Below are 57,671 nucleotides of genomic sequence, written 5' to 3'. Positions count from 1 at the left end.
CGGAATTAAAGTTGCATCAATGTGGTCTTCCCAAAAAAATGGCTCTCGAATTATTTAAACCATTTATTTATGCGCGCCTTGATGCAAAAGGTTATTCATCAACGGTGAAGCAGGCAAAAAAGCTTGTTGAAAAAGAGCATCCGGAAGTTTGGGATATCTTGGATGAGGTTATTCGTGAACATCCTGTGTTGCTCAATCGTGCGCCAACATTGCATCGTTTAGGGATCCAGGCTTTTGAACCGATCTTGATTGAAGGAAAAGCTATACAGCTTCATCCCTTGGTGTGTACCGCTTTTAATGCGGATTTTGATGGTGATCAGATGGCGGTTCACGTTCCACTTTCTCTTGAAGCACAGCTTGAAGCCCGTGTTTTGATGATGTCAACCAATAATATTCTTCATCCAGCCAATGGTGCACCCATTATTGTTCCATCACAGGATATGGTTCTTGGTCTTTACTATCTTTCTATTGTTTCTGAAAAAGAACCAGGTGAGGGAATGGCCTTTGCCGATATAGGTGAGCTTCATTATGCCTTGGAAAATAAGATTGTGACTCTTCACACAAAGATTAAGGGTCGTGTTAAAAATATGGGGAAGGATGGGAAGGAAGTTGCTAAGCTTTATGACACAACACCTGGCCGTTTGATTATTGGTGAGCTTTTACCCAAAAATCCGAATATCTCGTTTGATATTGTCAATCAAGAAATGACGAAAAAGAATATTTCTAAAATGATTGATCAAGTTTATCGACACTGTGGTCAAAAAGAGACTGTTATTTTCTGTGATCGTATTATGCAGCTTGGCTTTTCTTATGCTTGTCGTGCGGGAATTTCATTCGGCAAAGACGATATGGTTATCCCTGATAGCAAATCACGTTTGGTTGCAGAAACAGAAGCTTTGGCTAAAGAATATGAACAACAATATAATGATGGTCTGATTACACAAGGTGAAAAATATAACAAAGTTGTAGATGCTTGGGGTAAATGCACAGATCGCGTTGCCGATGAAATGATGAAACGTATTCAGGCTGTTGAATTTGATCCCAAAACAGGTCGTCAGCGGCCGATGAATTCGATCTATATGATGTCACATTCTGGTGCACGTGGCTCTTCTAACCAGATGAAGCAGTTGGCTGGTATGCGCGGGCTAATGGCAAAACCATCGGGTGAAATTATTGAAACACCCATCATTTCAAACTTTAAGGAAGGTCTAACTGTTAACGAGTATTTTAACTCGACCCATGGAGCACGTAAAGGGCTTGCTGATACTGCATTAAAAACGGCCAACTCCGGTTATCTAACACGGCGTCTTGTTGATGTGGCACAGGATGCTATTATTTCAGCCGTTGATTGTGGGACTGCAAAAGGGCTTACGATGCAGCCAATTGTTGATGCAGGGCAAATTGTTGCCTCTCTTGGACAAAGAATTCTTGGTCGCACAGCGCTTGTTGATGTTTTGCATCCCGTTTCTGGAGAGGTGATCCTTGAAGGTGGAGCAATGATTGAGGAGGCTGATGTTGCAAAAATTGAAGAAGCGGGGATTCAGTCTGTTCAAATTCGCTCTGCTTTGACATGTGAAACGCGTCTTGGTGTTTGTGCGAAATGCTATGGTCGCGATTTGGCACGTGGGACTCCTGTTAATCAAGGTGAGGCAGTTGGTGTTATTGCTGCCCAATCCATTGGTGAACCAGGAACGCAACTTACCATGCGTACTTTCCACTTAGGGGGAACGGCGCAGGTTGTTGATTCCTCTCATTTAGAAGCCTCTTATGAAGGTACGGTAGAGATTCGTAATCGCAATGTAGTTCGCAATTCTGAAGGCCATTTGGTGGTTATGGGACGTAATATGGCTATCATTATCAAGGATGAGTCCGGAAAAGAGCGTGTGGTGCACCGAGTGAGCTATGGTGCGCATATTTTTGTTGATGATGGTGATGTGGTTAAATGTGGTCAACGTATAGCAGAATGGGATCCCTATACACGTCCAATTTTAACAGAAGTTGATGGGTATATAGGTTTTGAAGATATGGTTGATGGTTTATCAGTTACAGAAACAGCTGATGAGTCTACGGGTATTACGAAGCGTTTGGTGATTGATTGGCGCGCTAATCCACGTGGTGCTGATCTAAAACCAGCTATTATCATCCATGCAGATAAAAAAGGTGAAACAATTGCCAAATTGTATAAGGGGGGTGAAGCTCGCTATATGATGTCGGTGGAAACCATCCTATCTGTCGAGCCTGGTTCTCATGTGAAGGCTGGTGATGTTATTGCTCGCTTACCGATGGAAAGTGCTAAGACAAAAGATATTACAGGTGGTCTGCCACGTGTGGCTGAGCTTTTTGAAGCGCGGCGTCCAAAAGATCATGCTATTATTGCTGAAGTCAGTGGTACAATTCGATTTGGTCGTGGTTATAAGAATAAGCGTCGTATTATTATTGAACCAAATGATGAAACTCTTGAACCAGTAGAATATTTGATTCCAAAGGGTAAGTTGTTTCACTTCCAAGAAGGCGACCAAATTGAAAAAGGGGATTATGTCCTTGATGGTAACCCCGCTCCTCATGATATTTTGGCGATTAAAGGTGTTGAAGCTTTGGCATCTTATCTTGTTAATGAAATTCAGGAAGTTTATCGTTTGCAGGGTGTTCTCATTAATGACAAGCACATTGAAGTGATTGTTCGCCAGATGTTGCAAAAAGTTGAAATTACTGAATCTGGAGATTCTGGTTATATTCCGGGCGATAATGTTGATCGCATTGAACTTGATGAAATCAATGATAATTTGATTGCAGAAGGGAAGAGCCCCGCATCTGGTACTCCCATTCTTCTTGGGATTACAAAAGCTTCTCTTCAAACCCCATCGTTTATTTCGGCAGCATCGTTTCAGGAAACAACAAGGGTACTTACTGAGGCAGCAGTTTCTGGTAAAATTGATACTTTGCAAGGTCTTAAAGAGAATGTTATTGTTGGTCGCCTTATTCCTGCGGGTACAGGTGGTACGATTGCTCAAATCCGCCGTATCGCTGCAGTTCGTGATGATTTAATCGTTGATGAGCGGCGTAAATCTAGTAATAACGAGATGGCAAAGGCTATGTTGACAAATATGACAACTGAAGCGGTTGCTGAGTAATTTGAAAGCATGTCAAAAAGAATGATAAGGAGAGCGTCCGGGTTTAGAATTCGGGCGTTTTTTTAGATTTCAAAATAACAAATTCGCATATTTTCTAAAAAATATGACTGTAAATACTGTAAGGGATTAGCATTTTAACATTTTTGTTAGTTGATTATCTTCTTCTTATAATGGTTCATTTTTTCTATTGTTTCCTTTACAATGCTCCTTATTTATCATAGTGAGTGAGATAGAAAGTTTATTTTAAAATATTCCGAAGTTAAAAAGTGCGTAAAGTAATAGTAAGCAATGTTTTAAAGAAAGAGAATAGGTTTTCTGAAAATGAGATAATAACCGATTTTAAATATTTTTTTGATTGATACTCTTTATAAAGATTGAAAAGATATCATCATGAATGGTCAAAGATCTTTCTTATAATTTGAAATTTAGGAAAGCATAAGCTAAAATACTCACTAAAATTTTAGACAAAACAGCAATATTTCTGATAGCTATGTAGTCTATAAAAATAGAATAACAATGTACGGATATTGTTTAATTAGTGAATTGGCGCGCAAATTTTCAATAACAGCCCGGACTTTGCGTTATTATGAAGAAGAGAGACACATGGTTTTATACACAAACAGATCGTCATAAATTAAAATAAATACTATGTGCTAAAAGAGTCAAATTTTTTTGTCTGAAATATCTGATATGTTGAAGATGGGTGCAAAACCACCTGATAATGAGAAAAAACTTAAGAAATTAATAGCAGGAGTTCATAAAAAAACGGGCTGATTTATAGCAGATGCAGCGTGATATTCATGATCTTTTTTTATGATTGAGAGCGCAAAGAGGAAACTTTTTTGAGAGTTTAGCTGAAGTAAGAGTTAATCGCTGATTTTAAAGTTTATTTCATTCATGTTTGATGATTTTCTTTCCATAAAAAGAGAGGGGTTGTATTGTTTTCTCATGGCAGGAATCAGTAAAGTCTGGGATTCGGTAAGCTGTTTGGAAGGAGTAGATTGAAGGGAAAAGTTGCGAAGCTGTTTTCGCAGTATTTTGGCTTTGAATGAGCAAAAAACGATATTCAAATTCATTTTTCAAAGAGAAAGTAAAGATAATGACGGGTGATTCTCCTCTTGATATCTTCCAATCTATTCTGTCGCGTAAGTCAATTCGCGCTTTTACGCATCAGCCGGTTTCACAGGAAACGGTAAGAGAAATCTTGAAACTTGCAGCACGTGCACCATCTGGGACAAACCTCCAGCCATGGCAAGTTATTGTGCTTACAGGGGATGTATTGCAGCAGTTAGGAAAAGAGCTTTCACGACTCGCATTCTCAGGAGTAAAAGGAGAACGTGAATATCATTATTATCCACGTCAATGGCGTGAACCTTATCTTTCAAGGCGTCAAAAAATTGGTTTAGATCTTTATAAGAGTCTTGGAATTCAAAAAGATGAGCAAGAAAAAATACTTTGCCAGAAGGTACGGAATTTTTCATTTTTTGGTGCGCCTGTAGGACTTTTGTTTACAATGGATCAGGATATGGAAAGGGGAAGCTGGCTTGATTTGGGTATGTTTATGCAGACTATTATGTTAGCAGCACGTGGATTTGGATTAGATACCTGTCCCCAAGCTGCTTTTGCTGATTATCATAAACAAATTCGTACATTTTTATCTGTACCTTCTGATCGACACATTATCTGTGGTATGGCACTTGGCTATCGTGATACAGGTGCTCCAGAAAACAATTTTGAAACTGAACGCGAATCGATCGAAAATTTTGTACGTTTTATTTAACGATATCCATAGAAATATTTTTAACAAGCAGACATAAATTTTTTAAGAGTCTGAGACATTATAAAAAATATTTCGGTGGGAATTACTCATTATTATTGGATTTTGATATTGCATGTTAACACTTATTTTACTACGCTTGCAACATTAAGAGATTGATTATTTTAATGTCATTTTCCAGTTTGAAGGTTGGCTATGGAAAGCGCTCTAGAAAATAAGTGTTGGGTGGTAGCAAGACGAGCAACGTTTATATTTGTTGCTGTCATTTTTTTAGCTTATCTCGCAATTTGATTTTAAATGAGACAAGTCTAATAAAAAAGCATATACTCAAACTGTAGATAGTTTTGGGGTGGTATGTGTTTTTATCTGTTTTTGAACTTTTTAAAATTGGTATTGGTCCTTCCAGTTCTCATACGATGGGGCCGATGACGGCGGCTAATATGTTTTTGCAAGAGCTTCTTGCGCGAAATTTTTCTCAACCATTTGTTTCTGAAGTTTCTCGTATACGTGTTTATCTCTACGGTTCCTTGGCTTTTACAGGAATTGGTCATGCCACAGATAGAGCTATTATATTAGGGCTTTTGGGAGAAAAAGCTTCAACTGTGGATCCTGATTGTATGGGATTTTTGTTAGAAAAGGTTACACGTGAAAAAAAAGTGCAACCAGAAGGCCATCCCGCTTATCACTTTAATTTGCAAAATGATCTTATTTTTGAACGAAAAGAAGTCTTGTCTGGACATGCTAATGGGCTTGCGTTTGAAGGGCTTGATGCTGAAGGGAATGTTCTTTTACGGCAGATTTATTATTCTATCGGCGGTGGTTTTGTTGTGACTGAGGATGAACTAAGCCATATGAATGGTAATATACAACAAGAAACGTTTGAAATTCCATATCCCTTTAGTTCTTCGCATGAAATGTTGTCAATGGCAAAAAAGTCAGGACTTTCAATTGCTGAAATGAAGCGCCTAAATGAAGAGACAAAAATAGAGCGTTCTGTTCTTGATACCGGTCTCGATGAAATTTTTTCAGCTATGACGCAGTGCGTTGATAGAGGTCTTTCACAAGAGGGCAAATTGCCAGGTGGATTGCATGTGCCAAGACGTGCTAAAAAGCTACACGAAACACTTTTAGAAAATAGAAAAAAAAATCGCAATGACCCACTTTGGGCAAATGATTGGCTTTCGGTATATGCCATAGCAGTGAATGAGGAAAATGCTGCCGGTGGTCGTGTTGTTACAGCACCAACGAATGGAGCAGCGGGTGTTGTACCTGCAGTTTTGCGTTATTATCTTCAATTTTATGATGATTCAGATCGAGAGGGAATACATAATTTTTTATTGACGGCAGCAGCTATTGGTGGAGTCATCAAACATAATGCTTCTATTTCTGGTGCAGAAGTAGGATGTCAAGGTGAAGTTGGGACAGCATCTTCAATGGCAGCTGCAGGATTGACAGCTGCGTTAGGTGGTACACCAGCTCAGATTGAAAACGCAGCAGAGATTGCGCTTGAGCATCATTTGGGAATGACGTGTGATCCGGTTGCAGGTCTTGTACAAGTTCCTTGCATTGAGCGCAATGCGATGGGAGCTGTTAAGGCAGTAACGGCTTCTTCTCTTGCTTTACATGGTAACGGAGATCATTTTGTTTCTCTTGATGCTTGTATAAAAACAATGCGCCAGACTGGACATGATATGAGTGAACGTTATAAAGAAACGAGTAAAGCTGGCCTCGCAGTTAATGCAATATCCTGTTAAAATGTGCGACGAATATTTCATCTAGTAAGTTTTTTATAGGGTATTTTATCACCTATAAAGGTATTGGTAAGCATCGTTATTATATTATGCAGTTGTCAATATTACCAACTGCTTTTGTATTACTGATTTTATTGTAAAAAAAATATTTGAAACGAGTGAATATTCCTGTATTTGAGGTTTTCATTCCTATGATAAAATGATCAATTATCTTTATAAAGATGTATTGGAGAAGATTTAACAATTTGATATGAGATCGGAAACTATCATCTTTCATATATCAAACTATTTTATATTGCGATATATTCCCATTTTATTAACTGTTATCAATAATCAACAGAATTCATTCAGTTACAGTGTGAAGGGTAGATTACTATGCATAGAAAATCGCATGAGCGTACCAGTATGAAATATAAAGGATAATCTTTGATAAGAAATTCAAGAGTAAGAGAGTATTTGATATTTTCTGTATATTGTTTGAGAGATAGTTTTATGGAAAAGTTGATCTGAGAGCTGGATAAAAAACCGCAAAGAAATTTTTATAAGTTTCAGAAAAGAGTGCATTTGCTAAATAATTTTTAAAAATTGAAGGCAATATACGAATATTTTTATTAATGAATATAGTTTTTGAGAAACTTATTTATAAAATTAGACATTTGTTGCACCTAGATGAATTTTAATAGGTATATTACCAGTTTGGCTTGCAACGCGTAAATGAATACGTACAGGAGGCATTGTAAGACGACGATTTCGCATTGTTTGGCAAATGAGAAGATTTGCAAGAGACTGTGTATCTAATGTCGTCGGAGTATTCTTTAAACCAGTGAGTTTTATTACAACATTATGCAAGGAACGCAATGAGAGGAAGGATGACTGCTTCAATAATTTTTCTTTTTTGGAGGAAGAAGCAAGAGCATTATGTATCATGGTACTATCCTTAACGCGAATTCAAAAACTTTCAGTAAGCTACAGCATAGCAGTTAAAATTTGCTTTCTTTAATGTAGAACAGGTATTGAGTGCGGCTTTTTTTGATTGAAATCCGACAAACCGCGCACGATAATAGCGGTGTCCGCTTTTTTCAAACAGTTGCATATGTGAAGATGCATTCTTTAAAGCAGAATAAGCTATACTTTTTGCTTTTAAAAGCAAAGTCTTTGCTTGTTCTTTATCAGGTAGAGAACCAATTTGGATAGCCCATCTAGCGTCTGTAGATAAAGAGGCTGTAATAATTTTGGTCTCATCAAGTATAGTTTTCTGAGGGTTAGGAGTTGGTATAATAATCTTGTTTACAGCGGCTATAGCCATATTGGAGTTTCTAGGTTGTTCCGCAAATGCTGTTAACAGAGGAGAAATTTTATCATCTGAATTGGCTGTTTCAGCTTTAGCGATTGGTATAGGAATGTTTGCACCAGTGGGTAAATCATAGTGTGCAGAAGCCATTAAACGTCCATGACTTTTCATTTGGCTTGCTTGTGGTAAATATTGGTTCAATAAGTTCGCCATATGCTCATCACGTGTGGCAGATGATTTCCCCCCCATAACAACGGCAACAATAGAGCGTCCTTCACTACGCATCGAAGTTGCTAAATTAGAGCCTGACATTTGTGTATAGCCTGTTTTGATTCCATCGACGCCTTTCATTATTTTGACAAGTTTATTGTGGCTGTTAATTGTACGTCCACAAAAAGTAAAACTTATTGTTTTAAATAATTTATATTGTTGTGGAAAGTGTTTACGTAGAGCCAGTGACAAGGTAGCTATATCTCGTGCCGTAGAATAGTTGTGTACATCTGGAAGTCCTGAAGCATTTGCGAAACGGGTATTTATCATGCCAAGTTTGCGGGCTTTCATTGTCATCATTCGTGCGAATTTTTTTTCATTGCCGCCAAGATACTCTGCAACGGCTGTAGCAACATCATTCGCTGATTTTGTAATGAGTGCTTTAGCTGCTAATTCTACAGAAATCGTTTGGCCTGCTTTCAATCCGATTTTTGTTGGTGGGCGTGTTGCTGCATAATGTGAGATGGGGATTGGTGTATTTGGTGTAACGCGGCGCGTATGCATAGATTCAAAGAGCATGTACAACGTCATCATTTTTGTTAAAGAAGCGGGATAACGCCTCAGTGTTGCGTTGGCCTGAAAGAGAGTTTTTCCTGTATTTGCATCTATAACGATAGCAGCATACTTATCAGGATAAGCTCCTTGAGGAGTAGCTGATACCCAAGAGTAAGAAAGAGCTAAAATAACAAAAGCAATTACTACTTTTTTATAACAACGCACAATTTTTTGGCAGTTAATATACACTTGCGATATCCTATTTCTCCATTTACTCTAAAAATTCTGTAAAGCCCCCCTTTTCTGCAGATTTCTGATGCAGCTTAAACGAATGGTATTACTAATTTATTTACAGAAATTATTTTGTGAGTTTCCAATATTTGACCTAAATCTCATAACTGTAAAAGAAAGTTCCTTCTTTGCACAAACAAGTATTGCAATAGTTATGAAAGAATTTAAAATTAACAAAAAATATACTCCATAGGAAATGATAATGGTACAGAAGCTAATGGTAAACTCTATAGCGCGTATTGTGTACGATGAAAAGGGGGATAATTTGGATGAAAGCAGGCAGGGTGCTATTATAATGCCGAAGATTAGACCAAAACTTCAAAATCCTAAGTTATATCGTGTATTTTTACTTAACGATGATTATACTCCTATGGATTTCGTTGTTTTTATTTTGAAAAACTTTTTTAAAAAAAATTTTGAAGAAGCAACCCGTATTATGTTAAATGTTCATGAGAATGGGGTAGGTGAATGCGGAACTTATAGTTATGAAATCGCTGAAATGAAAATCCTACAAGTTAGAGAGTGTGCACGTCAAAATGAACATCCATTACAATGTATAATGGAATCGAAGTGAGGGATTATGCCATCTTTTACACCCAGTCTTGAGGAGGTTTTGCATCGCGCATTAACAATTGCTACACAAGCGCAGCATGAATATGCGACATTAGAGCATCTTTTACTTGCTCTGCTTGATGACGCCGATGCAAATTCAGTTATTCAGGCTTGCCAGGTAAACGTGGAAGAATTACGAGAGCGCTTAACTAACTATATCCAGTCAGAATTGGATATACAGATTAGAGCTGATAAAGATACAAAACCAACAACATTTTTCCAGCGTGTCGTCCAACGTGCAGTGATTCATGCACAATCAGCTGGCAAAGACGAAGTATCGGGAGCAAACGTTCTGGTTGCAATTTTTTCTGAACGTGAAAGTCATGCGGCATATTTCCTACAAGAGATGGGAATGACACGCTATGATGCCGTGCGTTTCATTTCACATGGGATCACACGTGATGAGGGATTATCCATGTTACTTGAGGGGCTTGAAGAGCAATTAGATCAGCAGATTTCAGACAATGATGAAAAGGTAACGAGTGCACTGACGAGCTATTGTGTTGATCTCAATTGTAAAGCACGCAATGGAAAGATTGATTTATTAATTGGTCGTGAAGTAGAAATTTCACGCATGATTCAGGTTTTATGTCGAAGATCAAAAAATAATCCGCTTTTGGTTGGGGATCCTGGAGTTGGAAAAACTGCTATAATTGAGGGGTTGGCAAAACGCATTGTTGATGGGCAAGTTCCTGAAGTTTTATCAAATGCAATGATATTTTCTCTTGATATGGGAGGACTTGTTGCTGGGACACGCTATCGTGGTGATTTTGAAGAACGGTTAAAGCAAGTTATTAAAGAATTTGAGCAATATCCAGATGCTATTTTATTTATTGATGAAATTCATACCTTAATTGGAGCAGGTGCTACATTGGGAGGAAATATGGATGCAGCAAACCTTTTAAAACCTGCATTATCTTCTGGAGTTATTCGGTGTATTGGTTCAACGACTTATAAAGAATATCGCAAAATTTTTGAACAAGATCGTGCTTTAGAGCGCCGTTTTCAGAAGATTGACGTTAATGAGCCTTCTGTTGCCGATGCAATTAAAATTTTACAAGGCTTGAAACCTTATTTTGAGAATTTTCATCAGATCAAATATACTGATCAGGCAATGAAGGCATCTGTAGTATTATCTTCACGTTATATGATTGATCGCAGACTACCTGATAAAGCAATTGATGTTGTTGATGAGAGTGGTGCAGCGCAAAAGCTTTTGCCGAAAAAACAACGGAAAAAGAGTATAGGCATTAAAGAAATTGAAGCAACAATTGCTGCCATGGCAAGGATTCCACCAAAAGCAGTTTCTGGCGATGATCAGAAAATGCTTGGTAAGCTTGAAAGAGAGCTTAAACATGTTGTTTATGGACAAGATCAGGCAATTTCTACTTTAGTTTCATCAATTAAATTAGCACGAGCAGGATTGCGCGAATCAGATAAACCAATAGGAAGTTATTTATTTTCAGGACCAACAGGTGTAGGAAAAACTGAAGTTGCAAAACAACTTGCATCTTCTTTAGGCATTGAATTATTACGTTTTGATATGTCAGAATATATGGAGCGGCATACGGTGGCGCGTTTAATTGGAGCTCCTCCAGGTTATATAGGATTTGATCAAGGAGGCCTTCTGACTGATGCAGTTGACCAGAAGCCTCACGCTGTTCTTCTGCTGGACGAGATTGAGAAGGCGCATCCAGAGTTGTTTAATATTTTGTTGCAGGTTATGGATTATGGTAAATTAACAGATCATAACGGTAAAAAAATTGATTTCCGCAATATTATTTTAATTATGACAACAAACGCTGGTGCTTCAGATATGGCAAAATCAGCTATCGGATTTGGAAAAGTGCATCGCGATGGTGATGATATTGAAGCAATTAATCGACTCTTTACACCGGAATTTCGTAATCGGTTAGATGCGATCATTCCATTTTCACCTTTATCTCAGATAATTATCAATCAGATTGTGCAAAAATTTATTTTTCAGCTTGAAGCGCAATTAGCTGATAGAGGAGTTTGTTTTGAATTAACTCCTCCTGCAATGATTTGGCTCGCCAATAAAGGATACGATTTTCACATGGGGGCACGTCCACTGAGTCGTGTTATACAAGAACATATTAAGAAACCATTAGCCGACGAAATTTTATTTGGAAAATTGCGCAATGGTGGCATGGTTCGCGTGTTGACACAAAAATTAAACGGGGAAAAAGAGAAGTTGCAATTAAAAATTTCACCTTCTGATATGTCTGTTGATTCAAAGAGTAACAAAATAACACATTTTACAAAAAAACGCATGAAGAAAAAAAGCTCAATAACTTAAGAGGGTTTTAAAGAGCCGCACGGATTTTTTTCGCGTTTTCTTCAAGGATTTCTGTAGGTGTTATAACATCATTATGGGAGGAAAGCTCTATTCCTTCCATACGTGGTATAATGTGGAAATGGAGATGATAAACAGTTTGTTGACTAGCTGCTTCATTCAATTGCATGATTGTTACACCATCTGCTTGAAAAGCTTTTTTGACAGCTTTAGCAATTTTTTGAACAACCTTAATAACTGGAAACAATGTTTCAGTATCTGCATCCAATAGGTTTCTAGAGCCTTTGCGAGGAATAACTAACGTATGGCCCGGTGCTTGTGGCATGATATCCATGAATGCAATGACCTCATCATCTTCATAAACACGAACGGAAGGAATTTCATTGCGAATCAATTTAGCAAAAACATTATTGTTATCATAAGCTTGTTTCATATAAATATTTCCTTTTATGCATTGTTGTTCAGAACTTTAATTTCAAAATTGAAGAATGTGAAGAACAAGATAGGGGATTAGAAAAAGGCAAACCTCACCATTCAGTGGCCACTTTATGTTGATGTGCGACCATTGATGAAGGTTTAGACTTCTATGATAGCTTCGACTTCTACTGGGACGTCCATAGGAAGAGAGGCAACACCAATAGCAGAACGGGCATGTTTTCCAACTTCACCAAGAATATTGACGAATATATCAGAAGCACCATTAGCGATAAGAGGAATATCGGTAAAGTGAGGATCTACAGCGACAAAAACGGTGATTTTTACTACGCGTTTCATTCTATTTAAATCACCAAGAGCTGCCTTAATTTGTGCGAGAATATTGAGTGCACAGGTTTCAGCTGCTTTTTTTGCTTGCTCTATATTAACAGTTGTACCAACCTTACCAGTTGCTACAGGTTTTCCATCGAAAAAAGGGAGTTGTCCGGAAATAAAAAGCTGGTTGCCACTTTGTAAGGCTGTTACATAATTAGCAAGCGGTTGCATTGCTTCAGGAAGAGCGATTCCCAATTTTTTTAAGTGGATTTCAATCGCGTTGGTCATAATTTAAACTCCATAACTATTTTATAAATATGTACATTGCATAAACTATTTTTCGATTTAAGGAAATGTGTGGTTAATTGAGAAAATGGCCTTTTTTGCTTTATTGTGTGATGTTATGCGACGGGGAGAGAATGGGAAGTTGGGAATGATTAGGTCGTTATTTTTAATAATTTTATATGCTGTTTTTTTAGGTACAGTGAAAGCTGAAGAACCTATTTTTATTATACCGCATCGAGCGATTTATGATTTTCAACTCGGCAGAGTTTCTCATAAAATGACGATTTCGGAGATGTCAGGACGAATGGTTTACGAGTTGACGGGTTCAGCATGTCAGGGCTATACGACGCGTTTTCGTTTTATAAGTCGCATTCATATTGAAGATATGCCGGTGCGTTTAGCTGATCAACAGACGACGAGCTATGAAACGGATGATGGTCATACATTTCATTTTAGTGTCATAGATCAAGATGGACAAGAAGTTACACATCGTGCCGAAGGGATAGCTGAACGTGTTCAAGATGGGATTATCGTTAAATTAAAAAAGCCAAAGGAAAAAGAGTACAAACTTGCACTCGCGGAGTTTCCAATTATGCAGCTAAAGAATATTATCCGCCATGCAAAGGCAGGTAACCATTTTTATAATGTTAATGTGTTTGATGGGACAGATAAAGCAGATAAAGTAATAAAAGAAAGTATCGTCATTGGAGAAAAGAAGGTGCAGCTCTCTGATTTTGAAACGAAAAAAATAGGAGAATTGGATGAGGAAGCATATTGGCCTGTTACAATTTCTTATTTTGATGATAGTGAAAAAAAAGATGGTTTGCCAATCTATCATACCAGTTTTCTTTTGTATGAGAATGGTATTATGCGGGATCTTCATATAGATTATGGAACTTTTGCCATACGTGCAAAATTGAACAGTCTTGAATTTCTCGAGGATGGGAAGAATCTTAATCAATGTAAACATTAAATGATCGCAGAAAATAACTTGAAAAAGAATCAAATATTAGTATGTTGACGCTATTCCACACGCGGAGTTTGGGTGTTTGCAAGGAAAGTCTAGCAAGCGTCCGCCGGTAGTAGGCTTGCTTACTTTTTCCGCGGAGGTTAAACCGGAAAGGATAAACTATGGCACTACCAGATTTTACTATGCACCAGCTTTTAGAAGCAGGTGTCCACTTTGGTCACCAGACTCATCGCTGGAATCCCAAAATGACCCCCTATATTTATGGTCAACGTAATAATATCCATATTATTGATCTTGCTCAGACTGTTCCTCTTTTACACCAAGCGCTTAAGCTTGTTTCAGATACGGTTGCACGTGGTGGCCGCATTCTCTTTGTTGGTACGAAGCGGCAGGCATCTGAAATTATTGCTGATGCAGCGAATCGCTCGGCACAATATTATGTTAATGCACGTTGGCTTGGTGGCATGCTCACAAACTGGAAAACAATTTCCAATTCGATACATCGTTTGCGTAAGCTGGACAAAATTCTTGCTGCTGAAGCACAAGGTTTTACCAAAAAAGAACGTCTAAATCTTGAACGTGATCGTGAAAAGCTTAATCGCGCCCTTGGTGGTATTAAGGACATGGGATCTATTCCAGATCTTATATTTGTTATCGATACCAATAAAGAGAATATTGCCATTCAAGAGGCAAAGCGTTTAGGTATTCCAGTTATTGCTATTATTGATACCAACTGCGATCCTGATAATGTTACGCACCCAATTCCAGGTAATGATGATGCATCACGTGCAATTTCTCTTTATTGTGATCTTTTTGCTCGTGCAGCTCTTGATGGTATTGCTCGTCAACAAGGTGCAATGGGTATCGATTTAGGAGGTCAAGCTGATGCGCCTTTGGAACCCGTTTTGGAAGATGTGGCTCCAGTTTCTGAGTAGTCTTAAAGAACACTTGTTAGGGTACTTATTTTCTAAAGAAAGGATTATGAGCGTGCGCAGAGATTTCTTTTTGCACGCTTTCATCATTACGGAATAAAGAGGCAAATATGAATATTACTGCTGCACAAGTAAAAGAACTTCGGGAATTGTCAGGCGCTGGTATGATGGACTGTAAAGCGGCGCTGGCGGAGACCGATGGAGACATGGAAGCTGCTGTTGATTGGCTTCGTAAAAAAGGAATAGCAAAGGCAGATAAAAAAGCTGGTCGTACGGCAGCTGAGGGATTAATCGGAATTGTATCGAAAGATTCAAGTGCAGTTTTGGTTGAGATTAATTCTGAAACAGATTTTGTAGCGCGCAACGAAGCGTTCCAAGACATTGTACGTAATGTGGCGACAGCTGCTTTGGATACGCAGGGGGATGTTGAAGTTGTTTCCACGTCTCTTTACCCTGGTTCTGAGAAGACTGTAGAGACGACAATTAAAGATGCGATTGGCACCATTGGCGAGAATATGACATTTCGGCGTTCTGCTAAGCTCTCTGTTGAGAGTGGTGTCGTTGCTACTTATATACACAATAGTGTGGCTGATGGTCTTGGCAAGCTTGGAGTTCTGGTTGCTATTGAAACTGCAGGAAATAAAGAGGCAGCAGCTGCTTTTGGCCGGCAGGTTGCGATGCATATTGCTGCAACTAATCCATTAGCCTTAACAGCAGAAGATGTTGATACGAGCGCTATTGAACGTGAAAAAGCGATTTTTTCAGATCAGGCACGTCAATCTGGAAAGCCTGAAAATATCATTGAAAAAATGGTGGAAGGGCGTATGCGTAAATTTTTTGAAGAGGTTGTTTTACTGTCTCAGGCTTTTGTTATGAACCCTGATATGACTGTTGAAGCAGCTTTAAAGGATGCTGAAAAATCTATTGGTGCTTCAGCAAAAATCACAGGTTTTATTCGTTTTGCACTAGGAGAAGGTGTGAAAAAAGAAGAGTCTGATTTTGCTGCGGAGGTTGCAGCGGCTGCAAAAGGGTAGTTCTTTGTAGATTATTGTCAGAGATTTAAAGTTATACCATTGATTATAAACTCACTGATATGATGAAGTATAGTTATATAAGAGGGCGTCACGTGATAAAGTGGTGCCCTTAGTATGTCGAAAGCAAAAAGTAAATGTGCTTTTTGGGAGATTATCCATGACATTAACGTTGCAGTATAAACGTATTCTTTTAAAGGTTTCTGGTGAAGCCCTTATGGGAGGACAGAGCTTTGGAATCGATGTTTCTGTTGTAGACCGTATCGCTGCTGATATTGCTGAAGTGCGGGCAATGGGGGTAGAAGTTGCTATTGTTATAGGTGGAGGGAATATTTTTCGTGGAGTTGCTGTTGCTTCGCATGGTGGAGACCGTGTGACAGGTGATCATATGGGAATGCTTGCAACTGCTATTAATTCTTTAGCGTTGCGAACATCATTGACAAAATTAGGGATTGAAACGGTTGTATTGTCTGCGATTGCTATGCCACAGATTTGTGAGAGTTTTTCACAGCGTAAAGCAATAGGTTATATGAATCAAGGAAAAGTCGTTATTTTTGCTGGCGGTACAGGTAATCCATTTTTTACCACTGATTCTGCTGCTACCTTACGTGCAGCAGAAATTGGTGCAGATATTCTTTTAAAAGGGACACAAGTGGATGGTATTTATTCTGCAGATCCAAAGATAGACCCTACGGCTAAGCGTTTTGACCAATTGACACATGTCGAGATTTTACAATGGGGATTGTCTGTTATGGATACAACGGCTGTCACTTTAGCACGCGAGAACAACGTACCGATTATTGTGTACTCTATTCATGAAAAAGGTGGTTTAGCTAAAGTGTTGAATGGGACTGGACGGTTTACAATAGTATCGGAATAAGGACTAAGCTCCAAGGTATAATTGAAGGAGACAGAGATATGAGTGTTACATCGATTATGGATGATCTGAAGCGCCGCATGGATGGTGCTATTTCCGCTTTTAAGCATGAATTAGGTGGTTTACGAACTGGACGAGCCTCTACAAGTTTATTAGAGCCGTTGACAGTTGAAGCTTACGGTTCTGTTGTACATATAAACCAAGTTGCGAATATTTCTGTTCCAGAACCGCGGATGCTTTCAGTGACTGTATGGGATAAAACGATGGTAGGGGCTGTAGAACGTGCAATTCGTGATTCTGGTCTTGGTCTAAATCCCATAACCGATGGTATGAATTTACGTATTCCTTTACCTGAATTAAATGAAGAGCGCCGTAAAGAACTTGTAAAGATTGCGCATCAGTATGCAGAGCAGGCGCGCATTGCTACCCGCCATGTTCGCCGGGATGGTATGGATAATTTGAAAAAATTAGAAAAAGAAGGTGAAATTGGTCAAGATGAAGCACATGGTTTATCTGAGAAAGTTCAAAAACTTACGGATGAAACGATTACTGATATTGATAAAATTTTAGCTGTGAAAGAATCTGAAATTATGCACGTTTAAAACGATTTTGTTTCTAGAAGAAAAATATTTCTATTTACGTTGTGTAGTATATTTTTGTAGGTGAAAATGGGGGGGCTGTTGATAGAAATGTCAGGGGAAGTGGTAGCTGTATTTTGTTGCAATTCTACACTGTAAAAACAAAATTTATTTAAAGTGGTGGATATTTTTTGGATCCTCATCTATGCATTAGATGTGATTCTATAGTAGAGCAGCTTATTTAATGAGACAATGAAAAATTATCGTTAAATTACATAGTGAAAATTCTCAAATATTTCATAACATAACAGATGCTAGAGAAAAATGTGGCGCAAAGGACAATGCCTTAATCTTGCTGCTACTCTCCCTTATAAGAGACGTGATGATATAGGTCAAACGATTGTTGTTTTAAGCAATTTGTTTTCAAATGGCTGATAGTTTGATGGAAGAATGCTTTTATACGAGACAAATATTCGATCTAGCTTTCATCTTTCACATAGGGCGTGAGTAGTGGTTTTCTTACTTTTAAAGCTGATAGTAATGTGTGGAAACGTATTTTAAGAATTGATCTTAGTACATAGACTTTTGAGCCATTTTAGTATATCGGATCACTTATGATAAATTGTACAAAAAATTGCAAAAGTATGAATATAAAAATACTGTAGAGCGAACTTCTCTGTTTGTATTGATTTTTGAGATTGTATTTTCTGTTTTTATTGTTTGGATATTATTTTGTCTAATCTTGCTTACCGTGTTCTAACGGCTGTTGTTTTTGGTATTATTGCTTTGTGTTTTACATGGTTTGGAGGAATTTTCTTTTTTTTGTTTGTATGGATTATTGGCGGTTTTATTCTTTACGAATGGATTAATATCACTAAAGAGAAGTGGCGTATTTCACAAAAAATATTAGCGAGTATCTTTTATTTGGTTTTTGGCTCTTTTTTGTTGTCGAATGTGTCTGCTTTATTGATTTTTTGTGTTTTGATCGTTTTGGCAGTAGTATTGGCTATTGGGCCTATAGAAAAGAGCGGTTGGGTTTTTTTCGGTTTTTTATATGCATCTTTTCCAGTTGTGGCTGTATCATTTTTACGGGGATATGAAACGTTAGGATTCCAGACTATTATTTTCTTGTTTACGATAATATGGGGAACAGATATTGGTGGATATTTTTGTGGACGTGCATTTCGTGGACCTAAATTAGCACCACAATTTTCTCCTAATAAGACATGGTCAGGAGCAATTGGTGGTACGTTTTTTGGAGTTTCTGGCGGTATATTGATTGCGTTTAAATTTTTTGATGTAAATTTAATGAGTTTTTTTATACCATTCCTTGCTTTAATTTTGTCAGTTTGTTCGCAATTGGGTGATTTAGGGCAATCATGGCTAAAAAGGCGATTTTCCGTTAAAGATTCCAGTTCTTTATTGCCTGGACACGGTGGATTTATGGACCGTATGGATGGACTGGTAGGGGCCGCTTTTCTCCTTTACTTAATTGGCTCGTTTGTTTCAGGTATAGATACACCTTTCAATCTCTTTTGTATGGATTAATTGGGAGGCAATATTTTGGAACTTTTAGATCATATAATCACTGTGGGTGGTTTGCTCTTAAGAAGTTTGAATATTCTTTTCATTATTATGATTATCACTTTTGTGCACGAAATTGGGCATTATCTCATTGGGCGGTGGTGTGGTATTAAGGCATCGGTTTTTGCTCTTGGATTTGGACCACAAATAGTAGAATATACGGATAAGCACAACACTCAGTGGCGTTTAGCACTTATTCCTTTAGGGGGGTATGTAAAGTTTATTGGGGATAGAGAAGACATGACATCATTCCAGTCTTCTTCAGATGCTAAGGGTTCATTTGCTAATGCGTACGCTTGGAAAAAAGCAGTAACTGTTTTTGGGGGTCCTTTATTTAATGGTCTTTTTACCGTTTTTATTTTAACATTTTTTTTCTTTCTTTATGGTCGTGTAGTTATTGAACCAGTTGTTGGCTCTTTAGTAAAAGATTCTCCTGCTTTTCAGGCAGGTTTAGAACGAGGTGATCGTTTTCTTGAAATGAATGGTCAGCGGGTTGAAAGTTTTAACGATCTGATGAATTATGTGATTTTATATGGTAAAGATCCTATAGAGTTTAAAATAGAGCGCATGGGGCAGGTATTTACGGCGGTGATCACGCCAAAAGTGATAGAACGAGATGATGGATCTGGTAATCGCTTTCAAACTAGTATGATAGGTATAGGGATTCCTGTTGATCCAGATAATTCCGCACGTTTAGATCCAGCTTATGTGAAACATATCAACTATGGTTTTGTAAGAGCTGTAAAGGAAGCACTAGTACGTGCTACGTTTATTGTTACTCGAACAATTTTTTCTATGAGTCGTTTAATAGTAGGGAAAGAAGATCGTTGTCAGATAAGTGGGCCTTCTAAGATTATGAAAGTTGCTTGGAAAGTGAGTGAAACAGGTTTTGCCTTTTTGTTGAATTTTGCGGCTTTTCTTTCGATAAGTATCGGACTTCTTAATCTTTTTCCACTTCCACCATTTGATGGCGGATATTTATTATTTCACGTTATTGAGGTTTTTACTGGAAAACCGATATCCGCTAAAACTCAGAAAATTGTTTTTCGCTTAGGTTATTTGTTTATCTTTTTCTTTATGATTTTTGCGTTCTTTAATGATTATTTTTGTTGGTTTAGCTAATAAATTATGGAAAACCTTTTATAAATTGGGTAATAATAGAGAAAATAAATTAGAGGTCGTTTACCATGTCCACAAAATGTTGTGGCATCGTTTGCTATAGTAAGTAATTAAAGGGTAAAAAGTTTCGCTGTGAGAAAAGTTGTTATGGCGGTTAGCTTTTTGAGGCATTGTGTCCAGGGAATAAGAGTAAGGTAAAAAAAGCCAATGACTACGAATTCGAAATTTTTAAATGCAGCATCTGTGTTAGTGTTAGGGATGGGGTTAAGCGCTCCGGCAGCAGTCTTTATGTCAACTGCGATGGTTGGAGAAGTACAGGCATCTGTGGTCCATTCAATTGAGGTTCGCGGGAATAAACTTGTAAGTGCTCAAGCGGTTCGAGACAATATGGGTATTAAGGTTGGACAGAATTTTTCTAGTGGTGATGTCGATGCTGCAGTGAAGAGTCTTTTTAAATTGGGCGTATTTAGTGATGTGAAAATAAATCAGGTTAACGGTAAGCTGGTTGTATTCGTCAGGGAATATGAAATAGTCAATCAGGTGTTATTTCAGGGAAACAAATCTCTTAAAGATCCTGATCTCAAAAGGTTTATTTCTTTAAAACCGAATGATCCTTTTAGTTCTGGTAAGCTCTCAGCGGATGTGAATACGATTCGTGAGGCTTATAAAGCTGTTGGTCGTAACAACGTTGCTGTTACAGTACAAACCATTAATCTGGGGAGAGGACGTGTGAATGTGGTATTTAAGATTGTTGAGGGCCGAAAGACGAAAATTAGTGATATCATCTTTAAAGGGAATAATGCTTTTGGAAGCCGCCGGTTGCGTGATGTGATTTCAACAAAGTCTTCGGGAATATTCTCGATGCTATTGGGGGGTGATATTTATAGTGAAGAGCGTTTATCTGCTGATGAAGAGGCTCTACGCCGCTTTTATTATAATCGTGGTTATGCAGATTTTCGTGTTCTTTCCTCCAAAGCGACTTTTGATGAAAAAAGTAATACATATAAAGTTTATTTTACTCTGGATGAGGGGGTCCGCTATAAAATTAGTGATATCCAGGTTGAGAGTGATGTTGATGGAGTTGATGTTCGATCTGTGAAAGGAATTCTTAAAACTCGGCCAGGTGATATTTATAGTGCAGAGAGCATTGAAGAGTCTATTGCAATTATCAATAATAAAGTTGCTGATTCGGGATATGCTTTTGCTAAAGTTGAGCCACGGGGAAATCGCGATTTAGCGAATCATACAATTTCAATTTTGTATAACATTGAACAGGGTCCACGAGCTTATATTCAGCGCATTGAAATACGCGGAAATGAAAAAACACGTGATTATGTTATTCGTCGTGAGATTGATTTAAATGAAGGGGATGCTTATAATCAGACCTTAATACAGCGGGCGAAGCGTCGTCTAGAGAATTTAGGTTTTTTCAAGGCTGTTAATATTTCAATGGTTCCAACAGATCAATCTGATCAGGTTACCTTAGTGATAGATGTTGTTGAATCTCCGACAGGAGACCTTTCTTTGTCTGGAGGATATACGACAGGTGGTACAAGTCCTGGTATGTCACTTGAAGTATCTGTTACCGAACGTAATCTTGGAGGACGTGGTCAGTATATTCGTTTGGGGTTAGGTGCTGGGCAAGAAAAATCCCGTAATTACAATTTGTCATTTGTTGATCCTTATTTTTTAGGTTATCGCTTATCTGCTGGTGTTGATATTTTCCGCAGTACTTATCGTGCCGATAAGGCGTATGATGTACGACAGACGGGTGGTTCAGCTCGATTTGCGATACCTATTAATGATCAATTATCTGCTAATTTAGCTTATTCTTATGTTCAAGAAGAATATGATTTTGGTAAAGAATATGACTTAAGCAAAGAAGCTGACATAAGAGAGTTATATACAAAATATTCTGGTGCTATTGTTCAAGCGGCGAAGCACAGCCCTTGGAAACGTTCATCAATTAGTTATGGTCTTACCTATAATACTATTGACAATATGAAAAATCCCCATGATGGGTTGTACATGCGTATTCTTCAAGAGTATGCAGGGCTTGGTGGGAGTGCAAAGTTCTTGAAAACAACGGGTAAAGCGATGATATACAAGACTCTTTCTGAACAGATGGATCTTGTCGGTTTACTTTCCTTCGGAGGTGGTTATATTCATGAAATAGGTCGAAATGGCGTCCGTATCTTCGATATGTTTAAAGCAAATTCTGATCTGATACGTGGTTTCAAATACAATGGAATAGGTCCGCGTCAGGTTTCCAGTAAAGGTGAAGTCTATTTCTTAGGGGGGACGACGTATATGAATGCGAGTGCTGAAGTGCAATTTCCTATACCTATTGTTCCTGAAGGGTTAGGGTTGCGTGGTGCTTTATTTGCGGATATTGCGACACTTTATGGCAATAATTATCAACCTGTTTTTCAGGGTGAGGCGGCCGTTATACATACCAAAAGTGCTTGGCGTTCATCTGCGGGTGTGAGTTTGATGTGGGATTCGCCGTTTGGTCCGTTGCGTTTTGATTATGCTTGGCCAATAACAAAGCAGGAAGGTGATCGTCTACAGAAATTAAATTTTGGTATTTCTACGAAGTTCTGATTTGAGTTTTCTTTAAAGGAAAAAAATTGAAGAGAATGGATTAGGCTGGAAGAGAAAGTATTTTGATGGCGGATACATTTTTTTTTACGCCGTCCCGGCGATTAACGGTTGCTAATGTTGCGGAGTTGACAGGTGCAAAACTTCTTAATCCAGAGTTTTCTAATACGGTTATAAATACTCTTTCTTCACTTGAGAGTGCTGTGGAGGGCTCTCTTGTGTTTGTAGAGCATCGGAAATTTTCTGATGCTCTAGTAGGGAGCTCTGCTGTTGCCGTTTTTTGTACAAATGAAGTCGTTTTTAAAGTTCCTGAATCTATGGCAATTTTGGTAACATCTACGCCGCAGCGTGATTTCGCCCAGATTGGCCGCATATTATTTCCTGATTCTGTCAAGCCAATGCCGTGGTTTGGAGAGAGAGAAATTTCACCTCATGCACATATTCATCCAACTGCTAAATTTGCGCATGATGTGTGTATTGAAGCGGGAGCTGTTATTGGTCGAAATGTTGAGATTGGGGCAGGGACTCTTATTTCCTCCACTGCTGTAATCGGTGAGAATTGTCGTATTGGGCGTGACTGTTATATTGCGCCCAAGGTAACAGTTCAATGCTCTTTAATAGGTGACAGAGTTCAACTTTACCCTGGCGTTTGCATTGGGCAAGATGGTTTTGGTTATGTTGGTAGTGTTTCTGGTATTGAAAAAATCCCACAACTTGGTCGTGTTATTATAGAGGATGGTGTAGAAATTGGCGCGAACACAACAATTGATCGTGGAACATTTGAAGACACCGTTATTGGTGAAGGAAGTAAAATCGATAATCTCGTCCAGATTGCGCACAATGTAAAAATTGGTCGCTATTGTCTCATTGCTGCACAATGCGGAGTTGCTGGAAGCACGTCAATAGGTGATATGTCTCAACTTGGAGGGAGTGTCGGGGTAGTGGATCATATTGTAATAGGTAAATGTGTTCAGATTGCTGCTGGTAGTGGTGTTATGAATGATATTCCGGATGGAGAAAAATGGGGAGGAAGTCCAGCACGACCATTTAAGCAGTGGTTCCGGGAAGTAGCGGCGTTGCGTAATATTGGCAAATTTAAAAAGGAGAAACGCTAATATGGTCAACACCGAAGAAATTAAAAATCTAGATGCTGTAGATATTGAAAAATTGTTTTCAATATTACCACATCGTTATCCATTTTTATTGATTGATCGTATCATTGAAATTAATGGTGAGCAAGAAGCTATTGGTATTAAAAATATAACGATTAATGAGCCGCATTTTACGGGACATTTTCCTGTAAAGCCAGTTATGCCTGGGGTGTTGATTTTAGAGGCTATGGCACAAACAGCGGGAGCAATTTCACTTTTAAAGTTAGGAAATACGCAAACAAATTTGGTTTATCTTATGACTGTTGATAATGCAAAATTTCGGAAGCCAGTAGTGCCTGGTGATCAGCTAAAGATTCATGTTCAGCTTTTAAAGAGGAGGTCTGGCATGAGGCGTTTTTCGTGTATTGCAAAAGTAGAGGATTTTCGCGTCGCTGAAGCAGAAATCACTGCGATGATTATAGCAGAAGAGTAACGATATTAATAGGAATTTAAAAATGTCCGGTACGAAAATCCATCCAACTGCTCTTGTGGAGAAGGGAGCGCAGCTTGGTGAGAATGTACAAATTGGGCCATTTTGTCATATTAGTTCAGAGGCTGTTATTGGCGATGGATGCAGTTTGATGAGTCATGTTGTGATAATGGGGCAGACAACGTTAGGAGCCAATAGTCAAGTGTTTTCACATGCAGTTTTGGGGGCAGAGCCACAAAATAATAAACATAAAGGAGGGCATACAACGCTTTCTATTGGTAAAAACTGTATGATTCGTGAAGGCGTAACAATGCATAGAGGCTCTGATTCAAGTACGGGGATAACGAGTGTTGGTGATAATTGCCAATTTTTTTGTTATGCACATATTGCCCACGATTGCTATATAGGGAATCATGTAACATTTGCAAATAATGCGATGATCGCTGGTCATGTCACTGTTGGTGATTATGTTATTATAGGTGGTGCTGCTGCTGTGCACCAATTTGTTCGTGTTGGGCATCATGCATTTATTGGTGGTGTATCTGCGTTGGTTGGCGATCTTATTCCCTATGGAACAGCTGTTGGTGTACAGGCAAAACTTGCTGGATTAAATATTATTGGTATGAAACGTGCAGGCCTTGAGCGTAAAGATATTCATGCCTTACGTCATGCGGTTACCATGCTTTTTGATCATACTAAGCCGTTTAAAGAGCGTGTCAGTGATGTTGCTTCTTTCTATTCCACTTCTCAGCCTGTTATCGATGTCGTTAATTTTATTAAAGAAGAAGGAAAACGTTTCTACTGTACACCGAAATTTGAAAGTGATAGAATAAAAAGAAATAAGAGTTAAAATAGAATAAAAGGAAATAAGAGTTACAAATGTCTGTCTCGACTGCCAGAAATTTTCTTTCCAGCCGTACTGCTATTATAGCAGGCAATGGTATTCTACCTGTCACTGTTGCTCAGACTCTGGAGAGAGATGGACAGAGTCCTTTTCTTGTACTTTTGCGTGATGAGGCAGATTCTGTACTTTGTCGTTATGAGCATTGTGAGTTATCAGTTGTGGAGATAGCACGGCTCGTTAAAATCTTAAAGAAAGCTGGAGTTTGTAATATTGTTTTGGCAGGTGGTGTGAAGAAGCGGCCGCTTCTTACACAATTGCGACTCGATTGGACAACATTTTTAGCTCTACCTAAGTTAATCAAGGCTTTGAGGGGTGGTGATGATGCGTTGTTAAAAGCTTTTATACGAATTATTGAAGCCTATGGTTTTCGTGTTATTGGTGCTCATGAGATAGTACCAGACCTTTTGGCGCCCATAGAATTTGATTTAACATTACGGCGAGCTACGCAAAAAGAGAAAAAGGATATTTTCGTAGCTGCAGAAGCAGCAAAGCTTTTAGGGCAATTAGATATTGGGCAAGCAGTAGTGGCTATCAATAGAAGAGTGATTGCGGTCGAGGGAGCAGAGGGAACTGATAATATGCTGTGGCGGGTTTGTGAAATGCGAGAAAGAGGGCAAATTCCACCTAAAGGCGGTGTTCTTGTTAAATGTGCAAAACCACAACAAGATCATCGTGTTGATTTGCCATCAATTGGACCTGAGACGATAATGAATAGTGCAAAAAGTGGCTTGTCGGGCATTGCGGTCGAAGCAAATAAAAGTCTTATACTGTCAGTGAAAACAACAATAGAAAAAGCCAACAAATATTCTCTATTTATAGAAACATTTGAAAAGTTTGATCATGAATGATTGTAGCTTAAAAATTGCTATTGTTGCAGGTGAGGAATCTGGTGATTTCCTTGGAGCAGATTTGGTTTCTTGTTTGTCACAACAGACAGGATGTAATATTCATTTGATTGGTGTTGGTGGGAGGCATTTAAAGGCATTAGGTCTCAAAAGCCTTTTTGATTCTCATGAGATTGCTTTAATAGGTTTAGGTGCAGTATTGAAAAAACTGCCATCATTACTGCTACGTATTCACACTTTATCCAAATTTATCGCACGAGAACAACCCGATTGTTTGATTATTATTGATAGTCCTGATTTTACCCACCGTGTTGCAAAAAAGGTGCGTATTCTAGCACCTTCTATTCCGATTATTAAATACATTGCACCAACTGTTTGGGCATGGCGGCCAGAGCGCGCTAAAACTATGCGCAAATTTGTTGATCATGTTTTAGCGGTTTTTCCTTTTGAAGAAAAAGTTATGCGAGATTTAGGAGGGCCTGCTACTACTTATATTGGGCATCGCCTTTTAACTTACCCTCCGCTTTTAACTGTCCAATCAGAAAGAAAAAGCCAATTAGAAACAAAGCACTTGTGTGGTAAAAAAATATCACCGTCTACCTTAGTTATTTTACCAGGCTCACGCAATTCAGAGATTCGCTCTTTAATGCCAGTTTTTCGAGAAGCAGTAGAAATTCTTGCGCATCGCATCCCTCATTTACATATTATTTTACCAACTTTACCGCATTTGGTAGATGAAATTCGCGATTTTGTACAAGGTTGGAAAAGTAAAGTAGAAGTTGTTGTTGGTGAAGATGCAAAATGGCGTGCTTTTACACAAGCAGACGTTGCACTTGCAGCACATGGAACAGTTTCATTAGAATTAGCATTAGCAAAAATTCCCATGGTTCTTTGCTATAAACTTGATTTTTTTGCTAAATTATTTCTTTTTCCCAAAATAACGGTATGGAGCGCTGCTCTCCCGAATATTATTTCTGATAGGCCTATTGCACCAGAATATCTGAATGAACTTATACGCCCTGGTATGTTGGCAAGGCAGGTAGAACAGCTATTATATAATCCTTTGTTACGACAAGCACAGCTTGATTCTTTTGAAATAGTGGAACAGAAAATGAAAATGGAAGTTCCATCAGGGGTTATCGGTGCTCAAGCAATTATTAACCTTCTCAAAAAACAAGACACTTAGAATTGTGCAGATCAAAAAGTATTGATAATTAATGTTTAACTTTAGCAAGAAACTCACAGGCACGCTGACTTTTAGGATTCGTAAAAAATTCGTCAGATGTTGTATCTTCAATAACTTTTCCGTTTTCTAGAAAAAGTATTCTTTCTGAAACTTCGCGCGCAAAACCCATTTCATGGGTAACACAGAGCATTGTTATACCTGTATTTGCTAATTGTGCTATAACTTCTAAAACTTCTCCGACACTTTCTGGATCAAGAGCTGATGTTGGTTCATCAAAAAGCATTACTTCAGGTTCCATACAAAGCGCACGAGCAATTGCAACACGCTGTTGTTGCCCACCAGAGAGTTGTAAAGGAAATTTGTCACAGTGTTTTTCAATTCCAACATCTGTAAGATAGCGCATTGCTCGTTCTTTTGCTTGTTGTTTAGAGAGGCCTTGAACTGCCATAGGCGCTAAAATACAATTTTGCATTACGTTCATGTGAGGAAATAAGTTGAAATTCTGAAAAACCATTCCTATTTTGCGCAGAATATTTTTTTGTTGATGCGGAGGGGCAGTATGAATGTCTATATTATGAACGCAAATTGAACCTTTTTGTGCTTTTTCTAATTGATTGATACAACGAATCAAAGTCGATTTTCCTGATCCGGAAGGTCCACAAATAACGATACGTTCGCCAGCTTTAACATTAAAGTTAATGTCGTAGAGTACTTGAAAATCTTCATACCATTTATTTAAATTCCGAATAGAAATCACGGAATTTTGAGCAACATGGACAGACTTATTATTTTTCGAATTCATTTTGTTTTATTCTTTCATTGATAAATAAATTGATTAATTCAACATTTTGATTTGGTATGGTTTTTTGGATCATTTTATTTACCGTAAATATCGGGTTAGTCGATATTCGATAAAAATAATAAAACAATGAATAAGCTCAACGATAAGAAGATAGAGAAGAGCGGCCCAAACATAAACTTGAAAATCGTATGTGCGTGAATAAGTTAGTTTAGCAATTCCCATTAAATCATAAACAGTAACAAGTGAAGCAATAGCACTAGATTTAATCATTAAAATAAGTTCATTGCCTAAGGGACGTAATGCTATAACCATTGCTTGTGGAAAAATAACTCTAAAAAATGTTGTGGATTTGCTCAATCCTAATGCTTTTGATGCTTCACGTTGTCCAATTGTTACAGAGAGAAAACTGCCTTTAAATATTTCAGATTGATAGGCAGCGGAATTGAGTGTAAAAATGAAAAGGCAACAATACCATGCGTTTTGAAAGAACCACCACAGACCAACTTGTTGCCAAAAGTTGTTCATTGAACCAAGACCGTAGTAGAAAAGAAAAAGTTGGGCTAATAAAGGAGATCCACGGAAAAAATAGACATAAACCTCTGCAAAATATCGTATAAACTTGTTATTTGACAAACGTGCAAACGCGATAGGTATACCAAGAAAAAAGCCGATGAAGCAAGCAATAGAAACAAGCTCAACAGTAACGATAAAACCCTCAATAAATTTAGGTCCATAACGATTTAAAAGATCGGGATTAAAAAGGAAATAAAGCCACTCAGGAATCATGAACCCAACACCTTTCGATATTTTGCTTGAGTGTATATTTCCAGATAGCGCAAAATTACAGAAAAGAACGCTGAAAATAACAAATAGAGTAAGCATGCCACAAGATAAAAAAGCATAGGTTTACCTGTGGCTGCGACTGCTAAGTTCGTTTGTCGCATAAGATCAACAAGCGAAATGGTTGATACAAGAGATGTATCCTTAAGTAAGGTAAGCCAATTATTAGAAAGTCCTGGCAAAGCATTTTGAATGAGCTGAGGAAAGACAATATGCAAAAATGTAGTTGAGCGTGAAAGTCCTAGTGCTTTAGCCGCTTCATATTGGCCTTTATCAAAAATGTTAAATGCTCCAAGCCAAACTTCACAGGAAAAGGCAGCAAGAACCATACTAAGTGCAAGAACACCGGCAGCAAAAGCGCTGATACTGAACATTATTTCAATATTAAAATAATCAAAAACAATTTGAATAATATTTTGTAAACCATAATAAACTAAAAATAAGGTTAAAAGTTCTGGTAAACCGCGGAATACCGATGAAAAGAGAGTCGCCATAGCTTTAGCTATTTTAGTATTGGATCGAATCATCACAGCAGCGAGAAGGCCTAAAGGAAATCCTAAGAGTCCACAGCACAAAGCCAATGACAACGTCATTCCCGCACTAGAAAGTATAACCATACCCCATCCACCATTGCTAAAGGATAGCAATGCTAAATTTTCAATCATTCTTGTGTTCCTCATAAAGAGTTAAGTAATATTTTTAGTAACAAACAGTTTGTCCAATTTGAGTTCAGAGTGATATTTAATAAGTATCGGATGTAAAATATTTTTTCATGATTTTATCATAAGTTCCATCCAAATGAATTTCCTTGAGTGCTTCATTGAACTTATTTTTAAGATCATTATTATTTTGACGTAGTGCAATTGCAATAGGAAATTTTGTTCCTTCCAAAGCTCCTAGAAGTTGGCAGCAGTCTTTTCCTTCATTTTTAAGCCAATTTAGTGCTTGTAATTTATCAACAATAACTATATCAACGCGACCGCTTAAAAGATCCTGATTAACTTCTATTGTTGTAGGATAGAGTTTAATATTAACTCCTTCAGAAGCATAGTGATCTTCTGCGTATGCAGCTTGTGTTGTATTGGATTGCACACCAAGATTTTTATTTTTAAAAGCTTTTATGGAGATTTCTTTAATTTTTGAATCTTTGGTAACAATTACAGCAAGCTCTGTGTTATAATAAGGATCTGTAAAATCGATCTTTTGTAAACGCTCTTTTGTGAGAGCAAGGGAAGCAATGATGGCATCGTATTTTTTTGCAAGAAGACCGGGGATCATTCCCTCAAAGTCTTGAGTGTTAATAGTACACTCGACGTTCATTTTTTTACAGAGCGCATAAGATATATCAATATCAAAACCTTGAAGTTTATTATTTGAGTCAATGTAACTGAACGGAGGATAGGAGCCCTCACTTGCAATCTTTAGCGTTTGAGTATTGGCGGATTGGGTGAACAGCGTTGCACTTATTATAAGAGCTACTGCTAATAATTTCATTATGTTCTCCTATCGGATAAGCGGGAAAATATGAGATTGTCAATGTATTTTATAATCCGTAAGATCTTCAAGGGGCAATGCAAAAATTTATTAGTGTTCATTTTGCTCTCATTATGATGAATATCATTATCAAAAAATTGTTTATTTTAATAGATATGACAAATACAGCAAATATCTCATTGATTGTATTTCATAATTAGATATCACAAGACGACTTTTTTATCACTTTATTCAAAAAAATACAGAATTTTGTTTTCAAAAAGCCAATTCAATTTAAGTATAAGCTTAAATCTTAGAAGATAAAGTTAAATTATTTCTGGTACCATTAATATTGTGAAACATTTAGGTATCAAGAAATATAAATATATAAAAATTAACCTTTTGATAACTAAGAATATTTTTTCAAAACTAAACAACTCATCTAATTTTAGTTTATACTGATTTTAATAAATATCGGATGTAAAATATTTTTTCATAATTCTAGCATAAGTTCCATCCAAACGAATTTCTTTGAGTGCTTTATTGAATTTATCTTTAAGATCATTATTATTTCGACGTAGTGCAATTGCAATAGGAAATTTTGTTTCTTCCAGAGTTCCTAGCAGTTTGCAGCAATCTTTTCTTTCATTTTCGAGCCAGTTTAGAGCTTGTATTTTATCACAGATCATTAGATCAAGCCGACGGTTTAAAAGATCACGATTAACTTCTATTATTGTGGGGTAGAGTTTAATATTGACTCCTTCAGAGGCATAATGATCTTCTGCGTATGCAGCTTGTGTTGTATTGGATTGCACACCAAGATTTTTACCTTTAAAGGCTTCCGCTGAGATCTCTTTAATTTTTGAATCTTTGGTAACGATTACAGCAAGCTCTGTGTTGTAGTAAGGATCTGTGAAGTCAATTTTTTGTAAGCGTTCTTCTGTAGGTGCAAGGGAAGAAACAATAGCATCATATTTTTTTGCAAGCAGACCAGGAATCATTCCTTCAAAGTCCTGTGTGATAATAGTACATTCGACGTTCATTTTTTTACAAAGTGCATAAGATATATCAATATCAAATCCTTTGAGTTCGTTATTTGAGTCAATATAACTAAATGGGGGATAGGAAGCATCGCTTGCAATCTTTAGCGTTTGAGTATTGGCAGATTGAGTAAACAGTGTTGCGCTTATTATAAGAACTACTGCTAATAATTTCATTATGTTCTCCTATCGGATACGCGGGAAAATATGAGATCGTCATGCATTTTTATAATCTGTAAGCTCTTCTGGAGCAATGCAAAAATTTATTAGTGTTCATTTTGCTATTATTATGATGGATATTATTATCAAAATAATGATTTATTTTAAAAAGTATGAGTATGATAAATACATAAAAATAAATATATTATTGATTATATTACATAATTATTTATCATATGAACGATTTTTTATCATTTTATTAAAAAATAAAGAATTTTATTTTGAAAAATCCTGTTGCAAACAGATGATTTTAAGAAGAATTTTTATGGGGGTAGTAGTTACAAAGTAGCATTTCACTGTTAAAGGATCATTTTGTGGGGGAAATTTTAAGAGTGTGTTTCATTTTTCCTAATCTTCTGAAATAATAAGAATTATTCAGCGTATAATTATAAAGGGAATTTTTATCATTTTTTGTAATGCTGTAAGGGTAGAGAGCGGAATTTTTAACGTTGCTGAGTAGGTGGCTACGTGATAATGCTTCTAAACTTTGTATACGGAATGATGAATATAGGCCTCATTGAGGAGAGTGAAGACTGTTAAGTTAAATTGTGTCTCTCTTTTTGGTAAAAATGCTTTGATGTTTAAAAAAAGAGCAGTTCAGCTTCTATTAATTTGTTGTACAAAAGCACCCAGTAAGGAGATTGTCTTCACAACTTCTATGATGGTATTATACTTGTTAAAAGAACTTCAAAATCAAGGTTTGTAAAAACACTCTTAAATTATAGTATTTAATTGCTCACAATAAAGCTTCTAGTAAGTTAAAGCTTTATTGAGGGGTTGTTTTATTTTTTAATTGATACGTTTATCTATAGGAATATATTCACGCATTGTGTAACCTGTATAGAGTTGACGAGGCCGTCCAATTTTTTGTGCGGGATCTTCAATCATTTCTTTCCACTGTGCAACCCAACCAACACTGCGTGCTAATGCAAAAAGAACAGTAAACATTTCGGTTGGAAAGCCTAAAGCTTTTAATGTAATGCCAGAATAGAAATCGACATTGGGATAAAGCTTCTTTTCAACAAAATATTCGTCATTGAGGGCTATTTTCTCAAGTTCCATAGCGATCTCAAGAAGTGGGTCATCTTGAATATTGAGTTCTTTTAAAACTTCATGACAAGTTTTTTGCATAATTTTTGCACGTGGATCATAATTTTTATAAACTCGGTGGCCAAATCCCATAAGGCGGAAAGGATCATTTTTATCTTTTGCCCGTGCGATGAATTCAGGAATTCTCTCAACAGAACCTATTTCTTGTAGCATTTTTAGGCATGCTTCATTAGCTCCACCATGTGCTGGTCCCCAAAGGCAGGCAACACCTGCAGCGATACATGCAAACGGATTAGCTCCTGATGATCCTGCAAGGCGTACGGTAGATGTGGAAGCATTTTGTTCATGATCTGCATGAAGGATAAAGATTCGATCCATCGCCCGAACGAGCACAGGGTTGATTTTATATTCTTCACAAGGAACAGAAAAGCACATACGAAGAAAATTTGCGGCATAACTGAGATCATTACGTGGATAAACAAATGCTTGTCCAATACTATATTTATAGGCCATAGCAGCAAGAGTTGGAACCTTTGAAATAAGACGGACAGAAGCAATCATTCTTTGTTGAGGATCTGTAATATCAATAGAGTCGTGATAAAATGCAGACATAGCTCCAAGGCATGCAACCATGACAGCCATGGGATGCGAGTCACGACGAAATCCATGAAAAAATCGTGCAAATTGTTCGTGCACCATCGTATGCTGCGTAATACAACGGTCAAAATCATTTTTTTCTTGTTTTGTTGGAAGTTCACCGTAAAGGAGAAGATAACAGCTTTCGAGAAAATCTCCTTTTTCGGCCAGTTGATCGATAGGATAACCACGATAAAGCAACATTCCTTTATTACCATCAATATAAGTGATTTTTGATTCACAAGAAGCGGTTGAGGTAAAACCAGGATCATAAGTAAAAGTACCGGTTTCTTTATAGAGAGAAGCAATTTCAATCACGTCAGGGCCAAGAGTACCTTTGCGTATGGAAAATTCTATTTTTTTATCATTCACTATAACGTGTGCTTTATGCTCAGACATGAGATATTCCTTTCAGATCCTCCGCTCCTAAAAATTAAGATGCTGCTTCATTAGATGGGAGACATATATTTGAAGCTCCTCCACTTATGTTGAAAGGTAGATTTACTCTAAAAGTTGTCTCATGCAATCGAAAAATATTTTTATTTGCAATTTTAGCAAATATATATTTCAATGGTTTAAGAAAGAAGATCACTTTCAGTTTTTACATGGAAACATTCGTAGGTGAATGCGTATTGGGGTGATAAATTATATACATACTGTTAGTCTATTATTACGCTAAGTTGGTCATTGATACGGTTTAGAGATTCATTTCTTCCCAATAAAATAAGAATATCAAAAACCCCAGGTGATGTTGTGCGTCCTGTAAGAGCTGCGCGAAGTGGTTGAGCAATCGATCCAAATTTGAGATCCTGTGTTTGTGCATAAAGTCGAAGAGTTACATCTAGTATTTTTTTGTCCCAAGAGTGGCACGCCTCTAAGGCAAGATAAGCGCCCTTTAAAATGGCTTGTCCATTTTTATCTAGGAGTGTTTGTGCTTTTTCGTCAAGCTGTAATGGTCGTTGCGTAAAGATAAAAGAGGCATTATCAATGAGTTCACACAGTGTTCTTGAACGTTCTTTCAAATTTGGTATAGCTTTTAGAAATTGGGTACGACGTTGTTCATCAAATCTTTTCATTATATGTAGACCACCTTCAATTTCTGGTAAAATACTAAGAGCAGCATCAAAAAGGTCTTGATCATTGCTCGTGCGTATATAATGTCCATTAATGGCATCAAGCTTTTTGAGATCAAAACGCGCTGCACCTTTATTAATATCATCAATATCAAACCAGGAAATCATATTTTCGATTGACATGAGTTCATCATCACCATGACTCCAACCCAGACGAACTAAATAATTCCGCAAAGCAGCAGGAAGATAACCCATTTTTCGATAAGCATCGATGCCCAGTGCGCCATGCCGCTTTGATAATTTTGCACCATTTTCACCATGGATAAGGGGAATATGTGCCATAACAGGAATATCCCATCCCATTGCATTAAAGATGATTGTTTGGCGTGCTGCATTTGTGAGATGATCGTCACCCCGTATGACATGTGTTACGCCCATATCATGATCATCAACAACGACGGCATGCATATAAGTAGGCGAGCCATCGGAGCGCAAAATAATAAAGTCATCGAGATCTTTATTAGGGAAGCGAATATCACCTTGAACACGGTCATGCACAATTGTTTCTCCATCTTGTGGTGTTTTGATGCGAATAACAGGTTTGATATCTTTAGGAGCTTGAGAAATATCACGATCTCGCCAACGTCCATCATAACGCGGGGGGCGACCTTGTGCACGCGCATTTTCACGCATTTCAGCCAATTCTTCAGAAGAAGCGTAGCAATAATAAGCTTTATCATTTTTTACTAATTGTTCAGCGACTTGGCGATGACGTTCTGCTCGTTCGAATTGCGAAATAGGAACACCATCATAACTAAGTCCCATCCAGTGCAAGCCATCTATAATGGCCTTTACAGCTGCTTCTGTTGAGCGTTCTCGATCTGTATCTTCAATTCGTAGCAGCATTTTACCACCAGTATGCTTGGCATAAAGCCAATTAAAGAGGGCGGTACGAGCACCTCCTATGTGAAGGAAGCCTGTTGGTGAGGGGGCAAAGCGAGTAATAACGGACACGTATCTCTTCCTTTAAAATTAAAATGTTATTTATAGGATTTTATAGAAGGATTATGTTAGCATAGCTGAGAGGGGGTGCAATAGCCGCGTTGCAAGTAAAGTGGGGATTTGCGGATGTTTAATCAAAATAAAGTTAAGGATACGGAATTCATAAGTGGTGAGTCAGAAAGAAAAAAATCGAGTCTGATAGAACAAGATGCTTTTTCTACATATGATAATATAAAGACCGACAATTATATCAAAAAAAAGATTTTTTTATTCACACCTTTAAAGGAAGCAAACACTTTTTTCTGGAGGTGGTTGGCCGATTGTATAAACAAAGAAGTCTCTTTGGGAATTCTTTTTTCCTTAATTTTAGTGTTTTTTTCCACAGGTATTATTTTTTATTTTAGTTTAGAGCGTGAGCCAAGTTGGTCGCAATTTTATGTGTTGATAAGTATCTTTATTGGAATATTGTACATTTTGCGTTTTTATCGGGTTGTATGGATTACCACGGGGTTTCTATTTTGTATTATATTGGGCGCTTTAGCAGCTAAAATAGAAACATGGCGTATCTCTACACCGATGTTGAGCGGCGAAATTGTTACTACATTAACAGGAAGAGTGGTTTCTATTGAGACAAGGCAAAGAGGAGAATTTCGTTTAGTTCTAGATGTTTTAAGTACAAAAAGGCCAGTATTACACCATAGCCCTCATCGAGTTCATTTGTCAGCAAGACATTTACCATATGGATTGGCAATTGGTGATGGGCTTTATGGGAAGGTTAAGATCCGTGCATTATCTGGACCGGTACGTCCCGGAAGTTACGATTTTAGTTTTCATAATTATTTTAAAGGAATTGGTGCCCAGGGCGTTTACTTAGGAAAACCAACCAAAATATCAGTTTCGCAACCCAATAGAATATTAGGGAAAGTTCTGCAACAAATTGAAAATTTACGGACAAATATGACACAAAGAATCCGTAGGGCAATTGATGGGGAAAAAGGTAATGTTGCAGCTGCTCTTATAACGGGACAGCGAGGCAGCATTTCATATGATATAAATGAAGCATTGCGTACGGCTGGATTAGCACATATTTTATCAATATCAGGTTTGCATATGGCTCTGTTGAGTGGTATAATTCTTGTTTGTATCCGCAGTTTTTTAGCATTTTTTCCAGTTTTTTCATCCTATTATTCTGCTAAAAAGTTCGCTGCCATTGCGGCATTAATAGTGACAGCTTTTTATTTACTACTGTCTGGTGTAGCCGTATCAGCACAAAGAAGTTTTGTGATGATTGCTGTTATGTTGGTTGCTGTATTGTGTAATCGTTCTGCTTTAACAATGCGTAATTTTTCTATTGCGGGTTTGATAACTCTCGCGATTACACCGCACGAAATATTAGGTCCTAGCTTTCAAATGTCTTTTTCTGCGACCGCAGCTTTGATTGCATCCTCTGATTGGTGGGGTGGGAGGTCACTTTTTCATAAAAAGAAAACAACACCATCTTATGTTGGAGCTGGAGTCATTCATTTTTCTCTGTTATCAATTCTTTCCATATGTGCATCTTCCTTTGTGGCGGGGACTGCCAGTGGAATTTATGCTGCGTATCATTTTTCTAATATTGCATTTTTTAGTGTTATCAGCAACGCTTTGGCTTTACCGATAGTATCAATTCTCATCATACCTTTTGGATTAATCGCGGTTCTTGCAATGTTTTGGGGACTTGAATGGTTGCCATTTCAAGTTATGGGTTTTGGTGTTGGTCTTGTGATAAAAATTGCTCACGCTATAAAGGCTATTTCTCCTGCTTTGAATCCTGGATTTATGCCGTTATCTGCGTTGATTTTATTGAGTATAGGTTTAGTCGGACTGGTTTTTTGCAAAACACCCCTCAGGTTCTTTTTTAGCCTTTTTATTTTAGCTGGTATTTATATTTACTTGATGCACTCACCCGTACAACTCATTATAGCAGACAATATGAGGCTTGTAGGTGTTATCAATGAAAAGAAATTATATATTGATCGTTACCATATTTCTAAATTCACAATGTCCATATGGGAAAAATCATTTCGTGTGAATGAGACGATCAAACCAACAAAATATGGTCCTTCATTTAATGAACAGTTTATTTGTGATAATCATATATGTGCATCCTTATTAGAAAATGGATTAAGAGTGATTGTGTCGCGTGGAGAAACAGATAGATGCCTCGAGGCAGACATTATCATTAAGACATCTCCAATGGATGATCAGGTATGTAACAAAAAAGCGAAAACAATATTTACTTCCCAGCAATTTTTGTCACGAGGGAGCATGATGATGACCAAAAGTGGAGATATCACGTGGTCTTCAAAGGGATTTCATAGACCGTGGAATATGCACAGGCAATATACACAAAAGTTGTACAACTTGTCGCGTTCTCCCTCCCTTTTCATGTCTGGGAAACAACGGCATAGAAAATGATAGGTACATTTTTTTGTGATGCTTTATTGCTTTTTTTCAGTTTATCAATTCCACAAGAACTGACCCAATTGTTCACATCATAACCTATATATGCATCTTATCAAGAATGGGAGAAAAGCTAAAAATATTTATTGGATATGGAAAGTATCAATAAATTGTATAAAGAAAGAAAATTGTTAATTATTCTGTTTTATTATTATCATATATTTTATAAGAATAATCAGCATTTCTTCAATAAAAAGGTAACAAACAGATTTATGGTAGATAAAGCAAGGGGCTATTTTATTATCAACCTATAATGAATTTTACTGTTGGGTCAAAAGGTAAAAGAATTCATGAATGTTCAGCAGTTAAAAGAAATGGCGGCTATTAAAGCGCTTGATTTTGTTAAAGATGATATGCGGCTTGGTATAGGCTCTGGTTCGACAGTAAATGAGTTTATTCGCCTTCTTGGTAAGCGTGTTGCGGGTGGTCTGCGCGTGACTGGTGTTGCTACTTCACGGTGTTCTGAAAAACTCTGCCATCAATTTGGGGTGCCCACCAGCACTTTAGAACAAATACCTGAACTAGATCTCGATATTGATGGAGCGGATGAAATTGGCCCAGAAATGTCTCTCATTAAAGGGGGTGGAGGGGCTTTATTGCATGAAAAAATTGTAGCTGCAGCGTCTCGTGCAATGCTTATCATTGCTGATGAAACAAAGGTAGTGAAAAGACTTGGTGCTTTTGCACTACCGATCGAAATCAATCCCTTTGGTGTGCATACTACACGCAGAGCCATTGAAAAAGTAGCAGACGATTTAGGTCTTTCTGGAGAAATTGTACTACGAATGAATGGAGAAACTCCTTTTGAAACAGATGGAGGCCATTTTATTCTTGATGCATTTTGGGGATGTATTTTGCAGCCAAAACCATTATCAGATGCACTTCTTGCAATTCCTGGTGTTGTCGAACATGGCCTTTTTTTAGGATTGGCTTCGCGTGCAATTGTCGCTATGAGGGATGGTCAAATAAAAATTTTAGAACCATTTGATTTTTAGAGAAGATAGTTTACATGACGATATGTTAGCACAATAAAAAAATGTTGAAGATTTTGAATAAAATAACAAATTTGAATTATAACTAGTTATCGGGGTAATCATTAAATGAAAAAAAAATTTTCTTTTAGGCGTTTTGTCATATGTTTTGGTGCAGTTACCATTTTGGCCGTGAATGTTGGAATGGTTCATGCACAAGGTGTGAGTGATCAACATTTAGATTCAGCGAGAAAGGCTGTGCGAGCTATTCGTGCAACAGATCAGTTTGATAGCTTTTTACCAAATACAGCACGTGATATCAAAGATGAACTAATAGGTGATGATCCAAATTTGGCAACGGCTATTTCTGATATTGTTGATAAGCAGGCGCTTGCTTTGGCAAAACGACGCTCTGATTTAGAAAAAGATATTGCTCATGTGTATGCAAAATATTTTACTCAAAAAGAACTCGATACAATCACGGCCTTTTACAACTCTGATACCGGTAAGAAGTTTTTAACAGAAGTTCCAAATCTTGCGCGCGATGCCTATTCTACATTTGTTTCATGGCGTTCTGCTCTTACGCAGGATCTCATGAAAAATGTACAAAAAGAGATGTCTGAAACACTTAATTTGTACGACTCCATTCCACCTACGCAATCGAGTTCTCCAGAAAATAAAAAATAGTTTGATTGATATCATGACAAAAGTACGCGATTTTGAATTTAGTTAGAAATCGGTACTCTGCCCACCATCTGTTAATAATGAGGTCTTTTAGGATGCCACTTTATCGAAAAAATAGGGCTTGAAAATAAGGAAAGGCTTTCATTTGATGATAGATGACCATAACCTATGGTTGCAAATATATGAGAAGGAATAGTTCGTGGGATCTTTTGACTTTGATTTATTCGTTATTGGAAGCGGTTCTGGTGGGGTGCGTGCAGCACGTCTTGCTGGAGGACTTGGTAAGCGTGTCGCTATAGCAGAAGAATATCGTATAGGGGGAACTTGTGTTATTCGCGGTTGTGTTCCCAAGAAATTGTATGTTTATGCTTCACAATATGCAAAAGAGTTCAGTAAGAGTGTTGGTTTTGGATGGGAATATGCTAATCCAATTTTTAGCTGGGAAAAATTAGTTGCGGCTAAAAATAAAGAAATATCAAGACTAGAAGAGCTTTATCGCAAGGGGCTACAAAGTAATCATGTTCATATTTATGAAAGTCGTGCTATTTTTGTTGATGAGCATACATTAGAGCTTTCTGTAACAGGAGAGCGGATAAGCGCGGAAAAAATTTTAATTGCGACAGGGGCAAAAATTACGCAAAATACTGCAATAAAAGGCAGTGATTTATGCCTTACGTCCAATGAAATTTTTGATCTTGAAAAACTTCCAAAATCAATAGTAATTGTTGGTGGGGGGTATATTGGTGTTGAATTTGCTAACATTTTTCACGAATTAGGTGTAAAAACAACACTCATTCACCGTGGTGATTTAATCCTTCGTAACTTTGATTATGATTTGCGACAATTGCTCCATGATGCAATGATTGAAAAAGGGATTTCTATTATCTATGGAGCGACAGTTTCCAAAGTGCAATCTATGAGCGATTGTTATGATGTTGTTTTATCAAGTGGGCAAACGATGCATGCTGATCAGATTATGTTGGCTACAGGGCGTGTGCCAAATACAAAAGGTTTAGGACTCGAGCGAGCAGGTGTTCGAGTGAATGAATTTGGTGCAGTTGTTGTTGATGAAAGAATGACAACAAACGTACCGCACATTTGGGCTGTTGGTGATGTAACAGGCCATATTCAATTGACCCCTGTTGCGATTCATGATGCAATGTGTTTTGTTAAAACTGCGTTTGAAAATACACCCACAACACCTAATTATGATTTAATCACGACAGCGGTTTTTTCGCAACCCGAGATTGGAACGATTGGTTTGTCAGAAGAAGCTGCACTGCAGCATTATAAGCGTCTTGAGGTTTATCGTACCGTTTTTCGCCCTATGCGAAACGTTCTTTCCGGGAGTTCAGAGAAAATGTTTATGAAGCTTCTTGTTGATGGTGAGAGTCGTGTTGTTGTAGGTGCACACATTTTAGGGGAGAATGCTGGTGAGATGGCGCAACTTATTGGTATATCTCTTAAGGGAAAGCTAACGAAGGATATTTTTGATGAAACTATGGCTGTACACCCAACGGTGGCAGAAGAATTGGTAACGATGTATAAACCAAGTTATGTATATGAAAATGGGAAGAAAGTAAAAAATTGAACAGCATATATTATTTATGATACGCAGCAAAATTTTTAATACGTAAGCTATGCGCTTAAGCTCTGGAGAGAGTGTAATGATAAAAGAGTGGACGCCTAACTCTTGGAGAGCAAGGCCAATTCAACAAGTTCCGAATTATCCGGATAAATCTGTGTTAGAAGATGTTGAGAGGAAGCTGAGGAGTTATCCTCCTTTGGTTTTTGCAGGTGAAGCACGTGGTTTGAAAAATGAACTAGCAGCTGTTGCACAAGGTCGGGCTTTTTTATTACAAGGTGGAGATTGTGCAGAAAGCTTTGCAGAACATGAAGCTGATAATATCCGTGATTTTTTTCGTGTATTTTTGCAAATGGCGATTGTTTTGACTTTTGGCAGTTCTAAACCCGTTGTTAAAATCGGTCGTATTGCTGGCCAATTTGCAAAGCCACGCTCTTCTGATACGGAAAGTAAAGGAGGAATTGAGCTTCCTTCTTATCGTGGTGACATTATTAATGGCATTGAGTTTGAGGTGGGGTCCCGTATTCCTGATCCACAACGGATGTGTATGGCTTATCGCCAATCTGCAGCAACACTGAATCTATTGCGTGCTTTTTCACAAGGAGGTTATGCTAATTTAGAAAATGTTCACGCATGGATGTTGAGTTTCGTTTCTAACAGCCCACAGGGTGAGCGTTATGAGTTATTGGCAGAGCGTATTTCCGAAGCGATTGATTTTATACGTTCTATAGGAATTACATCAAAAACGAATTCTTCATTACGTGAAACATCTTTTTATACCAGTCATGAAGCGCTTTTGCTTGGCTATGAAGAAGCTTTGACGCGAATTGATTCAACTTCTGGAGATTGGTATGCAACATCTGGCCATATGTTATGGATTGGTGATCGTACACGTCAGGTTGATCATGCTCACGTTGAATATTGCCGCGGTATTAAAAATCCACTTGGGTTGAAGTGTGGGCCTTCCATAGAGCATGATGAGCTTTTGAGATTGCTTGATATTTTGAACCCTGAAAATGAACCGGGGCGGTTAACGCTTATTACACGTTTTGGTTATGATAAAGTTGAGAATTATCTTCCTAAATTGATCCGAGCAGTTGAGTGCGAGGGGCGTAAGGTTATATGGTCGTGTGATCCAATGCATGGTAATACGATTACTGTAAATGGTTATAAAACGCGTCCCTTTGATTATGTTTTAAAGGAAGTAGAAAAGTTTTTTGCAGTGCATTATGGAGAGGGGACTTATCCAGGAGGCATTCATATTGAAATGACTGGTCGTGATGTAACCGAATGTACAGGCGGGGCGCATGCTATTTCTGTAGAAGATTTGTCTGATCGCTATCATACGCAGTGCGATCCACGATTAAATGCAGATCAAGCGTTAGAATTAGCTTTTCTTGTTGCTGAACTTCTTAAAAAAAATCGTCATACCGATTCATTAGCTCTTGCAGCAAATGGCTAGACAAAAAGTGCATATCCTTTTTATTTTAGCTGTTTATTGTTTATGGGAGAGTTTTTTTGAAAAGGGAATATTTTCGATAATGAAAGCAAAGTTATGCTTACCAAACTGATGAAATGATACAAGGGCTTATGAAAAATGATTTTCGGGTAGCAATTGCCCAATTAAATCCTGTTGTTGGTGATATTGAAGGAAACTTTTCTCTTGCCGTAATAGCACATCAAAAGGCTAAGGAAGAGGGGGCTGACCTTATTTTGTTTACAGAGCTTTTTATAAGCGCTTATCCACCGGAAGATCTTATTCTTAAACCTGCTTTTACAAAAACATGTGAAGATACTGTTAAGAAGTTAGCAAAAATAACAGTAGGAGGGCCAGGAATCATAATTGGTCTTCCCCTCAGGCGAAATAATACCATTTACAACGGTGTCATGCTTCTTGATGAAGGGCAGGTAGTTTCTGAAAGCATGAAGTTTGATTTACCTAATTATGCTGAATTTGATGAAAAGCGACTATTTTCTCCCGGCCCACGTCCTGAACCTATTATCTATCGCGGAATAAGACTAGGAATAGTAATTTGTGAGGATATTTGGAATGATTCCTCTCTATGTGCAGAGCTTGGCAATAAAGGAGCTGAGATTATCCTTGTCCTTAATGGATCCCCCTATTCTCGTAATAAAACACTAAAACGTTTAGAGATTGTTCGTGCACATGCTTTTCAATCTGGCATACCAATTATTTATGCTAATCAAGTTGGTGGTCAGGATGAACTCGTTTTTGATGGAGGGTCTTTTGCGTTAAATGGACGAGGTGAAACGGTGTTTCAAATGAAACATTTTGAAAGCCATATTGCTGTAAATCATTGGCAACGCAAAACAACAGGATGGCAATGTGTTTCTGCTCCAAAGGAAAATCTTCTCAATGGATTAGCAGCTGATTACCAAGCTTGTGTTTTGGGTTTGAGGGATTACATCAATAAAAACCGCTTCAAAAATGTTATTCTTGGTCTTTCAGGAGGAATTGATTCAGCTCTTTGTGCGGCAATGGCGGTAGATGCTCTTGGTGCTGAGAAGGTCCGCACCGTTATGATGCCCTATCATTATACTTCGCAAGAATCACTAAAAGATGCTAAAGAATGTGCCGATCTTTTGGGATGTCACTATGAAATTATACCGATTGCACAACCAGTTGAAGCGTTCTTGAATACAATGGCACCTGTTTTTTTAGGGTTGTCTCCTGATGTTACAGAAGAAAATCTTCAAAGTCGTATACGCGGTACACTTTTAATGGCTCTTTCGAATAAATTCGGTTCAATGGTGGTAACGACAGGTAATAAGTCAGAAATGGCTGTAGGATATGCGACATTATATGGTGATATGAATGGCGGATTTAATCCTCTTAAAGATATTTATAAAATGCAAGTTTATGCATTAGCTAAGTGGCGTAATACAAACCACTTGCATAATTTGAGAGGACCAAAAGGTATTGTCATTCCAGCCAATATTATAGAAAAAGCGCCTTCTGCAGAGCTACGGGAAAATCAAAAAGATGAAGATTTTCTTCCGCCTTATCCTATTTTAGATGATATCCTACAATCTCTTGTAGAAAATGACATGAGTATTGGTGATATTGTTCAACGTGGGTATTCACGGGAAACTGTTGAGAAAGTTGAACAGCTTCTTTATGCAGCCGAATATAAAAGGCGCCAGTCTGCACCCGGTGTAAAAATCAGTTACAAGAATTTCGGACGCGATCGTCGTTATCCCATAGTCAACCATTTTCGTGATAAAAGTTGAGTGTTATTTTATGGTTAAAGTTCGTTTTGCTCCCTCTCCAACAGGTTACATTCATATTGGCAATATCCGTATTGCCCTTTTCAACTGGCTTTATGCGCAAGCGCATAAAGGAGAATTTATTTTGCGCTATGATGATACAGACGTTGAGCGTTCTAAACAAGAATATATCGATGCTATTGCTGTTGACCTAGAATGGCTTGGTATTCAACCAGATGCAATTTATTATCAATCTAAGCGATTTAATCGATATAATGAAGTGGCAGAAATTCTCAAACAACGTGGTCTTCTTTATCCTTGTTATGAGACAAAAGAAGAGTTAGAACGGCGTCGTAAAATCCAGCTTTCACGCAAATTGCCTCCCATTTATGACCGTGCGGCATTGAAGTTGACAGAAGAAGACAAAAAAAACTTTGAATCACAAGGTCGTAAACCCTATTGGCGTTTTCTTCTTCCTAATTTTGAAAATGATCCTTTGCAAACAAAGAGAACAGAAATTTGCTGGAATGATGCCGTAAAGGGAAAGCAGACGATTGATTTGGCTTCTCTTTCAGATCCTGTTCTTATTCGTAAAGATGGAACCTATCTTTATACATTACCGTCTGTTGTAGATGATGTCGATATGGCCATTACACATATTATTCGTGGTGATGATCATATTACAAATACAGGTGTTCAGATTGCTCTTTTTAAAGCTCTTGATGCAGAGTTACCTGTTTTTGGTCATACCAATTTATTGGCAACGGTTTTAGGAAAAGGATTTTCAAAACGTAATAATGATCTTTCTATTTGCTCTTTACGAAAAGAAGGATTTGAATCTATAGCTGTTCAATGCCTTGCTGTTTTGATCGGGACATCGCAAAATGTGCATCCCTATCCTAATCAGGCAGCACTTTTAGAGCATTTTAATCTGCAAGATACGTCAAGATCCGTTGCAAAATTTGATGCTGCTGATCTTTTTACTTTGAATAGTCATCTTGTCCATGAGTTAACTTATGCACAAGTGAAAACGCGGCTTGAAAGTTTTTCTATTGATGGAGAAAAGGCAGAGTGTTTTTGGAATGCGATAAGAAATAATATTGACAAAGTTAATGATGCCGCTCTGTGGTGGAAAGTGATTCATGATGATAAGAGCTTTGATACAGTGGCACTTGAGGATCGCGCATTTGTTCGTCAGTCACTTAATTTCTTGCCTGAAGGTGCACTGAATGAAGAAAGTTGGAAAATGTGGACGACAAAATTAAAAGAAAAAACAGGCCGTAGTGGGAAATCTTTATTTATGCCATTACGTCAGGCACTTACTGGAATGGACTACGGACCTGAAATGGGAAAGCTTTTGCAGCTTTTAGGGCGTGAAAAGGTGATAGAAAGACTGCTCATTCAAAGTGAATAAAAGCAGTATTTTAAGAACATTTTACTCATCTTTGCACTCTCAAAGAGAGTAAACCTTTGGTTTAATTGCGGGTTTTAATGAGCATGAACGCTGGGATATCATCACCAAATCCGAGAGGAGAGGTATCCTTATTTTTTCGAGAACGATGTTGTTCAGATGGCTTTGCTTTATTATTTGCGGCCAAAATGCAATCTACTTTATCGTCTTTTGAAGACTTTCTCTTCTGGACTATACGCTCTTTCTGAACAGTTTTCTTTGACGATTTTGGAGATTTTTTCTTTAAGGTAATGTCATCTTTTTCTTGATCATCGGTTGTTAAAGTAGAGAGGTCACCATTAAGCCATTCAATTTTTTCATTGCTCATTTCCTCAATGGCACTGATATATTTCTGGTCAGCTTCTGTGACGATAGTAAAAGCTTTTCCACTACGATTTGCACGTCCTGTACGACCGATTCGATGAATATAGTCTTCAGCATGTACAGGAACGTCATAGTTGAAAACATGGCTTACAGCTGGTATATCGAGTCCACGCGCAGCAACATCAGAAGCAACAAGAAGCTTAAGTTTATTATTTTTAAAATCAGTTAGTGTACTTGTACGTGAATGCTGATCCATATCCCCATGAAGTGCACCTACATTAAAATTATGCCTGACAAGTGATTTAAAAAGTTCAGAAATATCCCTCTTACGATTACAAAATATAATGGCATTTTTAAGTTCATCGCCTTCATTTTGGATAAGTTCTCGTAAAACGGCTCTTTTATCCCATGATTTACTTCCAGATTTGACGAGCCGTTGTGTAATTGTGGTTGCCGTTGAGGAGGCTTTTGTAACCTCAACAGATACAGGGGAATGTAAAAATTGTTTGGTTAGTTTAATGATTTCTGGTGCCATTGTTGCAGAAAAAAACAAAGTTTGTCGTGTAAAGGGGGTTAGTTTACAGATGTGTTCAATATCAGGAATAAAACCCATATCCAACATGCGATCAGCTTCATCGATAACAAGGATTTCAACACCCATTAGGAGCAATTTACCACGCTCAAAATGATCCAAAAGGCGTCCTGGTGTTGCTATGAGAACATCAGCGCCCCGTTCAAGCTTACGATCTTGGTGTTCAAAAGAAACGCCACCAATCAAAAGTGCAACATTTAAACGATGATTTATTCCATATTTATCGAAATTTTCTTCAACTTGAGCTGCAAGCTCCCGTGTTGGTTCTAATATAAGAGTACGGGGCATTCGTGCTCTTGCACGGCCTTTTTCAAGAAGTGTGAGCATAGGCAAAACGAAAGAAGCCGTTTTCCCTGTTCCTGTTTGCGCTATTCCTAAAACATCTTTTCTTTGAAGTATGTGGGGAATCGTCCCACTTTGAATAGGTGTTGGAACTGTATATCCCGCTGATTTTATGGCTTTAATAACCTTTGCGGAAAGACCTAAATCATCAAAACTATTTAAAGGTGGTATCATTTTTTTCTATCAATTGCTCTGCGATTTTAATTTCGCTATTCGAACTATTTGTGAAATTAAGTATTTTAAACTATTTTAGAGGGGTAAGGTGCTTTCACAAAAAAGTCAACTATAACAGCCATATACACATAGAAAAGTATAATATAATCATTAATAGCGAAATTGTTCTGATAAAATACGTTCATCCCATGAGTGGTTAGAGTCAAAAAGGATTGAGGCTGTTACTTCCGTTGCTGTTGAAATAGTAACGGAAGTAACAGATTTAACTTCAACATTATCAGCTGCAGCATTTACAGGGCGTTTTTCAGGTTCGAGCATATCAAAGCGTATGATTGCTGTATTTGGAAGCAATGCTCCGTGCCAGCGCCGAGGGCGAAAGGGACTAACAGGAGTAAGTGCCATAAGTGGTGCCATGAGGGGCAAAATAGGTCCTTGTGCTGATAAATTATAGGCAGTAGATCCTGCTGGTGTGGCAACAAGAATACCATCGCAACTTAATTGTTCCATACGTATATTGTCATCAATGTTAATACGAATTTTCGCTGCTTGATAAGATTGACGAAAAAGGGAGACTTCATTGATTGCTAGCGCTTCAATAGTTCTTTGACATTCGTCTTTAGCAATCATGCGTAGAGGATGAATTTCTTTTTTATGTGCGACAGCAATACGATTTGGCAATTTCTGTTCATGGAATTCATTCATAAGAAATCCTACAGAACCTTGATTCATGCCGTAAATAGGTTTTCCAGTGTTCATAACGTCTCGTACTATTTGTAACATTGTTCCATCGCCGCCTATTGCAATAACAACGTCAGCTTCTTCCAGAGGAGAATGACCATAAACGGAAATTAATTTATTAGTAGCTTTAATAGCTGACTCAGTTTCGGAAGAAATAAAATGAAAGCGGTTTGGTAATGTAATCATTGAAAATTATCCTGATATTCACAACTTATTTTTTAACCTATTTGGGAGTAATTTTGAAGCCGTATATAAAAACTGTTTTTGTAGGAAAAAGCGTTATATGTGAAAAGTAATCTATTTTAATGGAATGTCTCGTAGCAGGATAAGAGAAAAAACTGCATAGTAACATAAAACCATAACTGAGTATTTTTTTAAAGAATGATAATTCATCATTGAAGCTGAGATTATGATCAGTTAAAAGATCTCTGTTTGGTTGTAAGCACCCGTAGCTCAGTTGGATAGAGCGCTGCCCTCCGAAGGCAGAGGTCACAGATTCGAATTCTGTCGGGTGCACCAATAGTTCCTTCTCGTATCATTTTTGTAAATCATATCCTGGAAAAGGTGAGGATATTTTATTAAAATGCTTATTAGATTTTCTTATTAAATCGTATACAGTATAATCAAATAGTTTTAGAGAAGTAATTTCTTCTGTTTGTGTGATTTTTCCTGTTGAGTACTTTGAATATTTAGGTAACGGGGAAGAATATATCACATGAGGCTATTTTACTTTGTTTTTCAGTAATGGATTAAAATCTAAAAGTTATATTTTAAATATTTTCATTTCTTTCCGTAGTGGAGTAGGGATGTTTGTTATTATTCGCCTAAGAGAATATTTCGTGAAAATTATGCATAGAGCGGTATCAGTTTATATTTTTCATACGATTTTTTCCATTAATCTCATTCAATGGTTGGCAATAGGAAATAGTATGCCAAGTGCCTTTGTTTAATTGTAGAAGATGTAAAGAAGCTTGTTGATGACTGTACCGAATAGCTTTGTTTACAAGGTGATTATGTTTAAAGGTGGTATGGGCCGTGCAGACAGTGTTACAGATAAGAAACAATGATTTGTGTGCAAAAAATTTGCTACGTGCTATTTATGATGATGTTTTTACACATACAGGCCAAAACAGTTTTGAATAATAAATGCCAAAAATAACCGGTTATTATAAAGCTATGTAAAATGTAGTAAAATAAGCATATAACACTTCTATAAAACAGTATAATCATTTATTGATTTACAATACTTATGATGTAAAAAACCAAAAATAACTGTATTTTCTTATTTATCTGTAGATTTTTGTTAATATTTTTAATAGATTATTTAATCAAAATATAAAGTTTTTTAGGTTAAAACTATTTATTTATCTGTAATGAGAAATAAGAAGACATAATATACATATTTCATGTTAACAGATTCTTAGATATTTTTTTCACTTGTTAAAGATATATATTGTACTTCTAAAATACTGCTGCCATATTTTAAAATAATACTATATCGTTAGTGATCTGATATTTCTTTAGGAATTATAATACAATATATGTGGGAACACACCTTGTCTTTTATTGCTAAAATAAGCAATCTTATTACATGTTATCATATCTTACGTATGAATAGTTTGCTTTTTTGGTGAGGGCCATTTGCAGAATACAAAAATTTTTCTATGAAGAAAAGTTGTTCTATATTATACCAATACACGCACCATATGATAATATTTTAAAATTTCAAACTCTAGAGATTCATTAGTGATATTGTTAGTTATTTCTATAACTGATTATCGGCATATTCTGTAAGGTATTATAAGCGGATTGATATTTTTAAAATATTCTAAATTTTCACAATTTTTATTAATGTATTTTTGGCAAAGTTTATTACACTGATTTATATTGCCTGCCATAATGCACCTCAACAACATTTATAAAGAAAAAAATTATAAATGCTTTTGAATACATATCATTGTAGATACTTTTATTATAGAAATAGTTGTTTTAACTAATATTTAATTATAATTTAAGTATTATTTGTATTATCGATGAGTGCAGTAACAGTAAAAGTTTTTTATTTATATTTTAAAATAACTGAATTTACTAAATTTTTTATTATCTTAAGGGGGATTCATAACACAGAAAATACAAGACAAATTCTTTAAATAATAAAAAATCATATCTCATCTTGAGTTGTAAAGGGACGTTTTAAAAAAGCAAATGATCGATTGTGCTATGATGCATTAAAAAAACAGTGAACAGCATTTTTTTTATCTGATCAATTTTAATTCTTATAAGAGAATAAACATACCTTTTTTATTTTATAGAAAAGTAAATGATGCTGAATATTACATTTATAAACGAGAAAGAAAATTATGCCTATTATACTAAAACCGGGTGAGGCAACACTTAGTGAACTTGAGGATATTTATTTCAACGGTGAAGTGAGCAAACTTCACAGCAATACGCATTTAGCTATCAGAAGGGGAGCAGAGCGTATTGCTGAAATTGCTGCTAGAAGCAAGCCAGTTTATGGCATTAATACTGGTTTTGGAAAATTGGCTTCAATTAAAATCGATGCAAATGATGTCGCTATTTTACAAAGGAATCTTATTTTATCACATTGTTGTGGTGTGGGAGAGCCTTTAGCTGAAAATATTGTGCGTTTAATGATGACCTTGAAGCTTCTTTCTCTAGGGCGAGGGGCTTCTGGTGTTCGTTTAGAGTTGGTACATTTGCTAGAGGATATGCTTGCAAAAGGTGTTATTCCTGTTATTCCTGAAAAGGGGTCTGTTGGTGCATCAGGTGACCTTGCACCACTTTCTCACATGGCTGCCGTTATGATGGGAGAGGGGGAAGCATTCTTTCAAAACGTTCGTATGAACGGGGCAGCAGCTCTAGAGAAGGCGGGATTGTCTCCTATTATTTTAGAAGCAAAAGAAGGTCTAGCTCTTATCAATGGTACTCAAACATCGACAGCACTTGCTCTTGCAGGTCTTTTCCATAGTTATCGGGCATTGTGTGGTGGACTCCTTTCAGGTGCATTGACAACAGATGCTATTATGGGGTCAACAGCACCATTTCATCCTGATATCCATATTTTACGGGGGCATTATGGGCAGATTGCTGTATCGCGAACATTAGAAAAGCTTTTAGAGGATTCGGGAATTCGGGCTGCACATTTTCGTGGTGATGATCGTGTACAAGATCCTTACTGTATACGCTGCCAACCACAAGTTATGGGTGCATGTTTTGATATTCTTATCGCAGCAGCCAAAACACTTATTATTGAAGCAAATGCAGTCACAGATAATCCATTGATTTTAAGTAATGGTGAGGTTATATCAGGTGGAAATTTTCATGCTGAACCTGTAGCATTTGCTGCTGATCAAATCGCTCTTGCTTTATGTGAAATAGGTTCTCTTTCTCAAAGACGGATTGCCCTTATGGTTGATCCAGCAGTTTCTTATGGGCTTCCAGCTTTTTTAGCACAAAACGCAGGTCTTAATTCAGGTTTTATGATTTCTGAAGTAACTGCAGCTGCTTTAATGTCTGAGAATAAACAAATGGCCCATCCTGCTTCAGTTGATTCAACACCAACTTCAGCAAATCAGGAAGATCACGTTTCAATGGCTTGCCATGGTGCCCGTCGATTATTGGCAATGAGTGAAAATCTTTTTACTATTATTGGCATTGAAACGCTTGTTGCAGCACAAGGAATTGAATATCGTGCGCCTTTAAAAACAAGTTTCTTTTTGCAGTCTGTTATAAAGCAACTACGTAAAAATATTGATACTCTTAAGGGAGATCGCTACATGGCTCCAGATCTTCATAAAGGGCATATGCTGGTGCGTGAAGGGCAATTATTATCCGTTTTGCCGGAAGGAATTTTTCCTAAACTAGAACATGAATAATATTATTTATTTTGAGATCAATGAGGAAGGAGAGAGATTTAATTTTGGAGTTTCCTCGTACAAAATTTGTGGAATTAGTGATATTTTGAATAATGAAATAAATATGTGCTTACTTATTTGCTGATATGTATTGGGGTATTAATGCACATTATATTTTTCCTCTTATGAAAGTGTGTTATATCCAGTATATCTAACAGTTTTATTATCTATTCTTCTTGTCTTTTTAGATACTTTATGAGTTTTGTATTTATTTTTTTGTATTTTTAAATCAAAACAAAGGGGAAAGAAATGTTTAAAAACAGTACATTACGTATTTTAATGACGGTTGTTTTTTGTTTTTTGCAAGTTGTAGAGATTAATGCAAATCTTTGGAGAGGTAACTTTCAAGAGGATATTTTCATTGCCATGGTTGCACAAGAGAAAGATATTTTTGTTCAAGCAACAAATCAAGCATTCATTAGTGTTTCAGGTCAAAATACTAGCAGAAGGGATGGATCTATTATTGGACCGAAGGCTGAAAAGACTATTTTTATTGCAATCTCTCTTTTTCTTGGAAAAATTGCATTTAAGACATTTGAAGTTCTTAAGAAGCGTGCTGCGGATGCACTTTTTCGAGCCTTTGAAAACTGGCGAGATTCACTTTATCATTGATGAAGCAATTAAAAATTGCTTTAGATACTGCGGTGTATAATTTGTTTATATTATGAACTAAAAAATAAGAGAGAGTTTCCTTAAAGTATCGAGAAAAAATTTCACGTGCTTATTCTCACATAGCGTGGTACGCATTTTGAAGCTTCTATTTTATCAATTGAAAAGGAAGCATGAGGATTGGCGTTGCATTAAATTGAACACTTTTTGCAAAAAATCAGAGAATATGGAAATGAATTAAATGACAATTATAAAAAATTTTATTACCACTTAATCAAGACAAAATAATACAAAATTATATGCTATAAAAGGCTGAATAATTCGTAGTAAAAGTATTTTTTCATTGCCTAGGATAAGAGGGTATCCGATTGGCCGTTGTTTGGTGCTTTTTTAATACATTCATGAATGAAATATGGAGCTTTATCTATTATAAAGCCAGCATTTTAGAATGGGTTTTAGTTAACATTTTGGTGAAGAAGGAAAAAAATGGTAACAAGTGAACTGAAACGGGGCATTAACAAACGCCAGGTTATTTTTTTAGCTTTTGGCTCTGCTATTGGTACAGGTCTTTTTTACGGATCTGCAAAAGCGATTAAGCTCGCTGGTCCAAGTGTTTTAATTGCCTACTGTATTGCTGGTTTAGCTATTTTTATGGTTATGCGAGCTCTCGGTGAGATGATTATTTATAATCCACTACCCGGTTCTTTTGCCCGTTATGCTGCAAATTACATATCACCGTTGGCTGGTTTTTTGACGGGATGGACATATGTATTTGAGATGATTCTTGTTGGTTTGGCGGATATCACGGCTTTTGCAACTTATATGGGGTTTTGGTATCCGAATGTTGCACCTTGGATATGGGCACTGAGCATTACACTGATCATTACAGGGATTAATTTAGCAGCAGTAGAAGTATATGGTGAACTAGAGTTTTGGCTGTCTTCCATTAAGATTATCGCTATCGTTGCGATGATTGTTTTGGGGATAGCAATTATTTTGTTTGGTTGGGGTACAAGTGCAAATTCCTCTACCGTAACTATTCATAATTTATGGGAAAATGGTGGTATTTTTCCTAATGGTTGGTTTGGTTTTTTAGCTTGCTTTAGTGTTGTTGTTTTTGCTTTTGGTGGCATAGAAATCATAGGGATGGCAGTAATGGAAGTGCAAAACCCTCATCAAACAATTTCAAAAGCAATTAATTCTACTCCAGTTCGCATTTTATTATTTTATATCATGACATTAGCTATTTTAATGTCCCTTTATCCTTGGAATAAAATTGGTTTTATGAACAGTCCTTTTGTTTCAATTTTTGAAAACCTTGGGATCTCATATGCAGCGAACATTTTAAACATTATTGTTGTTACAGCGGCTATTTCAGCGATGAATAGTGGAATGTATGGTGCTTGTCGTATGATACATGGGTTATCGCAAGAAGGTTATGCTTTGAAAAAGTTTCAATATTTATCGAGAAACGGTATACCAATTTTTGTTATTTTACTAATCTTTATCATTTTTCTTCTTGGGGTCGTCCTTAATTATTTTTACCATGAGGGGCTATTTTTTCTCATTGCAGCAATGGCAACATTTGCGACGGTTTTCGTTTGGATGATGATTTTACTTTCGCAAATTTTTATGCGGCTGAAAATGTCTAAAGAAGTGCAGTGTAGTTTGAAGTTTCCAATTCCATTTTGGCCGATAGGATCAATTTTTTCTATTTTGTTTATGGTTTTTATTTTTATTTTGCTATGGTTTTTTGACGATACGCGGCCAGTTTTGATTGTAGGTGTTAGTTGGATTGTTTGGCTTATTGTTTGTTTTTATGCACTTCGACTTTATAATTTGAAGAAGAAGCAAAGTTCATTAGAACATGAATAAGGGGTAAACTTGGAAAAATACCTAATGACTTTAGAGAAAAAGGCATTCGATATCGCCTATCTATGATGAGGAATAGTTATCCAATCATCATTTGTGTTAGAGATATACGGAATTTCCTTGTCAATGATTGCTGCTCAATTATATCGAGCAGAGACAGTAACAGAATTGAGTAAATCTTATTGATTGATATGTCGTAAATCAAGCTATCTAAATATACATGATAACAAATATAAAATTAGGCAGCTACTGCTCTCTATAATGATATGTGAGGTTTTGTTTCTGAACAATTTCAGAATATAAATATACTCTATATTTGCAATGATAATTAATTATCGAGCATACAATAATAAAAATCTAAGAATTTTTATGGATTATACCAAATAAATCTCTTCATTTGTGCTTTTGCATGCGTAGGCAGAATTATTTTCTTGATATCATTATTGAGTGGTTAAGGAAGAGAAGCATTTACAAGCTATTTTTGATGGAGAGTGTCGCATTTCCATAAACTGACTCTGCCATATTAGAATTTATGGTAGTAGAATAGCAGAATATTCTAGAAAATCACTTATTTGTCCTAACCAATTCAGCATAAGAAGCACAGAATCTGCTGTATCGCTATGGCAATATTGTTCTAAATGCTTTTACAAAAAGGACTATTTAAGCGCTTCCTTGACACTCTTCTTAGTATAACAGCACTAGGATGACAAATGAGAAGATTCTCTGCTTTATGATTTCCACACCAAACCACTCCTACATCATATTTATAGTAAAATTCTGATTGGCGCATAAAAGCATCAATGGCTACTATTGCATTGTTGCTTAGCTCACTGCTTTCTGGGTTAACCTCATAAGAGGTTGGCATTTCACGTTCTAACAATGCTTTTCTTATCTCAGTAAAATCAGCACCGAAATTCTTCTACATCCTGAGAGAACTTGCAGGAGGTTTGTTAAATTGACATCCGACCATAATCAACAAAATTATTCCAGCTTATAATCTCAAAATTTGCTTCATTTTTCCCTCCTTAAATCAATTTCTACACGATGAAATAAGCTATAAGCATATCTATATGCATTGCTTGTGTGTCTTAAGACAAATACGGATATTGAGAAAGCTTCTCATCATTTTGAATGCTGCTTTCCAATGCATTATTACCAATAATAACTGTTTTATAAGAAAAACCATTGCCAACAACCCATCTGATCACAAAAGCATCTTGATGCCCACTAAAACAAACACTGATTTATTTGCTATCATACACATAACTTAACATTTCTATCATAGACACAACATTAAAGACTGGAGAATAGAGACACTCGTTTTGCCTGCTATACCATGCATGCCTTAATGTTTTAAGGAATTCAGTGCGTTGTATACTGTCAAGCCACAGCTAATATAGGAATAAAATTTTAATACTGTATTGCCGTAAGTCTTAAATTTGCTTATGGAGATCACCAATAATTCGCACACCCCTATTTTTGCTAGCCTGTAGGGGATTTTTTCTTCAAAATATCATTTCAATTCAGTTCTAAGCTGCCTTTGAAAATGAGAATAGAACATACTAATAACCTTACAAACGTTTTTATAATAAACTAAATTCATTGAAGGAAGAGAAAAATGCGGCATAGTGCTCTTAAGCACAGTTGAATATATTAACAAATCTCCCCCATCAACGTTGGTATTGTGAGAGAAGCCAGATGTTGATAAAACTACGATCCAAAAAGCTCTGTCAAAATGTAGTTGGGAATCAATATATACTTCTCCTGAAGCTATGGGTTTTTACGTAAGTGAATTTGCCTCAGTTGATGAGTGCATGAAAAAAGCGGGTTTTCGGTATAAATTGCAAGATTCAAAAGGGATCTATTTTGTACAACCTCCGAAAAGTGACTCATTTTTAACCAATTTAATGATGGTAGGATATCATCAGTTTATGGATAATGATACCTTTGGGGTGAGTAATACAACAAAACAAGAGTGCGCTCTGCTAGCACATTTTGATAATGAGAGAGAACGTCCGCAAACGAAAAAAGTTTTACAAAAACATCCATCAGCATCGCGTGCATCTTTAAAGAAATAAGTTAATAAAAAGTACTAAAAGAGAGAGCAGGAAAACAATGGCTTTCTTAATCAAAACATAGATAAAGTTTATTTATTACAAATCGGCAATGCTATCATTGCCGATCTAAGATATGTTGATTATTGTTAGCTAAAAATTATTCAATATAAAAAATGGTTTTGCTGAAATATTTATTCCAATATTACTATAGATGCATATTGTCAGTAGGATTGATTTTAGTGATATATTTTAATTAATGAATCTCAATTTCAGTATAGTGAAGACTCTACTGAAGATGGTCTTTCGAGATAAGTTTAGTTTTTCTTTTTTATATCAAATCATTTTAACACATGTCAATGCATACACTATTGTATGAATGCTACGGACTGACAATTTCAGGAGTGTGAATATTTTTGAATTTCTAGAGGTTCTTTTTGCTACATCAAGTTTTTTCATTTTTATCTTGTATTCGCCTCTTTGTCTATCCTGTTATCACAGTCGGATGTCTTAGAGTTTATTAGTCCAAATATAGTTTTTTACATATATAGGGTAAATAATCCCTAAAGTGCTCAATAGAGCGCTAAGAGCTGTGCTAAAAAGCATGTAGAAATCAAATAATGACAACGATTAGCTAGAGGCTTTCTGCACGCTGAAAGAGTAAGGTAGGTGCGGCTGATTGGTGCAGTTGTAGGTATAGTTGGTGGGGTTTGCGGGTATTTTTGAAGGTATTAGAAGAGAGGAAAGATATAGCTATACAAGAGGGGTTGTCGTAGGTTTAGGATATAGATTTATGAGTGTTATCTCTCATATATGAAAAATATTTAGCAGTGTATCTCTAAAGTAATAGAGTGTTATAGACGTAATCATATGTCTAGAGGCCTTGCTAAAAAAGGCTTAATGGCATGTTTTAATTTGAAAATTTTATGTATATTTTCTGAACCATTTTATACAATTTGTTGTTTATGTGTATTTATATATTTGAATTATACTATAAATCTAAATATTATCTTAAAAAAATATAAAAAAATCACTTATAAGAATAATTTTATTTTTTACGGTATAATGTTTAATATTTTTTATATAATATAGTATGTTTTTATTAATATTATTAAATCATAAATTATTATATATTATACTTTATTTAACATTAAAAATTCATTAATTGTAACAAATATATTTATAGTTTTAATTATAGTTTTTACAATTTCTTTCTTTTAATAATTCTATAAAATTAGTATCAATTATAATTATTTTATATAATATATTTTTGTATTTATTATTTAGCAAGATAG

The 57,671-nt window shown here is 36.7% G+C and carries 44 protein-coding genes and 1 tRNA gene (1 of these 45 running past the window's edge); 31 read left to right on the top strand and 14 right to left on the bottom strand.

All coding sequences use genetic code 11. From position 1 onward, the window contains the following. The 4 genes from rpoC to J7R07_RS06665 form a co-directional block, all read left to right on the top strand. A protein-coding gene (gene rpoC / locus J7R07_RS06680; RefSeq protein ID WP_208436096.1) for a DNA-directed RNA polymerase subunit beta' crosses the window boundary here: on the top strand, positions 1-3,131 show its 3' portion. The gene continues 1,081 nt to the left of window position 1, outside the view; 3,131 of the gene's 4,212 nt are visible here — the last part of the coding sequence; its start codon lies beyond the left edge, outside the window; the stop codon is at positions 3,129-3,131. A gap of 516 nt (positions 3,132-3,647) precedes the next feature. Beyond that, complete coding sequence (locus J7R07_RS08420; RefSeq protein ID WP_246464867.1) at positions 3,648-3,764, top strand: MerR family DNA-binding transcriptional regulator; 117 nt, start codon at positions 3,648-3,650, stop codon at positions 3,762-3,764. A 466-nt stretch (positions 3,765-4,230) separates the two neighbouring features. Then, complete coding sequence (locus tag J7R07_RS06670; protein WP_208436095.1) at positions 4,231-4,911, top strand: nitroreductase; 681 nt, start codon at positions 4,231-4,233, stop codon at positions 4,909-4,911. 353 nt (positions 4,912-5,264) lie between these two features. Continuing rightward, entirely contained in the window at positions 5,265-6,662 is a 1,398-nt protein-coding gene (locus tag J7R07_RS06665) for an L-serine ammonia-lyase (protein WP_208436094.1), read from the top strand. 645 nt (positions 6,663-7,307) lie between these two features. Here the strand turns inward: J7R07_RS06665 and J7R07_RS06660 are convergent. Beyond that, on the bottom strand, positions 7,308-7,586 hold the full coding sequence (locus tag J7R07_RS06660; protein WP_208436093.1) for a hypothetical protein: 279 nt from the start codon (positions 7,584-7,586) through the stop codon (positions 7,308-7,310). A gap of 31 nt (positions 7,587-7,617) precedes the next feature. Continuing rightward, entirely contained in the window at positions 7,618-8,964 is a 1,347-nt protein-coding gene (locus tag J7R07_RS06655; protein ID WP_208436092.1) for a D-alanyl-D-alanine carboxypeptidase, read from the bottom strand. A 244-nt stretch (positions 8,965-9,208) separates the two neighbouring features. On the opposite strand from J7R07_RS06655, the gene clpS reads away from it, so the two are divergent. Further along, a complete protein-coding gene (clpS, locus tag J7R07_RS06650; RefSeq protein WP_208436091.1) occupies positions 9,209-9,580 on the top strand; it encodes an ATP-dependent Clp protease adapter ClpS in 372 nt (123 codons plus the stop codon). 6 nt (positions 9,581-9,586) lie between these two features. After that, positions 9,587-11,938, top strand: coding sequence for an ATP-dependent Clp protease ATP-binding subunit ClpA (gene clpA, locus J7R07_RS06645; protein WP_208436090.1), 2,352 nt, complete (start codon positions 9,587-9,589; stop codon positions 11,936-11,938). A 7-nt stretch (positions 11,939-11,945) separates the two neighbouring features. Here clpA and J7R07_RS06640 read toward each other — a convergent pair whose 3' ends face one another. Then, positions 11,946-12,368 (bottom strand): HIT family protein, encoded by a 423-nt coding sequence (locus J7R07_RS06640; RefSeq protein WP_208436089.1) that lies wholly within the window; start codon positions 12,366-12,368, stop codon positions 11,946-11,948. 143 nt (positions 12,369-12,511) lie between these two features. Beyond that, a complete protein-coding gene (locus J7R07_RS06635) occupies positions 12,512-12,973 on the bottom strand; it encodes a RidA family protein (protein WP_208436088.1) in 462 nt (153 codons plus the stop codon). A gap of 145 nt (positions 12,974-13,118) precedes the next feature. Between J7R07_RS06635 and J7R07_RS06630 the strand changes: the two genes are divergently transcribed. From J7R07_RS06630 to lpxB, 13 genes are all read left to right on the top strand, one after another. Further along, positions 13,119-13,943, top strand: coding sequence for a cell envelope integrity EipB family protein (locus J7R07_RS06630; protein WP_208436103.1), 825 nt, complete (start codon positions 13,119-13,121; stop codon positions 13,941-13,943). Between the two features lie 158 nt (positions 13,944-14,101). Continuing rightward, positions 14,102-14,875 carry a 30S ribosomal protein S2 gene (rpsB, locus tag J7R07_RS06625; RefSeq protein WP_208436087.1) on the top strand — a complete coding sequence of 258 codons (774 nt, stop codon included), beginning with the start codon at positions 14,102-14,104 and terminating at the stop codon, positions 14,873-14,875. A gap of 107 nt (positions 14,876-14,982) precedes the next feature. Continuing rightward, positions 14,983-15,906, top strand: coding sequence for a translation elongation factor Ts (gene tsf, locus J7R07_RS06620; protein WP_208436086.1), 924 nt, complete (start codon positions 14,983-14,985; stop codon positions 15,904-15,906). 157 nt (positions 15,907-16,063) lie between these two features. Continuing rightward, positions 16,064-16,783 (top strand): UMP kinase, encoded by a 720-nt coding sequence (gene pyrH, locus J7R07_RS06615; protein WP_208436085.1) that lies wholly within the window; start codon positions 16,064-16,066, stop codon positions 16,781-16,783. Positions 16,784-16,821: 38 nt separating this feature from the next. Then, positions 16,822-17,382 (top strand): ribosome recycling factor, encoded by a 561-nt coding sequence (frr, locus tag J7R07_RS06610; protein ID WP_208436084.1) that lies wholly within the window; start codon positions 16,822-16,824, stop codon positions 17,380-17,382. A 708-nt stretch (positions 17,383-18,090) separates the two neighbouring features. After that, positions 18,091-18,906 carry a phosphatidate cytidylyltransferase gene (locus J7R07_RS06605; protein WP_208436083.1) on the top strand — a complete coding sequence of 272 codons (816 nt, stop codon included), beginning with the start codon at positions 18,091-18,093 and terminating at the stop codon, positions 18,904-18,906. Between the two features lie 15 nt (positions 18,907-18,921). Continuing rightward, positions 18,922-20,064, top strand: a complete 1,143-nt coding sequence (rseP, locus tag J7R07_RS06600; protein ID WP_208436082.1) for an RIP metalloprotease RseP — start codon at positions 18,922-18,924, stop codon at positions 20,062-20,064. A 204-nt stretch (positions 20,065-20,268) separates the two neighbouring features. Beyond that, a complete protein-coding gene (gene bamA, locus J7R07_RS06595; RefSeq protein WP_208436081.1) occupies positions 20,269-22,665 on the top strand; it encodes an outer membrane protein assembly factor BamA in 2,397 nt (798 codons plus the stop codon). 65 nt (positions 22,666-22,730) lie between these two features. Then, entirely contained in the window at positions 22,731-23,777 is a 1,047-nt protein-coding gene (gene lpxD, locus J7R07_RS06590) for a UDP-3-O-(3-hydroxymyristoyl)glucosamine N-acyltransferase (RefSeq protein ID WP_208436080.1), read from the top strand. Position 23,778: 1 nt separating this feature from the next. Next, positions 23,779-24,246, top strand: a complete 468-nt coding sequence (fabZ, locus tag J7R07_RS06585) for a 3-hydroxyacyl-ACP dehydratase FabZ (protein ID WP_208436079.1) — start codon at positions 23,779-23,781, stop codon at positions 24,244-24,246. A 22-nt stretch (positions 24,247-24,268) separates the two neighbouring features. Next, positions 24,269-25,093 carry an acyl-ACP--UDP-N-acetylglucosamine O-acyltransferase gene (gene lpxA, locus J7R07_RS06580; protein ID WP_208436078.1) on the top strand — a complete coding sequence of 275 codons (825 nt, stop codon included), beginning with the start codon at positions 24,269-24,271 and terminating at the stop codon, positions 25,091-25,093. A 29-nt stretch (positions 25,094-25,122) separates the two neighbouring features. After that, positions 25,123-25,995 carry an LpxI family protein gene (locus tag J7R07_RS06575; RefSeq protein ID WP_208436077.1) on the top strand — a complete coding sequence of 291 codons (873 nt, stop codon included), beginning with the start codon at positions 25,123-25,125 and terminating at the stop codon, positions 25,993-25,995. Continuing rightward, positions 25,988-27,178 carry a lipid-A-disaccharide synthase gene (gene lpxB, locus J7R07_RS06570; protein WP_208436076.1) on the top strand — a complete coding sequence of 397 codons (1,191 nt, stop codon included), beginning with the start codon at positions 25,988-25,990 and terminating at the stop codon, positions 27,176-27,178. The genes J7R07_RS06575 and lpxB overlap by 8 nt, the downstream gene beginning before the upstream one ends. Before the next feature lie 28 nt (positions 27,179-27,206). Here lpxB and J7R07_RS06565 read toward each other — a convergent pair whose 3' ends face one another. The 7 genes from J7R07_RS06565 to gltX (J7R07_RS06535) form a co-directional block, all read right to left on the bottom strand. Further along, positions 27,207-27,980, bottom strand: coding sequence for an amino acid ABC transporter ATP-binding protein (locus tag J7R07_RS06565; RefSeq protein ID WP_281384550.1), 774 nt, complete (start codon positions 27,978-27,980; stop codon positions 27,207-27,209). A 78-nt stretch (positions 27,981-28,058) separates the two neighbouring features. Continuing rightward, entirely contained in the window at positions 28,059-28,766 is a 708-nt protein-coding gene (locus J7R07_RS06560; RefSeq protein ID WP_208436075.1) for an ABC transporter permease, read from the bottom strand. Beyond that, complete coding sequence (locus J7R07_RS06555) at positions 28,763-29,485, bottom strand: ABC transporter permease (RefSeq protein WP_208436074.1); 723 nt, start codon at positions 29,483-29,485, stop codon at positions 28,763-28,765. The genes J7R07_RS06560 and J7R07_RS06555 overlap by 4 nt, the downstream gene beginning before the upstream one ends. A gap of 76 nt (positions 29,486-29,561) precedes the next feature. Beyond that, positions 29,562-30,314, bottom strand: a complete 753-nt coding sequence (locus tag J7R07_RS06550; RefSeq protein ID WP_208436073.1) for a transporter substrate-binding domain-containing protein — start codon at positions 30,312-30,314, stop codon at positions 29,562-29,564. Positions 30,315-30,757: 443 nt separating this feature from the next. Further along, positions 30,758-31,510 carry a transporter substrate-binding domain-containing protein gene (locus J7R07_RS06545; protein WP_208436072.1) on the bottom strand — a complete coding sequence of 251 codons (753 nt, stop codon included), beginning with the start codon at positions 31,508-31,510 and terminating at the stop codon, positions 30,758-30,760. A gap of 831 nt (positions 31,511-32,341) precedes the next feature. Continuing rightward, on the bottom strand, positions 32,342-33,637 hold the full coding sequence (gene gltA / locus J7R07_RS06540) for a citrate synthase (RefSeq protein WP_208436071.1): 1,296 nt from the start codon (positions 33,635-33,637) through the stop codon (positions 32,342-32,344). 260 nt (positions 33,638-33,897) lie between these two features. Continuing rightward, positions 33,898-35,325 (bottom strand): glutamate--tRNA ligase, encoded by a 1,428-nt coding sequence (gene gltX / locus J7R07_RS06535; protein WP_208436070.1) that lies wholly within the window; start codon positions 35,323-35,325, stop codon positions 33,898-33,900. A 114-nt stretch (positions 35,326-35,439) separates the two neighbouring features. Between gltX (J7R07_RS06535) and J7R07_RS06530 the strand changes: the two genes are divergently transcribed. The 7 genes from J7R07_RS06530 (at position 35,440) to gltX (J7R07_RS06500) (ending at position 45,697) form a co-directional block, all read left to right on the top strand. Continuing rightward, entirely contained in the window at positions 35,440-37,770 is a 2,331-nt protein-coding gene (locus tag J7R07_RS06530) for a ComEC/Rec2 family competence protein (protein ID WP_208436069.1), read from the top strand. Between the two features lie 335 nt (positions 37,771-38,105). Then, on the top strand, positions 38,106-38,810 hold the full coding sequence (gene rpiA / locus J7R07_RS06525; protein ID WP_208436068.1) for a ribose-5-phosphate isomerase RpiA: 705 nt from the start codon (positions 38,106-38,108) through the stop codon (positions 38,808-38,810). A gap of 105 nt (positions 38,811-38,915) precedes the next feature. Beyond that, a complete protein-coding gene (locus J7R07_RS06520) occupies positions 38,916-39,473 on the top strand; it encodes a DUF2059 domain-containing protein (RefSeq protein WP_208436067.1) in 558 nt (185 codons plus the stop codon). Positions 39,474-39,669: 196 nt separating this feature from the next. Further along, on the top strand, positions 39,670-41,061 hold the full coding sequence (gene gor, locus J7R07_RS06515) for a glutathione-disulfide reductase (RefSeq protein ID WP_208436066.1): 1,392 nt from the start codon (positions 39,670-39,672) through the stop codon (positions 41,059-41,061). A 76-nt stretch (positions 41,062-41,137) separates the two neighbouring features. Further along, complete coding sequence (locus tag J7R07_RS06510) at positions 41,138-42,517, top strand: class II 3-deoxy-7-phosphoheptulonate synthase (protein WP_208436065.1); 1,380 nt, start codon at positions 41,138-41,140, stop codon at positions 42,515-42,517. 128 nt (positions 42,518-42,645) lie between these two features. Further along, the gene (locus J7R07_RS06505) at positions 42,646-44,307 is read left to right on the top strand and encodes an NAD+ synthase (protein ID WP_208436101.1); all 1,662 of its coding nucleotides are present in this window, start codon (positions 42,646-42,648) and stop codon (positions 44,305-44,307) included. 10 nt (positions 44,308-44,317) lie between these two features. After that, on the top strand, positions 44,318-45,697 hold the full coding sequence (gene gltX, locus J7R07_RS06500) for a glutamate--tRNA ligase (protein ID WP_208436064.1): 1,380 nt from the start codon (positions 44,318-44,320) through the stop codon (positions 45,695-45,697). 61 nt (positions 45,698-45,758) lie between these two features. On the opposite strand, the gene J7R07_RS06495 is transcribed toward gltX (J7R07_RS06500), so the two are convergent. Both J7R07_RS06495 and J7R07_RS06490 read right to left on the bottom strand, forming a co-directional pair. Then, positions 45,759-47,165, bottom strand: coding sequence for a DEAD/DEAH box helicase (locus J7R07_RS06495; protein WP_208436063.1), 1,407 nt, complete (start codon positions 47,163-47,165; stop codon positions 45,759-45,761). Positions 47,166-47,315: 150 nt separating this feature from the next. Then, positions 47,316-48,089, bottom strand: a complete 774-nt coding sequence (locus J7R07_RS06490; RefSeq protein ID WP_208436062.1) for an NAD kinase — start codon at positions 48,087-48,089, stop codon at positions 47,316-47,318. A gap of 256 nt (positions 48,090-48,345) precedes the next feature. Between J7R07_RS06490 and J7R07_RS06485 the strand changes: the two genes are divergently transcribed. The 4 genes from J7R07_RS06485 (at position 48,346) to J7R07_RS06470 (ending at position 54,325) form a co-directional block, all read left to right on the top strand. After that, positions 48,346-48,422: transfer RNA gene (locus J7R07_RS06485), tRNA-Arg, on the top strand. 1,841 nt (positions 48,423-50,263) lie between these two features. Then, positions 50,264-51,802 (top strand): histidine ammonia-lyase, encoded by a 1,539-nt coding sequence (gene hutH, locus J7R07_RS06480; RefSeq protein ID WP_208436061.1) that lies wholly within the window; start codon positions 50,264-50,266, stop codon positions 51,800-51,802. Between the two features lie 288 nt (positions 51,803-52,090). After that, positions 52,091-52,453, top strand: coding sequence for a hypothetical protein (locus tag J7R07_RS06475; protein ID WP_208436060.1), 363 nt, complete (start codon positions 52,091-52,093; stop codon positions 52,451-52,453). 483 nt (positions 52,454-52,936) lie between these two features. After that, the gene (locus tag J7R07_RS06470; protein WP_208436059.1) at positions 52,937-54,325 is read left to right on the top strand and encodes an amino acid permease; all 1,389 of its coding nucleotides are present in this window, start codon (positions 52,937-52,939) and stop codon (positions 54,323-54,325) included. Between the two features lie 631 nt (positions 54,326-54,956). Here the strand turns inward: J7R07_RS06470 and J7R07_RS08415 are convergent. Beyond that, entirely contained in the window at positions 54,957-55,187 is a 231-nt protein-coding gene (locus J7R07_RS08415) for a hypothetical protein (protein ID WP_246464866.1), read from the bottom strand. Between the two features lie 907 nt (positions 55,188-56,094). Between J7R07_RS08415 and J7R07_RS06460 the strand changes: the two genes are divergently transcribed. Further along, on the top strand, positions 56,095-56,400 hold the full coding sequence (locus J7R07_RS06460; protein ID WP_343070152.1) for a hypothetical protein: 306 nt from the start codon (positions 56,095-56,097) through the stop codon (positions 56,398-56,400). Positions 56,401-57,671: the final 1,271 nt, after the last annotated feature.

Origin of the sequence: Bartonella phoceensis (genome assembly GCF_902825145.1) — a bacterium.
GTDB lineage: Bacteria > Pseudomonadota > Alphaproteobacteria > Rhizobiales > Rhizobiaceae > Bartonella > Bartonella phoceensis.
The sequence above is the reverse complement of the archived record's forward strand: the minus strand, read 5'-3'. Positions and strand labels throughout refer to the sequence as shown.

Excerpts from the sequence above, each read along its gene's own strand:
- J7R07_RS08420 (WP_246464867.1), top strand. The coding sequence starts at position 3,648 with ATGTACGGATATTGTTTAATTAGTGAATTGGCGCGCAAATTTTCAATA.
- J7R07_RS06510 (WP_208436065.1), top strand. The coding sequence starts at position 41,138 with ATGATAAAAGAGTGGACGCCTAACTCTTGGAGAGCAAGGCCAATTCAA.
- gltX (WP_208436064.1), top strand. The coding sequence starts at position 44,318 with ATGGTTAAAGTTCGTTTTGCTCCCTCTCCAACAGGTTACATTCATATT.
- J7R07_RS06670 (WP_208436095.1), top strand. The coding sequence starts at position 4,231 with ATGACGGGTGATTCTCCTCTTGATATCTTCCAATCTATTCTGTCGCGT.
- bamA (WP_208436081.1), top strand. The coding sequence starts at position 20,269 with ATGACTACGAATTCGAAATTTTTAAATGCAGCATCTGTGTTAGTGTTA.
- lpxA (WP_208436078.1), top strand. The coding sequence starts at position 24,269 with ATGTCCGGTACGAAAATCCATCCAACTGCTCTTGTGGAGAAGGGAGCG.
- J7R07_RS06660 (WP_208436093.1), bottom strand. The coding sequence starts at position 7,586 with ATGATACATAATGCTCTTGCTTCTTCCTCCAAAAAAGAAAAATTATTG.
- J7R07_RS06565 (WP_281384550.1), bottom strand. The coding sequence starts at position 27,980 with ATGAATTCGAAAAATAATAAGTCTGTCCATGTTGCTCAAAATTCCGTG.
- gltA (WP_208436071.1), bottom strand. The coding sequence starts at position 33,637 with ATGTCTGAGCATAAAGCACACGTTATAGTGAATGATAAAAAAATAGAA.
- lpxD (WP_208436080.1), top strand. The coding sequence starts at position 22,731 with ATGGCGGATACATTTTTTTTTACGCCGTCCCGGCGATTAACGGTTGCT.
- clpS (WP_208436091.1), top strand. The coding sequence starts at position 9,209 with ATGGTACAGAAGCTAATGGTAAACTCTATAGCGCGTATTGTGTACGAT.
- frr (WP_208436084.1), top strand. The coding sequence starts at position 16,822 with ATGAGTGTTACATCGATTATGGATGATCTGAAGCGCCGCATGGATGGT.
- pyrH (WP_208436085.1), top strand. The coding sequence starts at position 16,064 with ATGACATTAACGTTGCAGTATAAACGTATTCTTTTAAAGGTTTCTGGT.
- J7R07_RS06490 (WP_208436062.1), bottom strand. The coding sequence starts at position 48,089 with ATGATTACATTACCAAACCGCTTTCATTTTATTTCTTCCGAAACTGAG.
- clpA (WP_208436090.1), top strand. The coding sequence starts at position 9,587 with ATGCCATCTTTTACACCCAGTCTTGAGGAGGTTTTGCATCGCGCATTA.
- J7R07_RS06635 (WP_208436088.1), bottom strand. The coding sequence starts at position 12,973 with ATGACCAACGCGATTGAAATCCACTTAAAAAAATTGGGAATCGCTCTT.
- rpsB (WP_208436087.1), top strand. The coding sequence starts at position 14,102 with ATGGCACTACCAGATTTTACTATGCACCAGCTTTTAGAAGCAGGTGTC.
- J7R07_RS06460 (WP_343070152.1), top strand. The coding sequence starts at position 56,095 with ATGGGTTTTTACGTAAGTGAATTTGCCTCAGTTGATGAGTGCATGAAA.
- fabZ (WP_208436079.1), top strand. The coding sequence starts at position 23,779 with ATGGTCAACACCGAAGAAATTAAAAATCTAGATGCTGTAGATATTGAA.
- J7R07_RS06520 (WP_208436067.1), top strand. The coding sequence starts at position 38,916 with ATGAAAAAAAAATTTTCTTTTAGGCGTTTTGTCATATGTTTTGGTGCA.
- J7R07_RS06575 (WP_208436077.1), top strand. The coding sequence starts at position 25,123 with ATGTCTGTCTCGACTGCCAGAAATTTTCTTTCCAGCCGTACTGCTATT.
- J7R07_RS06495 (WP_208436063.1), bottom strand. The coding sequence starts at position 47,165 with ATGATACCACCTTTAAATAGTTTTGATGATTTAGGTCTTTCCGCAAAG.
- J7R07_RS06640 (WP_208436089.1), bottom strand. The coding sequence starts at position 12,368 with ATGAAACAAGCTTATGATAACAATAATGTTTTTGCTAAATTGATTCGC.
- J7R07_RS06560 (WP_208436075.1), bottom strand. The coding sequence starts at position 28,766 with ATGATTCCTGAGTGGCTTTATTTCCTTTTTAATCCCGATCTTTTAAAT.
- J7R07_RS08415 (WP_246464866.1), bottom strand. The coding sequence starts at position 55,187 with ATGCCAACCTCTTATGAGGTTAACCCAGAAAGCAGTGAGCTAAGCAAC.
- J7R07_RS06550 (WP_208436073.1), bottom strand. The coding sequence starts at position 30,314 with ATGAAATTATTAGCAGTAGCTCTTATAATAAGTGCAACGCTGTTCACC.
- lpxB (WP_208436076.1), top strand. The coding sequence starts at position 25,988 with ATGAATGATTGTAGCTTAAAAATTGCTATTGTTGCAGGTGAGGAATCT.
- hutH (WP_208436061.1), top strand. The coding sequence starts at position 50,264 with ATGCCTATTATACTAAAACCGGGTGAGGCAACACTTAGTGAACTTGAG.
- rpiA (WP_208436068.1), top strand. The coding sequence starts at position 38,106 with ATGAATGTTCAGCAGTTAAAAGAAATGGCGGCTATTAAAGCGCTTGAT.
- J7R07_RS06555 (WP_208436074.1), bottom strand. The coding sequence starts at position 29,485 with ATGATTGAAAATTTAGCATTGCTATCCTTTAGCAATGGTGGATGGGGT.
- J7R07_RS06470 (WP_208436059.1), top strand. The coding sequence starts at position 52,937 with ATGGTAACAAGTGAACTGAAACGGGGCATTAACAAACGCCAGGTTATT.
- J7R07_RS06475 (WP_208436060.1), top strand. The coding sequence starts at position 52,091 with ATGTTTAAAAACAGTACATTACGTATTTTAATGACGGTTGTTTTTTGT.
- J7R07_RS06630 (WP_208436103.1), top strand. The coding sequence starts at position 13,119 with ATGATTAGGTCGTTATTTTTAATAATTTTATATGCTGTTTTTTTAGGT.
- J7R07_RS06545 (WP_208436072.1), bottom strand. The coding sequence starts at position 31,510 with ATGAAATTATTAGCAGTAGTTCTTATAATAAGCGCAACACTGTTTACT.
- tsf (WP_208436086.1), top strand. The coding sequence starts at position 14,983 with ATGAATATTACTGCTGCACAAGTAAAAGAACTTCGGGAATTGTCAGGC.
- J7R07_RS06530 (WP_208436069.1), top strand. The coding sequence starts at position 35,440 with ATGTTTAATCAAAATAAAGTTAAGGATACGGAATTCATAAGTGGTGAG.
- J7R07_RS06505 (WP_208436101.1), top strand. The coding sequence starts at position 42,646 with ATGAAAAATGATTTTCGGGTAGCAATTGCCCAATTAAATCCTGTTGTT.